Annotated in this window: 38 protein-coding genes, 1 tRNA gene and 1 pseudogene (1 of these 40 cut by a window edge); 13 read left to right on the forward strand and 27 right to left on the reverse strand. The window is 62.2% G+C overall.

The features are described 5' to 3' along the window. Both SAJA_RS01105 and SAJA_RS01110 read right to left on the reverse strand, forming a co-directional pair. A protein-coding gene (locus SAJA_RS01105; RefSeq protein WP_123656799.1) for a hypothetical protein crosses the window boundary here: on the reverse strand, positions 1–1,334 show its 5' portion. The gene continues 256 nt to the left of window position 1, outside the view; the window shows 1,334 of its 1,590 coding nt (coding positions 1–1,334); its start codon is at positions 1,332–1,334; the stop codon falls past the left edge of the window. A gap of 66 nt (positions 1,335–1,400) precedes the next feature. Continuing rightward, the gene (locus SAJA_RS01110; protein ID WP_123656800.1) at positions 1,401–2,831 is read right to left on the reverse strand and encodes an alginate export family protein; all 1,431 of its coding nucleotides are present in this window, start codon (positions 2,829–2,831) and stop codon (positions 1,401–1,403) included. Between the two features lie 234 nt (positions 2,832–3,065). Between SAJA_RS01110 and SAJA_RS01115 the strand changes: the two genes are divergently transcribed. Next, on the forward strand, positions 3,066–4,364 hold the full coding sequence (locus SAJA_RS01115) for an MFS transporter (RefSeq protein ID WP_123656801.1): 1,299 nt from the start codon (positions 3,066–3,068) through the stop codon (positions 4,362–4,364). Between the two features lie 98 nt (positions 4,365–4,462). Continuing rightward, entirely contained in the window at positions 4,463–5,329 is an 867-nt protein-coding gene (locus SAJA_RS01120; RefSeq protein WP_184999687.1) for a YihY/virulence factor BrkB family protein, read from the forward strand. On the opposite strand, the gene SAJA_RS01125 is transcribed toward SAJA_RS01120, so the two are convergent. Beyond that, positions 5,324–6,634: a short-chain fatty acid transporter gene (locus tag SAJA_RS01125; RefSeq protein ID WP_123656852.1), complete on the reverse strand. Its 1,311-nt coding sequence runs from the start codon at positions 6,632–6,634 to the stop codon at positions 5,324–5,326. The genes SAJA_RS01120 and SAJA_RS01125 overlap by 6 nt on opposite strands. Positions 6,635–6,966: 332 nt before the next feature. Between SAJA_RS01125 and SAJA_RS01130 the strand changes: the two genes are divergently transcribed. Beyond that, on the forward strand, positions 6,967–7,443 hold the full coding sequence (locus tag SAJA_RS01130) for a tautomerase family protein (RefSeq protein WP_221180068.1): 477 nt from the start codon (positions 6,967–6,969) through the stop codon (positions 7,441–7,443). A 31-nt stretch (positions 7,444–7,474) separates the two neighbouring features. On the opposite strand, the gene SAJA_RS01135 is transcribed toward SAJA_RS01130, so the two are convergent. From SAJA_RS01135 to SAJA_RS01145, 3 genes are all read right to left on the reverse strand, one after another. After that, a complete protein-coding gene (locus tag SAJA_RS01135; RefSeq protein WP_123656803.1) occupies positions 7,475–7,729 on the reverse strand; it encodes a hypothetical protein in 255 nt (84 codons plus the stop codon). A gap of 112 nt (positions 7,730–7,841) precedes the next feature. Then, positions 7,842–10,175 carry an acyl-CoA dehydrogenase family protein gene (locus SAJA_RS01140; protein WP_123656804.1) on the reverse strand — a complete coding sequence of 778 codons (2,334 nt, stop codon included), beginning with the start codon at positions 10,173–10,175 and terminating at the stop codon, positions 7,842–7,844. Positions 10,176–10,307: 132 nt separating this feature from the next. Beyond that, positions 10,308–10,784, reverse strand: coding sequence for a DUF2501 domain-containing protein (locus SAJA_RS01145; RefSeq protein ID WP_123656805.1), 477 nt, complete (start codon positions 10,782–10,784; stop codon positions 10,308–10,310). Positions 10,785–10,979: 195 nt separating this feature from the next. On the opposite strand from SAJA_RS01145, the gene SAJA_RS01150 reads away from it, so the two are divergent. Both SAJA_RS01150 and SAJA_RS01155 read left to right on the forward strand, forming a co-directional pair. After that, positions 10,980–11,894 (forward strand): bestrophin family protein, encoded by a 915-nt coding sequence (locus tag SAJA_RS01150; protein ID WP_123656806.1) that lies wholly within the window; start codon positions 10,980–10,982, stop codon positions 11,892–11,894. Positions 11,895–11,966: 72 nt separating this feature from the next. Beyond that, positions 11,967–12,043 (forward strand) — tRNA-Arg (locus SAJA_RS01155). 740 nt (positions 12,044–12,783) lie between these two features. On the opposite strand, the gene SAJA_RS01160 is transcribed toward SAJA_RS01155, so the two are convergent. Continuing rightward, on the reverse strand, positions 12,784–13,014 hold the full coding sequence (locus SAJA_RS01160) for a hypothetical protein (protein ID WP_123656807.1): 231 nt from the start codon (positions 13,012–13,014) through the stop codon (positions 12,784–12,786). A gap of 152 nt (positions 13,015–13,166) precedes the next feature. Here SAJA_RS01160 and SAJA_RS01165 point away from each other — a divergent pair, with 152 nt between their 5' ends. The 3 genes from SAJA_RS01165 (at position 13,167) to SAJA_RS01175 (ending at position 15,538) form a co-directional block, all read left to right on the forward strand. Further along, complete coding sequence (locus SAJA_RS01165; protein WP_123656808.1) at positions 13,167–13,901, forward strand: metal-dependent hydrolase; 735 nt, start codon at positions 13,167–13,169, stop codon at positions 13,899–13,901. After that, complete coding sequence (locus SAJA_RS01170) at positions 13,898–14,323, forward strand: GNAT family N-acetyltransferase (RefSeq protein ID WP_123656809.1); 426 nt, start codon at positions 13,898–13,900, stop codon at positions 14,321–14,323. Before SAJA_RS01165 ends, SAJA_RS01170 begins: the two co-directional genes overlap by 4 nt. Positions 14,324–14,443: 120 nt before the next feature. Beyond that, positions 14,444–15,538: a branched-chain amino acid aminotransferase gene (locus tag SAJA_RS01175; RefSeq protein WP_123656810.1), complete on the forward strand. Its 1,095-nt coding sequence runs from the start codon at positions 14,444–14,446 to the stop codon at positions 15,536–15,538. Between the two features lie 25 nt (positions 15,539–15,563). Here SAJA_RS01175 and SAJA_RS01180 read toward each other — a convergent pair whose 3' ends face one another. Next, positions 15,564–16,247, reverse strand: a complete 684-nt coding sequence (locus SAJA_RS01180; protein WP_184999688.1) for a transporter substrate-binding domain-containing protein — start codon at positions 16,245–16,247, stop codon at positions 15,564–15,566. Between the two features lie 233 nt (positions 16,248–16,480). Here SAJA_RS01180 and SAJA_RS01185 point away from each other — a divergent pair, with 233 nt between their 5' ends. Then, positions 16,481–17,014, forward strand: a complete 534-nt coding sequence (locus SAJA_RS01185) for a methylated-DNA--[protein]-cysteine S-methyltransferase (protein WP_123656812.1) — start codon at positions 16,481–16,483, stop codon at positions 17,012–17,014. Between the two features lie 94 nt (positions 17,015–17,108). Here the strand turns inward: SAJA_RS01185 and SAJA_RS01190 are convergent, their stop codons facing one another. From SAJA_RS01190 to SAJA_RS01200, 3 genes are read right to left on the reverse strand one after another with little or no spacing between them, the layout of a single operon-like run. Further along, the gene (locus tag SAJA_RS01190) at positions 17,109–18,059 is read right to left on the reverse strand and encodes a 3-hydroxyacyl-CoA dehydrogenase family protein (protein WP_123656813.1); all 951 of its coding nucleotides are present in this window, start codon (positions 18,057–18,059) and stop codon (positions 17,109–17,111) included. A gap of 20 nt (positions 18,060–18,079) precedes the next feature. Further along, positions 18,080–19,045, reverse strand: a complete 966-nt coding sequence (locus SAJA_RS01195; protein WP_123656814.1) for a sugar phosphate isomerase/epimerase family protein — start codon at positions 19,043–19,045, stop codon at positions 18,080–18,082. A gap of 47 nt (positions 19,046–19,092) precedes the next feature. Beyond that, positions 19,093–20,442 (reverse strand): GntP family permease, encoded by a 1,350-nt coding sequence (locus SAJA_RS01200; protein ID WP_123656815.1) that lies wholly within the window; start codon positions 20,440–20,442, stop codon positions 19,093–19,095. Between the two features lie 194 nt (positions 20,443–20,636). On the opposite strand from SAJA_RS01200, the gene SAJA_RS01205 reads away from it, so the two are divergent. After that, a complete protein-coding gene (locus tag SAJA_RS01205) occupies positions 20,637–21,386 on the forward strand; it encodes a FadR/GntR family transcriptional regulator (RefSeq protein WP_123656816.1) in 750 nt (249 codons plus the stop codon). Between the two features lie 246 nt (positions 21,387–21,632). Continuing rightward, complete coding sequence (locus tag SAJA_RS01210) at positions 21,633–23,027, forward strand: sugar porter family MFS transporter (protein ID WP_221180070.1); 1,395 nt, start codon at positions 21,633–21,635, stop codon at positions 23,025–23,027. A 128-nt stretch (positions 23,028–23,155) separates the two neighbouring features. On the opposite strand, the gene SAJA_RS01215 is transcribed toward SAJA_RS01210, so the two are convergent. The 8 genes from SAJA_RS01215 to SAJA_RS01250 form a co-directional block, all read right to left on the reverse strand. Then, positions 23,156–23,473 carry a DUF1244 domain-containing protein gene (locus SAJA_RS01215; protein ID WP_123656818.1) on the reverse strand — a complete coding sequence of 106 codons (318 nt, stop codon included), beginning with the start codon at positions 23,471–23,473 and terminating at the stop codon, positions 23,156–23,158. 134 nt (positions 23,474–23,607) lie between these two features. Continuing rightward, positions 23,608–25,944: a catalase/peroxidase HPI gene (katG, locus tag SAJA_RS01220; protein ID WP_123656819.1), complete on the reverse strand. Its 2,337-nt coding sequence runs from the start codon at positions 25,942–25,944 to the stop codon at positions 23,608–23,610. Positions 25,945–25,976: 32 nt separating this feature from the next. Continuing rightward, a complete protein-coding gene (locus SAJA_RS01225; protein ID WP_123656820.1) occupies positions 25,977–26,471 on the reverse strand; it encodes a Fur family transcriptional regulator in 495 nt (164 codons plus the stop codon). Positions 26,472–26,636: 165 nt separating this feature from the next. Continuing rightward, the gene (locus SAJA_RS01230) at positions 26,637–27,674 is read right to left on the reverse strand and encodes a DUF72 domain-containing protein (protein ID WP_123656821.1); all 1,038 of its coding nucleotides are present in this window, start codon (positions 27,672–27,674) and stop codon (positions 26,637–26,639) included. Positions 27,675–27,678: 4 nt separating this feature from the next. Further along, positions 27,679–28,002 carry a DUF3144 domain-containing protein gene (locus SAJA_RS01235; RefSeq protein WP_123656822.1) on the reverse strand — a complete coding sequence of 108 codons (324 nt, stop codon included), beginning with the start codon at positions 28,000–28,002 and terminating at the stop codon, positions 27,679–27,681. A 91-nt stretch (positions 28,003–28,093) separates the two neighbouring features. Continuing rightward, complete coding sequence (locus SAJA_RS01240) at positions 28,094–29,335, reverse strand: NAD(P)/FAD-dependent oxidoreductase (protein WP_123656823.1); 1,242 nt, start codon at positions 29,333–29,335, stop codon at positions 28,094–28,096. 47 nt (positions 29,336–29,382) lie between these two features. Beyond that, positions 29,383–30,423, reverse strand: coding sequence for a proline racemase family protein (locus SAJA_RS01245; protein ID WP_123656824.1), 1,041 nt, complete (start codon positions 30,421–30,423; stop codon positions 29,383–29,385). Further along, the gene (locus tag SAJA_RS01250; protein ID WP_123656825.1) at positions 30,420–31,592 is read right to left on the reverse strand and encodes a zinc-binding dehydrogenase; all 1,173 of its coding nucleotides are present in this window, start codon (positions 31,590–31,592) and stop codon (positions 30,420–30,422) included. The genes SAJA_RS01245 and SAJA_RS01250 overlap by 4 nt, the downstream gene beginning before the upstream one ends. Before the next feature lie 160 nt (positions 31,593–31,752). On the opposite strand from SAJA_RS01250, the gene SAJA_RS01255 reads away from it, so the two are divergent. Continuing rightward, positions 31,753–32,556, forward strand: coding sequence for a YrhK family protein (locus SAJA_RS01255; protein WP_123656826.1), 804 nt, complete (start codon positions 31,753–31,755; stop codon positions 32,554–32,556). Positions 32,557–32,735: 179 nt separating this feature from the next. On the opposite strand, the gene SAJA_RS01260 is transcribed toward SAJA_RS01255, so the two are convergent. The 3 genes from SAJA_RS01260 to SAJA_RS01270 all read right to left on the reverse strand — a co-directional run bounded on the left by SAJA_RS01260 (position 32,736) and on the right by SAJA_RS01270 (position 35,469). After that, positions 32,736–33,104 carry a DoxX family protein gene (locus SAJA_RS01260; protein WP_123656854.1) on the reverse strand — a complete coding sequence of 123 codons (369 nt, stop codon included), beginning with the start codon at positions 33,102–33,104 and terminating at the stop codon, positions 32,736–32,738. 25 nt (positions 33,105–33,129) lie between these two features. Next, positions 33,130–34,638: a DUF2252 domain-containing protein gene (locus SAJA_RS01265; protein WP_123656827.1), complete on the reverse strand. Its 1,509-nt coding sequence runs from the start codon at positions 34,636–34,638 to the stop codon at positions 33,130–33,132. 465 nt (positions 34,639–35,103) lie between these two features. After that, the gene (locus SAJA_RS01270) at positions 35,104–35,469 is read right to left on the reverse strand and encodes a septal ring lytic transglycosylase RlpA family protein (protein WP_123656855.1); all 366 of its coding nucleotides are present in this window, start codon (positions 35,467–35,469) and stop codon (positions 35,104–35,106) included. A gap of 379 nt (positions 35,470–35,848) precedes the next feature. On the opposite strand from SAJA_RS01270, the gene SAJA_RS01275 reads away from it, so the two are divergent. Beyond that, positions 35,849–37,135, forward strand: a complete 1,287-nt coding sequence (locus SAJA_RS01275; RefSeq protein ID WP_123656828.1) for a TAXI family TRAP transporter solute-binding subunit — start codon at positions 35,849–35,851, stop codon at positions 37,133–37,135. Positions 37,136–37,451: 316 nt separating this feature from the next. Here the strand turns inward: SAJA_RS01275 and SAJA_RS01280 are convergent, their stop codons facing one another. From SAJA_RS01280 to SAJA_RS15505, 5 genes and pseudogenes are all read right to left on the reverse strand, one after another. Then, positions 37,452–37,937, reverse strand: a complete 486-nt coding sequence (locus tag SAJA_RS01280) for a pyridoxamine 5'-phosphate oxidase family protein (RefSeq protein WP_123656829.1) — start codon at positions 37,935–37,937, stop codon at positions 37,452–37,454. A gap of 340 nt (positions 37,938–38,277) precedes the next feature. Next, positions 38,278–43,692 carry an NACHT domain-containing protein gene (locus SAJA_RS01285; RefSeq protein ID WP_123656830.1) on the reverse strand — a complete coding sequence of 1,805 codons (5,415 nt, stop codon included), beginning with the start codon at positions 43,690–43,692 and terminating at the stop codon, positions 38,278–38,280. Between the two features lie 343 nt (positions 43,693–44,035). Beyond that, positions 44,036–44,296, reverse strand: coding sequence for a type II toxin-antitoxin system RelE/ParE family toxin (locus SAJA_RS01290; protein WP_245963194.1), 261 nt, complete (start codon positions 44,294–44,296; stop codon positions 44,036–44,038). 35 nt (positions 44,297–44,331) lie between these two features. Beyond that, on the reverse strand, positions 44,332–44,616 hold the full coding sequence (locus SAJA_RS01295) for a hypothetical protein (protein WP_123656832.1): 285 nt from the start codon (positions 44,614–44,616) through the stop codon (positions 44,332–44,334). Positions 44,617–44,704: 88 nt separating this feature from the next. Beyond that, positions 44,705–45,228, reverse strand: a pseudogene (locus SAJA_RS15505) (DNA-binding protein). Positions 45,229–45,393: the final 165 nt, after the last annotated feature.

Genomic DNA, 45,393 nt, shown 5'->3' on the forward strand with positions numbered 1-45,393 from the left:
CTGAGGTTACCCAGCCAGCTCGTGGCCTCGGTGGGAATGACGTAGTTGGTGTTGAAGTAGCCCGTACCCAGTACGTCTTCGTTGCCGTCCAGGTCATACTCGTAGCGCGCGGCCTCAAGCATGACTTCCCAGGGGCCGTAGTTGCCGTGCAGGTGAAGCGCACCGGCCAGATTGTCGCCGTAGTATTCGGTGGTGGCATCGTTGTAGATGAAGCCATACTGGCCGGAGACACCGATCTCGCTGACGTAATCCTTGGCGTGTTGCCAGTTGTAAGCGGCCCGCAGGTTCGTGGTGTTGGTTTCCTGTACCGACTGGCCATAACCGTCGACGAAATTGTTCCGGGCCAGCCCGCCATCTGCCTGTGTGGCCGGTACGGCGTTGCCGTCGTCGTCGTTGATCTGCGGCATGATGCCGATCGGATCCACCGAGTAGCGGTCGTTGCCGTTGTTTTCCGAGTTCTTGAAGAACGCGGCCTGGAAGTCCCACTGACCGGGCGTGGCAACGTATTTGACACCGATATCGTAGTCGTCCTCGAAACCGGTGTAATAGTTGCTGGAGAAATAGAAGTTGTTCGAGGCGTACGGCAGAATGCCAAACGGCACGCGGGTCAGGCCGATCTCGATATGTTGATCGTCGTTGAACTCGTAGCCCACCCAGCCGTGATGTAGCGCGCGCCAGGTGTTGTAGAACCGGTACTCGGCCGAGAACAACAGGCCGTCGATATCGGCATCCATGTTGATACGAAACGTATCCATGCCGATATCGCCGCCCCGATCCTTCTGGCCGTCATTGAACTCGGCATAGGTGGCGTTAAAGCGCAGTGCCCCGCCCACTTTCACGGTCTTGGACTGCTTCTTGTCGTAGACATCGCCGGCGATATCGCGCACGTCCTGTTCGCTACGCGGCCCGCCGGCGCCGGTCTTGAATTGTATGCCGGCAAGCGTGCCGACCTCGTGCCCTGACCCGGACTCATCGGCCGCGACACTCGTGCCGCTTGATGTGTCGTCGGCGTTATTGGCGTCGGTGGCTTGTTGTTCGTCGCCGCTGGCGTCGCCGCCGGTGGCATCACCGGCTTCGGCGCTGCCCTGGGAATTGCCCTGGCCGACACCCTGGGCGAGCTGGGTCTGCTGGCCGCTGGCCGTTTTGCCCGACGTATCTTCGGCCAGGCGTGATTCGAGTGCATGTACCCGCTCACGCAACGGCTCGAGCTTTTCGAGTTGTGCCTTGAGCGCTTCAAGTTCGGCACGCATGTCTTTCTGGCTCTCGGCATCCATTGCCTGTACCGGCAACGACAGTGCACTCAGAGCCATCCCCCACAGAATGGCGTTTTTCACTGGTTTCCCCCTATCGTGGCGCTCCCCGCGCCGTCCCTGGCTGAAGGTTAGCATTGCCGCTGTTAGTCAGAACATGACCGTGGCGAACAAAACGCCGACGTGCGAGACCTGATCGGCATTCTGGTCGTCGGGAAAACTCTGCGTGGCCCCGTCATCGGGCACGGCGAAGCCGTAGACGGCCTGCAGGATCAGGTGCTTGTTGACGTTGAAGTTCATGTAGAAATCGAGCTCTTTGGCAAAATTGCGGCTCGTGATGCCCGCCGATTCCTGGGCGTTGTGATAAGAAAACCGATAAGCGATGGCGCCGCCATTCAAGCGATCGGTGAAATGGAGCTTGGTCTTGACCATATCCACGTCAAGATTGCTGTTGAACAGCTGAAACTCGCCCACGACCTCGCCCATGTACCAGTTGCCCCAGCCCCCGGACCAGTCGTAGTACACCGTGTTGTAGTTGGCGGAAAACTCGGCGCGGCGATAAATCAGCTGGGGATCCAGCCACGTGTTCTGGAACTTGTAGGAGGCCTCGGCATACCAGCCCGAATCGTCGATATCATTCTTGGGGTTGGATTCGTAGACGTACTGCCCGCCGATGGCGAGATTCTTGAGCGCGGGTATCGGCTTGCCCTTGGCGCGCAGATTGTAGATGTCGGTCCCGTCCAGTGCCGGCACGTTGCTCTTGTAGGTTTTCAAGTACGCCGCCCCCAGCTCGGCCCGGCCGGTGAAGCGATAATGCACGTTGGCTCCGTAGCTGCGTGTTTCATCGTCACGGCCCGGGCGAAACTGATCCTGCTCCAGATAGAACAGATCGCCGTGCCAGCCATGCGAGTCGATGGTGGCGACGGCGGCTTTCTCGAAGGCCTCGCTCACGCCGTTGTAGTAGCCGCCCTGCTTGCCCGTATCGAAATAGCCGTCGCCGACGAGAAAGCCCTCACCGAAGGCGAAATCCATACGCCCGGCGGCGAACTGCAAGGCATCCTCGCCCAGTGAATCGGCAAACAGCTGCCCGCTGTTCCAGCCGAGATAGGCTTGATCCAGGCGTAGTGCCTCGGGGTGATTGGGTGTAGCCCCGGTGTTATCGCCAAAGCCGCTACCGCGGGTGATGTTGTAGACCGCCGATGCCCCGCCGAAGACGCGCCCGCCTTCGGCCCACGTGTAGTCAGCGCGCAGAACCGGCAGGCCTGAATGCTCCCACCAGGCGTTGTCCTCGTTGACCGGGTTACCGCCGATGCTCACGTTGCTGCCGTAGTTGGCATTCTTGGAGGCAACGCCGGACAGGAACAACGTCAGACCCCACCGCAGCTTCAGGCCGGGCCCGTCATCGTCACCGTAAAAGACGTTCGTGGCATCCGGCTGTTGCAGGCCCGCGTCGAAGTAATCCAGATCGACCACCGTGGTCGATGCCTTGGACTTGTTCGGGCCTCGCGCCTGTGCGGCCGGCACACACAGGGGCCCGGTGGCCGCGAGCACGGTGAGGCCGTATCCGATGTTGCGAATCATAGATCAAGTCTGTGGCTTGCAGGCAGGGGAGAGCGTGACCGGCGCACACATGGGCCGAACCAGGACAGCTATCAGGATCGGGCCCGAGAATACACATTTAACAAGCTTAAAAAATACGGTTTTTTACGGAGCAAAACCTTTTTTTTCAAGCCAGCATCTACCACCAAAGAAGGCTCGTCAGCCGCCCGCGAATCGCTACACTGCCGCCTCCGGCCACGCCCTGAGTATTAGCCGATGACTGACCGCTCTGTTCGTCACGCTGCTGCGCCCGCGGCCAACACGCCGGGCCGCGTGATGATTGCCAGCCTCGTTGGCACGACCATCGAGTTTTATGATTTCTATATCTTCGCCACGGCCGCTGCGCTGGTCATCGGGCCGGTGTTCTTTCCTTCGAACGACCCTACACTGACCACACTGGCTGCTTTCATGAGCTTCGGCCTGGCTTTTCTGGCGCGCCCGCTCGGTGGTCTGTTGTTCGGTCATTTCGGCGACCGGCTCGGGCGCAAGACCACGCTCGTGGCGAGCTTATTATTGATGGGCGTGGCGACAATCGGCATCGGGCTCGTGCCGGGCCATGCAACGATCGGCGTCTGGGCGCCGATCATTCTATGTATCTGTCGATTTGCCCAGGGCCTGGGTATTGGCGGGGAATGGGGCGGCGCTGCCCTGCTGGCCACGGAAAACGCACGCCCCGGCCAACGGGCATGGTTCGGCATGTTTCCCCAGCTGGGCCCGTCGTTGGGTTTTTTGTTGGCCAACGGCGTATTCCTGTTGATGCTGATCAGCCTGGACGACGATGCCTTCATGCGCTGGGGCTGGCGGGTGCCGTTCTTGCTGAGCGCGATTCTGGTCGTGGTCGGCCTGTACGTGCGTGTTTCGCTGACCGAATCACATGTCTTCAATCAGGCGCGTGCGAGTGATTCGCGGGCCGGGCTGCCCATCGCGCGCCTGTTGCGCCATGCGCGCCGGCCACTGATTCAAGGCACGTTGGTGATGGTGGCCTGCTACGCCATCTTCTATATCACGACGGTCTGGACGCTCAATCATGCGGTCGTGGTGCTGGGGCTGGCGCGCGGGCAGCTCATCGGGCTGCTGTGTATCGCGATCGTGGGCATGGCGATCGCGACGCCGATCTCTGCGCTGGCCGCCGACCGCTTTGGCCGTCGCCCGGTGCTCTTGGCAGGCCTCGTGTTCACGATCGGCGTGGGAGCAGCACTGGCCCCGCTGCTGGCATTCGGCACGAGCACTGGGGTATTCGTGTTCTTTGCCCTGGGCCTGACGGCCATGGGCTGGATTTATGCGCCGATGGGCGCGCTATTGCCCGAACTCTTGCCAACCGACGTGCGCTACACGGGAGCCGCAATCGCTTACAGCCTGGCCGGTATATTCGGTGCTTCGCTGGCCCCCTATGCCGCCGAAGCGCTGTTGCATGCAGGCGGGCCGGCCTGGGTCGGCGCGTATGTCATGGCCATGGCCGCGATCAGTCTGGTCACGCTCGTGACTATCGACGAGACGAAAACACGTGAACTCTGATGCCCCCCGGCCTGGCCTCGGGCATCATGGGCCCGGCTTTCAACACGAACCGGTCATCGATGTCTCACCGCGCCTCGCCCGAGGATAAGCCCCGCCGCATGCCTTGGCCCAGCGAGCTGAGCTGGGCCGAATGGCGTGACGTGCTGATCGCCGTGTTTCGGTCGATGGGCGATCAGCCGGTCACGGTCAACGCTTCGGCGATCTCGTTCCTGGCGCTGTTCGCGATTTTCTCGGCGGTATCGGCATTCGTGGCTTTTTACGGCTTGTTCGCCGATCCCGGTGTCGTCGTCTCTGACATGGAGGCCTTGGCGGGCTTTGTGCCGGCCGACGTGGTCATTTCCATGATCGGCCAGATGCAGGAGATCACTTCGCGCTCGACGTCCACGCTCTGGGCAGCCGGTATCTTCAGCCTGCTCGTTGCGCTCTGGTGTGCCCAGCAAGGCGTGGCCGCCCTGATGATCGCCCTGGACGGCGCTTACAAGACCGGGCGCCCGAAGCGACGCAGCGGCACGCTGGTTCGGTCGCTCGGCCTGGCGCTGGCGGTCATCAGCGGGCTGATCATCGTCTCCTTGCTGGCGATCGGCCTGCCCGTATGGGCCCAGGTGGCCGGCGCATCGCTGGCGCTCAGCGAATTCGCCCGGGCCGTGGGCATGACGCTGGGCGGGCTGGTGCTGTTCGGTGGCCTGGCCGCGCTGTATCGCTGGGTGCCGGATCGCGCGCCGGCGCCGCGCTGGCGCTGGGTCCGCATCGGCGCGGGCGTGGTGGTCTCGTTCTGGACCGTGGCCTCGATCCTGTTCTCGGTGTTTCTGGCCTACTCGGATTCCTATACCGCCATGTATGGCTCGCTGTCCGGGGTGGTGCTGCTGTTGACGCTGACTTACGTCACCGTCGTCACGGTGATCGTGGGCGCGGAGTTCAATGCCCGCATCGAGCGTGAAGCCCGCACCCACTGCGCACGCTCATAGAAACGTCAGCCCTGCGGCAATGATGATGCCGGTCACGAACAGCTGAATCAGGCAGAAGCCCATGATGTCGGCGGCCTTCAATCCGGCGATGGCCAATACCGGCAGTGCCCAGAACGGTTGCAGCAGGTTCGTCCAGGCATCCCCCCAGGCAATCGCCATGGCGATACGTGGCATGTCGGCACCCAGCGCCTCGGCCGCCGGGATCATCACCGGCGCCTGTACCGCCCACTGGCCGCCGCCGGAAGGCACGAACAGATTCACGATGCCGGCGCTGATGAACGACCAGAAAGCCAGCGTATCGGCCGTGGCGATCGAAGCGAACCAGCCGGACAGGGCCTCGGCCAGGCCCGACTGCGTCATGATCGCCATGATGCCGGCATAGAACGGAAACTGGATCACGATGCCGGCCCCGCCACGAATACCCGCCTGCAGGCTGGCCAGCAGGCGCGTGGGCGTGCCGTGCAGCACGATCGCCACCATCAAAAACAAGAAATTGACGACGTTTAGATTCAGCCCCTGGCCACGCAGAAAGAAATAATCCGCCAGATAGGCCAGCCCGGCCAGCCCCACGCACCCGGCCAGCAGCCGACTGTGCTCCAGATGCTCGGCCGGGCGCGACGGCCGCACCGGATTCGATGCGGGTTCCTCGAGCGCCTCGCGCGAGGCAATGACGGATTCATCATCGCCCGGCAGCATCAGCCGGTTGATCAGTGGCACCACCACGAACAGCGCGGCCACGATCGCCAGATTGAAGCCGGCAAACAGTGTTTGGCTCGTATCGATCACGCCGATGGTCTCGGCGGTGAAGTGGCCCGGCGTTGCAATGGTCAGGGGGATCGAGCCCGCCAGCCCCCCGTGCCAGACAACGAACCCCGAGTACGCGCTGGCCACGAGCAGCCGATAATCCACCCGCACGTGTCGCGCCAGCGCCTTGGCGAACAAGGCACCAACAACCAGGCCGAACCCCCAGTTCAGCCAGCTTGCCGCCAGCGAGACCAGCGTGACGTAGATGATCGCACTCGCCGCACTGTGAACACGTCGCGCCAGCGTATCGAGCAGACGGGCCACCGGCGGCGAGTGCGCCAGCATGAAGCCACTGACGAGCACCAGCAGCATCTGCATGGAGAACGTAAGCAGGTTCCAGAAGCCGTCGCCCCAGATCCGCAACACCTCGTGGGCCCGGGTGGGCGTGGCCGCGATCGCTGCCCCGGCCGCCACCAGCGTCAGGACAAGCACGAATACATACGGATCGGGCAGGTAACGCTCGACCAGGCGTACCGCCGGGCGAGACAGCCAGCGCAACATGGGACAGCCTTTCATGGGTGTTGGCTCGGGAACGATAGCCTAGCGGCTCATCCGAATCGGCCATAGAAGCCGATGGTCGTAATGTGTCGTTCACCACCAGGGACTTACACGCGATCGGCGTATTCGGCAAGCTAAAAATCGCGTATCTTTTTGGCGTTGTCGTATTGACGCAATCGGCCTTGTCAGGGCGTCGACATTTTGGCCAAGAATTGACCACGCGCGCTTGAACTCCCGTGTGACAAGCGATGAGACGATTCACCCACGGCTTTATCCACAGATTTTGTGAGTTGTTCAGATCGCGTTTCGCTACCGCGATGGCGGGTTATTTCGCCATGCCGCGCCAAGAAATAAGGCGCGACGACGACGACCACGCCCCGAACACGCTTGAACTGCGCAATTGCAAGGTGACCCAATCCATGCCTTATCTACAACTCGACACGACCCAATCGTTTTCAGGCGAGGAAAAAGCTGCGTTCTCGGCCGCGCTGGCCGACTGTTATGCCAGGCACATGCAGATGGATCGTCGGCGTATCAGCGTGGCGATACGTGAATTGGGCCCGGACGGGCTCTGGCGCATCGTGGATGACCAGCCCGTGCCGGCGAACCTGCTCATGTGTGATATTCGCCTTGGCCGCGAGGCTGCGCGGCGACAGGCTTTGGCCGAGGCGATGCTGGCAGTCTGCCAGGCCGAGCTCGGGCTGGCTGTCGAGCGGGTGAACATCGAGTTCACCCAGCACGCAGCCGATGAGATGTACCACCCGACGCTGGGCGGGTTCAGCCCGGATTGGCATCCTTCAGACGATCAGTGAGGAAAGCCCATCGCTCAGAGGCGAACGCCCGTTACTCGTGGTTGACGTCGCCCATGTCAGCCGGCGGCATGCGCGACTGACCATCGCCACCGCCCTGGCCTTCAAGCTCACGTTCCTTGCGGATCGCCTGCTCGGCAAGCTCTTGAAACTCGGGCCAGTCCGTCACCGCCGCTACGGCTTCGGCCTGCAGACGCACGGCTTCGGCAGCCAGCGGGCTCTCGGCCTGGGCCAGGGCTTTCTGGCGACTCTGGTGATAGGTCGCACGACGATCATCGGTGTTTCGCATCAGTGGTTTTATACGTCAAAGACTTGATCCACAGCATATACCAGCCGCGGCGCCTTGGATGCGCAGCCCAGCCGCCCTGCCGTCATATTTCACGCGCCCGGCGGAATAGTGTTCAGGCGACACCGTCATCCGCGGCATGCTTGAGCGGCTCGCGGCCGATATAGTCCTCGAAGGCGATCGGCGCCGACAGGCAGCCATCGGGAATCGCAAAAGCCTCGACGTAGCCCAGCGCATCCGGCCGGATTTCATCGAGCAGCTTTATCCGTAGACGTCGTAGTGCCTTGCGTTTGGTGGGCTGAAAATAACCCTGGTCGAGATACCACGCCGAATCGGCATAGATCGTGTCAACGGCGGCCAACTGGCGCATGGTCTCCAGCGCGTCACGGGTGGGCCCGGCCTCGAGCGCGGCCACGCGTTTGGCAAAACAGACCGCGATATGATGCTCCATATCGGCCTTGGCGTAGGCCATCAGATGATCCTGAATATCCGTGAACGCGATGAACGGCTCCATGCCGTCGGTGATGCGCTTGCGGATACGGCGTGCGGCCGAGACCAGCATGTTGTGCGCCCGCAGTTTGAGCACCTCGAGATGAAAATCGGCATCCCGCAGGTGGTCTTCGTCGGTCTTGCGCTGAATGACCGGGTTGCCCTCGAGCAGTTCGGTGCGGGCCTTGCCGGCCAGCTCCTTGGCGATGGTGGCCACCAGATTCTGTTCAAAGCCCTTGGCATAGCTGGCCAGCTTGTTCTTGGCCAGCAGCTGCATGAGCACCGTGTTGTCGCCCTCGAATGTCGCGAACACATCGATATCGCGGCGCACGGTGGCGATCTGGTTCTCCGAGAGAAAACCCAGGCCACCACAACACTCGCGTGCCTGCTGGCAGGCATCGATCGCCTCCCACGAGGCCATTGATTTGAGCCCCGCGGCCAGCGTTTCGATATGCCGCGAGTCGGCCTCGGTCCGATTGCGGAACTGCTCGATCAGATCCTCGATCGCGAAATGCAGGGCATAGGTGTGGGCGATCTTTGGAAACAAACGCATCTGATGCGTTCGATAATCGAGAACCCGCAGCTCCTTGCCATCGTCGCCGCCGAACTGACGCCGCAACGCGCCGTAGCGGGTGGCGATGGTCAAAGCCTTCTTGGCTGCGGTGACGCAGGCCGAGGCCACGCTGATGCGCCCGCCCACGAGCGTGCCCAGCATCGTGAAGAACCGTTTGTTATCCGAGGCGATCGGGCTTTCGTAAGTGCCGTCCGGTTGTACCACCGCGTAGCGATCAAGCAGGTTCTTGCGTGGAATACGAACCTGGTCGAAGTAAAGCCGGCCGTTATCGACGCCGACCAGGCCCATCTTGGGCCCGCAGTCCTCGATGCGCACGCCGGGCGCGGCCTGGCCGTCATCGGTACGAATCGGCACTACAAAGGCATGGACGCCATAGCTTTCGCCCCCGGTGTTGAGCTGGGCGAACACGGTGGCCGCGTGGCCGTCGCGGGCCGCGTTGCCGATCCACTCCTTGCGTGCCGACATGGTGGGCGTATTGAGCACGAACTCTTGCGTGGCCGGATCGTAAGTCGCCGTGGTTTCCAGCTCCTGCACGTTCGAGCCGTGGCCGGATTCGGTCATGGCAAACCCGCCGAGCAGATCCAGCGAAGCGATATCGGGCAGATAGGTCTTGTGGTGCTCGTCGTTGCCCAGAAAGATGATGCTGCCGCCGAACAGACCGAACTGCACGCCGAATTTCACCACCAGCGACAGATCGAACATGGCAAGCGCCATGAAGACATGGATGAAGCCGGCCATATTGCCCTGCCCGCCCACGCTTTCCGGCAGCGCCGAGGCCGCCATATCGCGATGCTCGGCCAAGTGTTGCAGCCAGCGCAGCACCCGCGCACGCGCGGCCTCGCTGGTTTCATCGTAGGCGTAGGCAAAGACATCGTGTTCCAGGATGTCACGAACCTGTTGCCATTCATGGGCATAGTCGCCTTCAAGCACGGCCTGAACACGGGCCGGATTGAACCGCGACGGCTGCTCGTTGAACGACTGGCCGACCGGCTGGCCGGCATCCTGAAAGATCTCGGACGACACGCCCATGCCGCTGATGTTGCGCTCCTTGGCATAGCGCCCGACGGCATCCGTGACCTGTGTGCTGTCGGCGCCGTTCATGGCCGCTGACATGGCGGCCAACGAGGGCTGGCGATGACGCACCTGTTCGCGAATACGCCGGCGCAGCACCGAACATTCGGTGGCCGAAGGCGCAGCCTGTGGCGATAACCACTCGTCAAGCACGCGCGCGTCATCGCTGCCCAACGGGCCGATCGTCCCGGCCAGTTCGCGGATGCGCTGGCCTTCCTCGTTGGCGAGCGTGCCATCGGCCCAGGCAATATAGATCACCGGCAGCAGTGGCCGTAGGTGCTGGCTGTCGATCAGTGCATCAAGACGCTGGCTCATGGCGGTTTTCCGATCCGAAAAGACATCTTGTCTTTTGTACCAGAAATCCGCCGTGATCAATCCTTATCACGGCGCTTTTCATTGATCGGCCGTCGACGATTGAAAACATCGATCGACGGCCGGCACTCGCGGCTACTCGGTGCCGCTCAGAAAAAGCGCGCGCGCCTTGGCACCGATGCGCGCGCATAGACGGCGCGCGGTGTCGGCATCAGCATCTTCAAGCGTGAAGTGTCGATCCTGTGCGCTGGTCAGAATCCCGGTCTGGCCGTGGGTGAACTCGGCCTCGTGGGACAGCACCTCGCGTCCGCCCTGTGCCTCGATCAGCTCGTCGGCGGTTTTCTGCGCGGCGTTATCGGCCAACCCCTTGTCGTTGCAGTAGTCGAGCACGCCGGCGATGTTGGCCGGCGCGCCAAGATCGAAAGAGCCGGTCGCCAGCTGGCTCAGCAAGGCACTTCCGGCCGGGGCCGGGGCCACGGTTTCATCGGCCGAGGCCTGGGTGTCATTCGGATAATCAGTTTCGATCTTGTCCTGGGCAATACTTGTCGTGGTGCCGATAGCCAGTAGAGAAAGCGATGCCAGCACCGCCGCGACCGAGGAATTCAAAGACATTGATGAGGTCCTAAAGAAGTTGCCGGGCAAATGTTGTCTGACTGGATCTCGCCAGTGACAACGGTTGGCCTGCCTGAACGATCTGCGTGTCGTAACCGTCAGACGCGACCGAATCATAACCCGGTATGATTTTGCTGATATACGATTTGTCTGCGCGTGTCGCAGCTGTGATTACCACCGTTTCGAAGGATTGCCATGATCATCCCTACCGTCCCTCGATTTAGACAGATCTTCGCCGACCTGTGGCGGCCGCTGACCGTCATGTTTCTCTGGGACGTGCTGGTAACCGTCATCTACTTTGCACAGCCCGAGCGTTATACCGATTTCCAGTCCTCTGCGCTATCGAAAACCACGCTTACCCTGTTCGGTACGGTCGTTGCGCTCTTTCTGGGCTTTCGATCCAATTCGGCCTACGCGCGCTGGTGGGAAGGCCGTATTCTTTGGGGGCTGATGATCAACGCCTCGCGCAACATCAACCGCTGCGCGCTGTCGTTTGTCGGTGCCGCGGACGAGCGCGCGCGGGCGCTGCGGGATCGCATCATCATCAACCAGTGTGCCTATGTCCACGTGCTGCGCTGCCAGCTGCGTGGTACTGACCGGGAGGAGCCGGCACGGCGTCTGCTCGATAAAACCGATGCCGACCATGCGTTGAAGTTTACAAACGCAGCCAACGCCTTGATGAACGACTCGGCCATGGCCGTCGAAAACGCCCGTCGGGAGGGTTATATCGACACCATGCAGCAGAACCGTATCGAGGCCATATTCATCGATATCCTGGATTCTCAGGGCGGCATGGAGCGTATCAAGAAGACCCCGCTACCCATGCAATACCGCCTGTTTCCACAGCTTTTCGTGCGTGTGTTCTGTGTGTTTCTGCCGATTGGTATGGCTCCGTATCTGGGGATCTGGACACCGATCGGCTCCTCACTGGTCGCGCTGATGTTCCTGGCGGCGCTGCGTATCGGCGACGATCTGGTCGATCCCTTCGCCAACACCCCGCACGATCTGCCGCTGCACGCGATGTGCACCACCATCGAGGTCGATCTCATGGAAGGCATCGGACGCAAACCACCGAAGATGCCCGAGCCCGTCCACGGCATTCTCTGGTAGTGGCTGCCCAAGGCCGGCGTGTCGACATCCAAGGGTGACGCACGCCCGCCGCTGGCATACACTACGCACCACGCGCCCGTAGCTCAGCTGGATAGAGCACCGGCCTTCGAAGCCGGGTGTCGCAGGTTCGAATCCTGCCGGGCGCACCAATACCTAGGCGCTCCTCTTGGCTTTCAGAGTTCTGGCGGCGTAATCGGAGCCCATTCGAACCTGCGACACAATCAGTAAGTCAGGTTCGACGGCTGCGCAACGCGCAGACGAACAGTACGGCAGTGCCGTACTGGCCCCGTAGGGGTGAGCGGCAAAGCCGCGAATAATCCTGCCGGGCGCACCATACACAGGATGCTTGTTCAGAGTTTTCGGAAGCTTGAAAGCTCGAACGAAGCCCCTTCGAACCTGCGACACAATCAACAAGTCAGGTTCGACAGCTGCGCAACGCGCAGATGAACAGTACGGCAACGCCGTACTGGCCCCGAAGGGGTGAGCGGCAAAGCCGCGAATAATCCTGCCGGGCGCACCATCAGCAGGATGCTTGTTCAAAGTTTTCGGAAGCTTGAAAGCTCGAACGAAGCCCATTCGAACCTGCGACACGATCAACAAGTCAGGTTCGACGGCTGCGCAACGCGCAGACGAACAGTACGGCAACGCCGTACTGGCCCCGAAGGGGTGAGCGGCAAAGCCGCGAATAATCCTGCCGGGCACACCAATACTGAGATGGTCTTCTAAGCCTTCAGAATCCTGATGCCATGATCGGAGCCCATTCGAACCTGCGACACGATCACTTATTCAGGTGCCGTCGCCACCACGCCCGCGACACCTATTCCGTGCATGCACCGGCCGCCGATGTCATTAGTCAGCGCGCGATGCCCGGTGAGTATCACGTCACTGTTCAACGTGGACGCTTCTGATCACGCCAGATTTTTGCCACGAGCGTTATGACCAGCGTCGCGCCCAACACTTCGATGATGGTCGTCACGATATAGCCAGCCGTGAGGTTACCGCCCCGGGCAAGCCAGAAGATCGGGCTGAGCACGACGGCGAGCCCGATCGGCGTCCAGATCGTGAGCAGCCAGCGATCGGCCCAGGCGATAAGACCTGAGCGCGCTTTGGAATCAGACATGATGCCTCACGGCACGTGTGGGTCGCTGGTTGAGTATACGTGCGCGGCCGAATCGGCTCCAGGCCGGCCGGCCAGCCTCAAGAATCGCCAATCCCTTGTTGGCAAATGGTTTTTCGCGCTCTAAACTGCACGTTTATACAAGATTCGCCGTCGTGGCTAATTTCCGTACGCATATCTCTGTCGCCGCCGGAATCGGCGCGGCCGCGACCAGTTATGGCTTGTATATCGGGCTGTGGCCGCTGGCGCATGCGCCCAGCCTTGTGTTGTTGACCGCGCTTGGCGGGGTCATGCCGGATATCGATGCCGATAAGTCGCGCTCGGTACGCTTGATCTTCACCGTGCTGGCGATCGTGGCCGCGTTCATCGCGCTGTCGATCGGCCGTGCCTATTTCTCGATGGCCGTCGTGCTATGCGTGGCACTTGGCCTGTATGTGGGCATTCGCGATGCCGTGAGTGTCATATTCCGGCTCACGACCCGTCATCGGGCAAGCTGGCATTCCCTGTTGGCCAGTGGCGGCATATCCGCAGCCACGGCGGCCTTGAGCTATCACTTCTTTGCCCAGGGCCCGCGGCTTGCATGGATCGATGGCGGGGCGATGTGTCTGGGCATGTTGATCCATCTGGCACTGGACGAGTGTTTTTCGATCGATCTTGAGGGCGCGCGCCTGAAACGCTCGTTCGGCACCGCGCTCAAGTTTTTCGATTACCGGCGCCCGGTCGCCACCACGTTGATGGCCGGCGCGGTGGTCGCTCTGTGGCCGTGGTTGCCGCCCTGGCCCTATGCTTCGGACATGCCCGCAGCGCGCTGCATCAAGCCCGTGGCCGCGCAATCGACACCATCGCTTTCGGCTGACATCTTGTCGGTCTTTGCCCGCCAGAATCCATGACCACGCCAACGCTCATCGAAGCCGTGCCGGATATCGACACTTATCGTCGCCTACGCCGCGAGGCCGGCATGACCGATCGTGCCCCGCCCGCCGCCGCGGCCGGTCTGGCCGGCAGCCTGTACTGTGTGCTGGCATTCGTGGATAGCCGCGCGGTAGGCATGGCGCGGGTGATCGGTGACGGCGGCTGTTTCTTTCAGATCTGCGATGTTGCCGTTGTCGCGGCGCAACAACACTGCGGTATTGGCCATTTATTAATGGCGCGGCTGACACACTGGCTGGATGACAACGTCTGCGAAAGCGCGTTTGTCAGCCTCATGGCCGACGGCGAGTCGCATCATCTGTATACGCGCCACGGCTTCGAGTTCAGTGCGCCGGGGTCGCAGGGCATGGTCTATCCACGGCGTTACAGACGCCGCCAGTAGCGCTTTTTTTGTATCATGCAGGGTTTGACGACGATCGCGGCTCGCCGGCTTTCGTTATCATGCGCCGCGCACCGTATTCATGCCTAACCGGGCCCGCCCGGCCGACCGGAGACGCTCACAGTGGACACGCCTTCTTTCGATATCCGCCCGACGATCACGCCGACGGCGACGAACGTGCGCGACGAGATTCTCTCGGCCCCGGGTTTCGGGCAGTACTTCACCGATCACATGGCGCACGTACGCTGGACGGCCGATGGCGGCTGGCACGGCGCCGAACTGCGCCCTTACGGGCCGTTGACGTTCGACCCGGCCTCGCCGGTCCTGCATTACGCCCAGGAGATATTCGAAGGCCTGAAAGCCTATCGACACGGCGACGGTTCGGTCTGGTGTTTTCGCCCCGAGCGTAACGCCGCACGCTTTCGCCAATCGGCCGACCGGCTGGCCCTGCCGCGCCTGGATGACGCAACGTTTATCGAATCGCTGCGAGTGCTGGTCGAAAAAGACGCCGCCTGGGTTCCCACGCCGCAGGATGCCAGCGAGGAGTGCAGCCTGTATCTGCGCCCGTTCATGATCGCCAACGGTAAATTCCTGGGCGTGAAGCCAGCCACCGAGGTCGACTATTACCTGATCGCCTCGCCGGCGGCGTCTTACTTCAAGGGCGCAGGCAAGCCGGTCTCTATCTGGCTATCCGCGCACTACAACCGCGCAGCGCCAGGCGGCACAGGGTTCGCCAAGACCGGCGGCAACTATGCCTCATCGCTCGTGGCCCAGCAGGAAGCTATTGATCACGGCTGTGATCAGGTCGCCTTCCTGGACGCTGCCGAAAATAAATGGGTTGAAGAGCTGGGCGGCATGAACCTGTTCTTCGTCTATCGCGACGGGCGGCTGGTCACCCCGGCCCTGACCGGCACCATCCTGGAAGGTGTGACACGTGACTCGGTGCTCACGCTGGCCCCGGAGCTGGGGCTGACCCCGGAAGAACGCGCGATCAGTATCGATGAATGGCGCGACGGCGTCGCCTCGGGCGAAATCGTGGAGGTATTTGCCTGTGGTACGGCAGCCGTGATCACGAGTATCGGCCAGCTCGTCACAGAGAACGAAACCATTGAAAGCCCGGCCGGTAACGAGATCAGCCAGCGCCTGCGTACCCACCTGCTGGATATTCAGTACGGCCGCGCGGCCGACACCCACGACTGGCTCACTCAGCTGGCGTGATCGCCACCGAGCCGGCCGGCCCGAGCTATGGCCTGGCCGGCTCGGTCTCGATCCAGCGGGCAGCCAGTGCGTCGTAAGCCGGGCTGCTGCGGAACTCGGTGAGTGCCGCGCCGAGCTTCTCGGCGAGCTGGATCTCATCTTTTCGCAGCGCAATTCCCATGCCCTGATCAATCGGTTGGGCCGGCGCAATCGTGCGATAACGTGCTGTCGATGTATTGAACATGTGCTGGCCGACGACGCGGGTAACGAACGCGCCGTCCAGGCGATGCGCGTCGAGATCGAACTGTATATCCATGACCGAGCGATAGCGTTTGATATCGGCGACCTCGCCATAGGTCTGGGTAACATATCGATCATGGACGGTGCCGCGCTGTACGCCGATTGCGCGACCGGACAGGGTTTCCGGCGCGATACGGTCGATGCCACCGGCGACCGGCACGAACCAGGCCGAGGCCAGCTGAAGATACGGCCCCACGATACGAAACCGGCGCAGGCGCTCCGGCGTGATAGCCATCGCCGACAGGATCACGTCGTACTTACGCGCCATCAAGCCCGCCACGATACCGTCCCAGGCCTGCACGACCCATTGGCACTCGAGCTCGGCGATTCGGCATAGGGCATCGCCGAGCGCGATGTCGAATCCTTCCAGACGGCCGTCAGGGCGTTCGAATTCCATCGGGGCATACGGCAGATCCAACGCAATGCGCACCGTTCGTGTTTCGTCGTCAGCCGACGCCGTGCCGAGGTTGAGTAGGCCCAAAACGGGAATGAGCCAACGCAGTCTAAAACGATATCGTTTCTTCATTCTTGCAGCGTGACTTATCCCGCCAAAGGAAATCAATATTACCGTTTCAGGGCTCGGGTTGGTATCACGTGATGCAACATCACGCTGCCTTGGCAGCTGTATATTTGGCGTACTGCCCGCCACCGGACCACGCTTAAATGTCGACGCAATATCTATTGCTGACAACACCGATCGGTACGCTACAAGTGATCGGTAGCGATGCGGGTATCACGGCGATCACTTTTGAAAACCCCGGGCCGCCGGCCGATGCGGTTGATGCAGCACCCGGCTCAAAAGTGCATCAGGCCGGCGAACAGCTTCAGGCTTATTTCACGGGGCAGCACGACGTATTTGATCTGACGCTCGCGCCGGCCGGCACTGTGTTTCAAAAACGGGTATGGGCTTGTTTAGAGAAGATTCCGGCCGGCCAGACCCGCAGCTACGGTGAAATCGCGGCCGCACTGGGCCAGCCGGGCGCCTCGCGTGCTGTGGGTTTGGCCAACGCGCGTAACCCCATCGCCATCGTGGTCCCCTGTCACCGCATCATCGGCGGCCAGGGCCAACTGACCGGCTACGCCGGCGGCATGGCCCGAAAGATCTGGCTGCTGCGCCATGAAGGCCATACGATCGACCAACACCGGCAACGGATCGCCCGCGTACCAACGGGTTCAGCCTCGGCGCAAGACGAATGAGAACCGCCTGTTAAAGCCGATCCATCGCCCCCGGCACCGTCAAAAGTCCGTTTGACGGCCTGACGGGTGCGCGAGCGGGTTTTTCCAGCGAGTTTCAGCTCATCGGCGGCGGACCGAGCTCCGCGAGAAGCTCGGACAGCCGAACATAGGCCCGGTTTCGATAAGCGATAAGTTCGGGGATCTTCTCGGCTGGCACATCAGTGAAACCGCCCCCGCTCTTGGTTCCAAGCTTGCCCTGTTCGATCAAATCGGAGAGCACGCGCGGCGTGGCAAAACGCTGTGGGAAGTCGGTCTGTAGCGATTGGTAACAAAAGTTATAAACGTCCAGGCCGGCCATATCGGCTATCGCAAACGGGCCAAAGAACGGCAGCCGGAAACCGAACGTGGTCCGCACGAGGGTATCGATGTCGTCGGCCGATGCCACGCCCTCTTCCAAGAGCTTGGTGGCTTCATGGAATAGGGCGTACTGAAGCCGGTTAAGCACGAAGCCGGTGACATCCGAGACGACCGCTGTTTCTTTTCCGGTCTCATGAACGATGGCACAGGCTAAATCAATCACTTCCTGGTGCGTGCCGGCGTGCGGGATAATCTCTACGCCCGGCACGAACGGCGACGGGTTGGAGAAGTGCACGCCCAGGAAACGGGTCGGCGCAGCAACGGCCTCGGCCAGTGTTGCGATCGAGATGGTCGAAGTATTTGAAGCGATGATCGCGTCTTTCGACGCTGCCGCACTGATGCGCTGCAACGTCTCGTGCTTGATCTCGATCTTTTCCGGCACGGCCTCTTCGATAAAATCCGCCCCGGAGACCGCCGTCTCGATATCCTTCGCCGCGGTCACTCGCGCGTCGATGCGCTCGACGGCGTCTTTTGGAAACAGCCCGTCGGCAGCGAAATCCGCGGCCTCCTTGAGCAAGCGCTCGCGATTGTTCTGCGTGACCTCGTAAGACACATCTGCGATATGTACCTCGGCCCCGGCCAGCGCCATGACCTGGGCGATACCGCCGCCCATGTATCCCGAGCCGATGATGGCGATCTTGCGTGTCATAAGATGCTCCTTGACGAATATCAGTTCTGGCGAACCCGGCTCTTGCCCGGGGTGTAATCGGCGGTGCGCGGCAGGATCTGCTCACGTAGATAGCGCTGGTTGGATGCCGAGACCGACAGCCCGTCGCCGCCGTAGTGCTCGCAACAGATCACGCCCTGAAAACCGTTGGCGATCGCGATCTCGAAGGCTTTGCGGTAGCTGATGAGCCCCGACTCTAACGGTGCCGGCATGGCGACATACATGTCGCGCGCCACATCTTCGTCGCGTTGATAATTCTTGACGTGCCAATAGTTGGCATAGGGTGCGGTCTTCTCGATCATTGCCTGCCAGCTCTCGATCGGCCGATGCAAGCGCACGAGGTTGCCGATGTCCGGGTTCAGGCCGACGGCCGGATGGTCGATCGCCGTAACGAGCGCCACAGCAGAATCGGCAGTGCCTAGATACGTGTCTTCGTACATCTCCAGCGACAGAATCAGCCCGTTGTCCTCGGCGTGCTGGCCCAGCTCGCGCAGGCGCGCAACGGCCCGATTCCAGGTCTCGCGATCGTACGGGTCCTGGTAGCCATCCACCGTCCAGAACCAGAGTTGGCGCTTCTGGGCCTCGGTCAGCGCCTGGTGCAAGCCGACCGAGACCACCTTGGCGCCCAGCGCCGCTGCGGCATCCAGGGTGCGATGGCTGTAGGCCAGATTGTCCTCGCCGTGCTCGACATCGATCACGCTTCTACGCACCACCGAAATCGCCGGCAAGCCCACGCCAATATCGTCCGCCGTCTTGCGGAAATCCTCGATCTGGCGTGCGGTCAGATCGCCCGGCCGAACCCAGCCATCGAACAGGTCAACGTTATCGAAACCGGCATCGCGCACTTCGGCAAAAACGCTGGCCCAGTGTTCAACGCCGGCCTCGTTGACGTGACGACCGTCCTCCAGAGAATTAGAAAACTGCAGTAGCGCGGCTGAAATCGGCCAGTCCGAGGCGGTATAAGGCATGGTGTACTCCTTTGTGGATACGCAATGAAAAAGCGCGGCATCCGGTGTCAGATAACGAATAGGCTGAGCAGCATCGCCATCGCGATACCGATGAGCCCGATAAGTGTCTCGACGACGGTCCAGCTCATGAGCGTTTGTTTTTCGGTCATGCCGAAATACTGCTTCACCAGCCAGAAACCGGAGTCGTTAACGTGCGAGAGCACGGTGGCCCCCGAGGCGATGGCGACGTTCATCAAACCCAGCATTGGCCCCTGCAGATCCAGCGATGCAATCACAGGCGCCATCAGCCCAGCGGCCGTGATCATGGCCACCGTGGCCGAGCCCTGAATGACTCGGACGCCGGCCGCGATCAAGAACGCCAGCAGTAACGGCGAGAGCGAGCTCGCGGCCATGGCATGGCCCACCACATCACCCACACCCGAGGCGATCAGCATCTGCTTGAAGGCACCGCCCGCCCCCGTCACGAGAATGATCACGCCCGCCGGCTCCAGCGATTTAGTGGCGGTCCCCAGAACCTCTTCACGCGTGAGACCCCGGCAGGTGCCAAGCAAATAGAACGCCACCAGCGTGGTGATCAGTAGTGCCACGATCGGGTCGCCCAGAAAATCCAGGATCGAACGCACCGGATTGTCCTGGGCCAGCAGCACACCGCTCACCGTGTTGAACAGGATGAGGACCAGCGGCAACAGAATGATCGAGGCGATCATCCTGAAGCTCGGCAGCCCCGTGACGTCCTCGCGCGGCGGCGCGACGTCCATGGACTCAGGCACACGAACATCGATGCGCTTAGCGATGAATCGCCCGAACAGCGGTCCGGCGATGATCGCCGCCGGAATCCCGCACAGCACGCCAAAGATGATCACCCAGCCGAGATCAGCATGGATCAGGCTGGCCACGGCGATCGGGCCAGGCGTCGGCGGAATGAAGGTATGCGTTACCCCCAGACCGGCCAGCAGCGGGATGCCGTAGTACAACAGGGACCGATTGGCACGCTGCGAGAGCGCATACACCAGCGGCACAAGGATGATGAAACCCACGTCCAGAAATACCGGGATAGCGACCAGAAAGCCCGTAACCGACATGGCCCAGGGGACACGATCCTGGCCGAAACGCGCGATCAGAGTATGGGCCAAACGATCGACGCCGCCCGAGATCTCGAGCATGCGCCCGAACATGGCCCCGAGTCCCACGACTGTTGCCACGAAGCCGAGCGTACTACCTACGCCCTTCTCGAGATTATCTACAACCTCCGACAACGGCATACCCGCCACGACGGCGACCACGAGGCTCACGAGCAGTAACGAGACAAACGCGTGCAGGCGCAGCCACATTACAAGCACCAGAAGCAGCACTATGCCGGACGCAGCCGCGGCTAGAAGCCAATAATCGTGGGTCATGAACGGACATCAAGATAAGTTCGATAAACATACGCTACGTTTTGTTCAACATATCGGTCACGACGACTTTTGTCTTAGATGGTTCATCGCATTCGTGAAATGAAACATGCCGACGCCCGGTTTACAAAGCACGAAAACACAAAGGTGCTAACATGCGCTTGGATTTGTCGAACACATACTGAAGCCCCAACCGGATGTCGCTTAGAGCATCACGTAGACCCGAGTACAGCCTGAGTGAAGAATTGGCCTCCGCCATCCTTTCAGGGCGCTACCAACCCGGCGACTTCATTGCCAAGGAAATGGACATCTGCCAAACCAGTGGGTTGAGCCGTACCGTTGTACGGCGCCATCTGGCACAGCTCGTGGACGTCGGAATGATCGAGCGTATTTCCGGTTATGGCTCACGCGTTTGCGAGGTCTCCGAATGGCATATTCTGGATCCCGTCGTTACCCGCTGGTTATCGCTCTACGCGGCGCCCAACGAAGAGATCCAGCGAGAGATATTGTCGTTTCGGCTAAGCGTTGAACCTCAGGTCGCGATGATCGCGGCTCGTCATGCAACGGCACGCGATCTGTTGGCTATCGAAGAAGCCGTGGACGGCATGGCTCGTCACATGCAGGGCAGCGCGGCATCCACCGGCCGGCTGCACAGCGAATCAGACGTCGCTTTTCATGTCGCCATTTACCGCGCGACCCACAACATCGTTTGGTCGCAGCTGTCGCACATCCTGCGTCCATCGATTCATCTTCTCGTCGACGAATCCAACAGCAGCGCGCCCGATCCCGCGGAAAGCCTGGAACGGCACCGCCTGCTCATGGAAGCAATCCGGCTGCGCCGTCCCGACGATGCCTTCCACGCAGCCGAAGCTGTTCTACAAGGCACGCGACGCGCCCTGGGGTTAACCGATACACGCGCCGTGCACGCGACGCATCGCACGCCTTAGCCGAACGGATTCAGAGCGTGGTGTCGGCCGGCCGCGCGAACCCATAACGAGCACTCGATCGCCGCCTGTGCTCTTCGCTCGTTGTCATGCCAGGGTAAGACGCCCGGATTACACGGCATGATATGCCCGGATACGAACCCATAAGAATTGTTCGCCGAAAGTATATGTTGAACATTTAAAAATCTAAGTTGATTGTTTGATTCGTGGCTGTTCTGAACAACGCGAAGAGATCAAACAATGACGACGATGCAATCAAACGAGACGGCCACGGCGCCAGGTTCTCGATCGACCGTTTGGGTGATCGGTTTCGTGGCCGCACTCGCCGGTCTCTTGTTCGGCATGGATATCGGCGTCATATCCGGTGCCCTGCCGCTGATCGAGAAAGCGTTTTCTGTCAACGACTTCATGCAGGAAATGATTGTCAGCGCCATGATGGCCGGCGCTGCAGTCGGGGCAGCGTTCAGCGGCCAGATCTCACGTCGCTTTGGGCGTCGTCGCACACTGTTGATCAGCGGGATCGTGTTCGCAGCAGGCGCGTTGTTTTGTGCCGGTGCCTGGTCGCCGCTGTCTTTGGTGGCCGCGCGCGCGGTCCTCGGGATCGCGGTCGGTATGTCGTCGTTCATCGCACCGATCTATCTATCCGAAGTCGCGCCGGAATCGGTTCGTGGACGGCTGATTTCGTTCTATCAGCTGATGATCATGACCGGCATCCTCGTGGCCTATCTGGTCAACGCCGTGTTCGTGGATATCGGCGGCTGGCGGCTCATGCTCGGCGTGATCGCCCTGCCCGCCTTGCTCATGGTGATCGGCATGGCCACGCTACCTCGGAGTCCGCGCTGGCTCATTGATCGCGGGCTGACCGATGAGGCACACCGGGTGCTCTTGCAATTACGCGGTGGCGATCAGTCTCGCGTGGATGCCGAAATGGCGCTCATCCGCGACAGTGCACAACTTTCCGAGGCCGGTGCCCGGCTCTTTCGCAACAACGCCAATTTTCGTCGTTCGACGGGGCTGGGCATGGTGCTGCAATTCATGCAGCAGTTCACCGGCGCGAACGTGATTCTCTACTACGCCCCGCATATTCTGGAGCTGGCCGGCTACGACAGCGCGCGGCAACAGCTTTGGGGCACGGTTTTAATCGGCGTATTGATGACGCTGGCGACCTTTATTGCGATCGCCTTTGTCGACCGTCTCGGTCGCAAGCCATTACTTTATAGCGGTTTCAGCGTCATGGGCATTTGTATGTTGTTATTGGGGGGCCTGTACGAGTACGGGCTGGCCAGTATCTGGGCGCAGTACATCGCGATCAGTCTGCTGGGCGTTTTCGTGATCAGCTATGCCATGAGTGCGGCGCCCATGATCTGGGTACTGTGCTCGGAGATTCAGCCGCTGCGGGGTCGCGACTTCGGTGTGACTTGCTCGACTGTGACGAACTGGGTCTCGAACATGATCATCGGCGCGACTTTCCTGACCCTACTAACCACGTTGGGCAACGCCGGCACGTTCTGGCTGTATGCCGGGCTGAACTTCGTGTTCATTCTGGCCACGTTCTGCCTCATTCCAGAAACCAAAGGGGTCTCGCTCGAACGGATCGAACAAAACCTCATGGCCGGACGGCCCTTGCGCCGGATCGGCTTGTAAGGCCTTGTAAGACTCCGTATCAACGCGTGCTGAATCGAGCGCCGCCCGGCCGGTTTAAAGCCCACGACCGCTCGATTCCAACCGCCAACCGACACTGGTTGCACAACCAAGAGCGTCTCCCCGAAAACTCAATGCCCGCCAGAGGTATCGGCGTGCTGATCGGCGGTTTCGGTATACCGCGCCGTCTGGGCATCCGTGGCGGGTTCTTGATACGCGGCCTTGAACTGATCGTAGGGCATGCCATAGACACGCTCGCGTGCGGCGTCATAGTCAATGGCCACGCCGCGCGCGTCCAGCTCGGCCATGTACCACTTGGATAGACAGTTTCGACAGAACCCGGCCAGGTTCATCAGGTCGATGTTCTGTACGTCCGTGCGCTTTTGCAGATGGGCCACAAGATCACGAAAGGCCGCAGCCTCGGCTTCGATACGGGTTTGGTCGTCCATAAGAATTTCCTTGTAACGGGGTGTGTGCGCTACACCAGTTTATAGGCCACACACAAAAAACCCCGTGACTCATTCGAGCCACGGGGCGGGTTCAACACGGGCACGATCGACGATCGTGCCCGGTTGCTAGCGGCTTACAACGCAGCGCTGTTCTTGTCAGCAACGTCGAAGCGGTCATGCATCATGACCTTGTTCCAGGCCGCGACGAAGTCACGCACCAGCTTTTCCTGGCCGCCCTTCTGGGCATAGAACTCGGACAGCTGACGCAGCTGCGAGTTGGCACCGAAGATCAGGTCGCACCGAGTGGCCTTGAACTTGGTCTCGCCCGACTTGCGGTCATCCAAGGTGAACTCCATGCCGTCTTCATCAACCTTTTTCCACTCGAAATCGGTGGAGGTCAGGTTCAGGAAGAAGTCGTTGGACAGCACGCCCGGCTTGTCGGTGAACACGCCGTGCTGCTTGTAGTGGCCCTCGGTGTTGACGTCCAACACACGCAGGCCGCCGACGATGGCTGTCCATTCGGGCGCCGACAGACCCAACAGCGCCGCACGATCCATGAAGGCACGCTCGGGGGCGATGTTGTAGTTGATGTCGGACCGGTGGAAGTTACGGAACCCATCGGTGACCGGCTCGAGCCAGCGGAAGGCCTGGTTGTCGGTCTGCTCGTCCGTGGCGTCGTTACGACCCGGGGTGAACGGCACGTGGATATCCACGCCGGCGTCCTTGGCCGCCTTTTCGACCGCGGCACAGCCGGCGAGCACGATCAGATCAGCCTGCGAGATCTTCTTGCCGGACTGCGCGCCATCAAAGTCGTTCTTGATGCCGGCGAGCGTGGTCAGAACCTTGTCCAGCGTGGACGGGTTGTTGACCGGCCAGTTCTTCTGCGGGTCCAGGCGGATACGCGCGCCGTCAGCACCGCCACGCTTGTCCGATGTACGGAACGTGGAGGCCGATGCCCAGGCCGTACCGGCCAGCTCGGAGACCGTCAGGCCCGAATCCAGGATCTTGGCCTTCAGGTGCTTGACGTCGTCGGCGTTGACCAGTTCGAAATCCACGGCCGGGATCGGATCCTGCCACATGAATTCTTTTTCCGGCACTTCCGAACCGAGATACCGGGCACGCGGGCCCATGTCACGGTGCGTGAGCTTGTACCAGGCCTTGGAGAAGGCTTCGGTGAAGTAATCGAAGTCTTCCAGGAAGCGCTCGCAGATCTTGCGATAGGACGGGTCGACCTTCAGCGCGATGTCCGAGGTCATCATCATCAACGGATGATCAACGCCTTCCAGATGCGCGTCCGGCGTACGACGTGCGTCCTTGTCCACCGGCTGCCACTGCAGGGCACCGGCCGGGCTGCGCGTCTGTTCCCATTCGTACTTGAACAGGTTCTCGAGATACTCGTTGTCCCACATGGTGGGGTTGGAGATCCACGAGCCTTCGATGCCGTTGGTCATCGTGTCTTCGGCGTTGCCCTTGCCGCGCGGGTTGTGCCAACCCAGGCCCTGGGATTCCATCGGCGCGCCCTCCGGGGCATAGCCGATTTCGTCCGGGGGCGTCATGCCGTGGGACTTGCCGAAGGCATGGCCGCCGGCGATCAGCGCGACCGTTTCTTCGTCGTTCATGGCCATACGGCCGAACGTGATACGGATATCGCGGGCCGAATCTTCGGGGATGCCCTTTTTGGCCGAGCCTTCCGGGTCCACGTAGATCAGGTTGGAGTTCGAGGCCGCCAGCGGCGCTTCCAGATCGTAATCGTCTTCGCCGTTGGTGCCCGACCAGCGCAGGTCACGGTTGACCATCTGATCCGGGTGGCCTTCGAACGGGCCGCGCGGGGCGTCCTCGATCTTCTTGCCATACCAGGATTCCGGGCCCCAATACGTCAGGCTATCCGGTTCCCAAGCATCAATTCGACCGCCGGCAAAGCCGTAGGTCGGGAAGTTCATGATCTCCAGCGAGCAGTTACCTGTAAGCACGATCAGGTCGGCCCAGGAGATGGCGTCGCCGTATTTCTGCTTGATGGGCCACAACAGACGACGCGATTTGTCGACGTTGCCGTTATCCCACCAGCTGTTGATCGGGGCGAAACGCTGCATGGCTTCGCCGGCACCACCGCGGCCGTCGGCGATCCGGTACGTACCGGCCGAGTGCCAGGCCATGCGGATCATCTGCGGGCCGTAGTTGCCGTAATCCGACGGCCACCAGTCCACGGAGGACACCAGCAGTTCCTTGATGTCTTTCTTCAGGGCTTCCAGATCCAGCTTCTTGAACGACTCGGCGTAGTCGAAGTCCGGGTCCTGCGGGTTGGCTTCACGCGGGTTCTGGTGCAGCAGCTCGACCTCGAGGCGGTTCGGCCACCAGTGATCGTTCTGCGGCTCCGAGCCGGCAGCCCCGCCGACAGTATCGCCGGCGAACGGGCATTTGCCGCCGACCTTCACTTCTTCGAACGCTGCGTCCGAGCTTTGCTTGTCATCCATATGCTTGTTCCTGTTTGAATCGACGCGATGCGTCAAGGCGTTTCGATCGATGTGTCTTGTGGGTCCGGCACGCCGGCCGTATGCGGAGTCGGCAACTCGTGATTGGCATCCTGGCAGCTGGCACACAGCCCCCAGAACACGATTTCAGCCTCATCGACGATGAAACCGTGGCCATGGCCCGGGCTTAGACACGGCGCCTGCCCGGTATGGCAATCCAGATCCACGATACGGCTACATTGACGACATACCAGATGATGATGGTTATCACCGGTACGCCGTTCAAACCGTGCCGGATGACCGGCCGGCTTGATCTGACGCACAAGTTCCACATCAACACAGGCAGATAAGACGTCGTAGACCGCCTGTTTCGAGATCGTGCCGAGCGTATCGGCCACGCCGCGATGTACGTCATCCACTGTGGCGTGCGGACGCCCGCCGAGCCATTCGAGGATAGCGCGCCTCGGTGCCGTGACCCGAAGGCCACGATCACGCAGGGCAACACGGATGTCGGTATCGATCTCTTTCATCGCAGGTCCGATGATTGGGCATTAACTTGAACCAGTCAAGATTAGCCTGGACATGATAATCGATAGTCTTGATAGGCTTTGCCAATAAGTTTCGAACGACGACACGCCGGTTATCCGATCGTCACACTGACAGGGCCGGATGACGCGTCGATGACGCGTCGCGCCTTATCCTTGGGTGCCGCGGGCGACGATGCGTTCGGCCAGCGCGTGCACCGAGCACGGCGCACTGCCTTCGGCCTTGTTGTTGATGGTCACAAAGACCGGCTGGCCGGCCCGGGCGGTCCCGGCTGCCACCCGAGCGATCTGCTCGCGTGTTGTCTCGTCGGCGTCCACCAGTTTGTCGAACGGGGCATAGTCGGCGCGGGCGCGCTCATAGCCGTGCACGCCATGTTTCATGTTCAGATTCCAGCGGCAGACAAACGGCCCGGGCCATAGGCGACGCAGGATCGGCAGCTGCTCGTCGATCGGCGGCAGGCGCGGATGCAGCCCCAGGCAATAGGTCGCGCCCACGTCAGCCAGTGCAGCAATGAACCGCGGGCCCAGCCATTCGCGATCACGCACCTCGACCGCCAGCACGCTATCCGGCACGTGCTCACGCACCCGCGCGACTGCGGTCAGCATGGCGTGCAGGCGATCGATCGTCGCATCAATCTGGGCAATCGCATCACGCATGAGCGGGCTGAACTGGAACACCAGTGCGCCCAGTCGTGTTGCCAGCCCCTCGGCCGCCGGCTCGGCGCACAGGCGCCATGCTTGTTCCGGACTTAGAAAATCCGGGTTGACCGCCCGGCCCTTGCCGCCCGTGCCTCGAATCAGGCTGTCGGTCACCTGCGCCGGGGCCTTGACCACATAGCGGAAATTCGACGGTACGGCCTCGCCGTAGGCGCGATACTGCTCGGCGGTCAACGGTTGATAAAACGCACGATCCAGACTGACGGCCCCGAACAGCGGGTGCCGGGCATAGGCGGCGATACCTTTTTGCGAGAGCATCTTGTCTGTGTAGTGACCGTCCCAGACCAGATTCTGCCAGCCCGGAAAATTCCAGGATGACGTGCCCAGCCGTACGCTGGCCGGCAAACGACGGCCCAGCGCATGGATGGTCTCATCCTGGCGTGCCGCACCGACGGCCGTCGGCGGTGGTGCGGGCTCGGTATCGGGAAATAACGAGCCGCTGGCCGGCGCGGGGCCTGTCTCGGCGGCCATCGCGTCAGTCGCTATCGTCGGCCGGGCCGTCGGCGGGCCCGTCGCGACCGGTATAACGCTCGAAGTGCTTCATGCACTCGTCCAGATGATCCTCGAACATCTTGCGATATTGCGAGGTGAAATAGTTCACCGCGTTTTCGCGCTCGGCGGCCAGCTGTTCGCGGTCTTCGACGGTGGCTGCCACCTGAAAGGCATTGAAGCGCGCGGTGGCATACATGGCCGAGGCACTGACCTGGCCGGTGGGCACTTCACTGGCCTGGCGGTTCAATACGTCGATGAGCGTATCGGCCCGGGCCCGAAACGCCGGTGTGAGTTGGTTGTCACTCATAGAAAACGAGGCGTGATGGAAAAAGGACGCGACAGGTTAGCGAATTCTGTCGCGTGGGTCGCCGGTCCCTGTTACCCGGAAAACTCGATGATCAAGCGTGTCGAGCGCGCAGCGCATCGAAGAAATCGCCGGCCGCGCCTTCGACGGTGGCCCGCGTGCCCAGCAGCACCCATTGATGCTGACGCTCCAGCGCGCGATACGCGGCATGCGAGACATGCCCGTGAATACGGATAGCATCGGCCCGTGGCCCGCGGATAAGTCCCAGATCCCCGCCATCGCCAAACGACATGAGCACGCCCTTGTCCTTGAACACGAAGCCCTTCGGCGTGTCGCCGTCGAGATACGCCATGATTTGCGGCGCCAGATGCTCAGCCTGCTGGCTGGCGACCTGAGCCGTGGCCGGCCACGGATTATCGTCGTGTACGCAGCAATCGCCCAGCGCGAAGATATCGGCGTGCGCCACGCTCTGCAGGGTCTTACCAACCCGCCACTGTTGCTTGTCGTTCGTGGCCAGCCGCTGATCGTGCGCGGCCAGCGGCGGGCCGACACGCCCGGCCGCCCATACCGTCATATCGCTGTCCAGACGCGTGCCGTCCTCGGTGACCACGCCGTCGGCCTCGACCCCGGCGATGGTCTGGCCGGTATGAATCGTCACCCCCAGTCCTTCCAGCCGGGTGCGTGCGCCACGCCGGGTCGGCGCATCGTCGAAGCCGGGCATGAACGTGGCGCTGGCCTCGACGAGATGGATCGCCAGGGTCTGGGCGCTCGTCGTATCGGCTCTGGCCACCACATCTGCATGGCTGGCCAGATAACCGGCAAGTTCCACGCCCGTCAGCCCGGTGCCCACGATGACCACCTGGGCCGCCCGCGGCGGCGTCTGGGCGGCCGCATCGTCCAACGCCTTAGTGAAGCGCTTGTACAACGCCTCGGCATCGGGCGAACGATCCAGCATGAGCGCATGCTCAGCCACACCGTCCACGCCCAGATCGGGCGTTACACCGCCCAGCGCCAGCACGAGCACGCGGTAGTCGCGCTCATGGCGGGCCTCGCCGACAGCGAGTGCGATGGTTTTCGCGGTGGGATCGATATCGGTAAGCGCGGCCTGCTCGAATACGAATCCCCAACGCTCGGCAAGATCGCGATAACGGATTTCACCCAGCTCGCCGCGGGCCGCTCCGGCTGCCAACTCGTGCAGGCGGGGTTTCCAGACATGCGTGGGGGCCTGGTCAATCAGGCGCACACGGGCACAGCCCGCACGAGCCAGGCGCACGGCCAGTTCGGCCCCACCGGCTCCACCGCCGACGATGATCACGTCGCTATCTTGTTCACGCATCGCTTACCTTTTCGACTCTGCTCAACGAACGACATATGAGACACAGATTAGCGCCTGCGCGGCTCGATCACATGATCCAGGCGCAGATGCTCGATCATGGGATCGTCGGCGTTGGCGATGAGCGTGGTTTCGGCGATGACATAGGCCCGCCCGGTGATCGTGTTCTTCACCACTTGACGTGTACCCACTGTTTCCCGCGCCACGAACTCACCGATGAAGCGCGTATGGCGCAGGGATTCGGTTTCCAGGCGATCGCCCGGCTCGATCAACCCTTGATGATTCATGAGCGCCAGGCGCGCGGATGTGCCCGTGCCGGTGGTACTGCGACAGATCACCCCCGGATGCACATAGGTCGCCGAACGGGCGCGATGATAGCCCGGCGCCAGCGTCTCCACCGGCCCCATGAAATGCAGGAACGGGAGCGGGCCGACATCGCCGAGCGTGTCGTGCACGAACGAGTGCGCACGCCGAATCGCCTCGACGATGGCATGGGCGGTTTCGGCAAGCTGGCGCTCCTCGGCGGCCACGAGCGAAAAACCCAGCATCTCGGCATCAACCAGCGCATAGAAACCGCCGCTGTAGGCCACGTGGTACGTCACGCGGCCAATGCCCGGCACATCGATTTCGGCATCCACGGTGTCGATATAGCTCGGCAGACCCTCACAGGTCACCGAGCGCACGACATCGTTTTCCACGACCGCGCTGACCTCGACCCGGCCGGCCGGTGCCTCGAGCACGAAGCATTGCTCGCCCTCCTGTTTCTCCACCAGGCCAGCTTCGAGCACTGCGGTGGCCGTACATAATGTGTTCGACCCGGAATAGATGGGATACCCCATGACTTCCATGATCACGTAGCCGGCCACGGCGTCCGGCTGGCTGGGGGGCACGATCAGATCGACCGACATTTCGGGAATGCCGTTGGGCTCTTCCAGCAGCAGTCGGCGCAGGTCATCGGCGTGATCGCGCAGATACACCATCTGCTCGCGCACATTGGCGCCGGGCAAGGCTTTCACGCCGCCTAGAACGATGCGCGAGACATCGCCCCCGGCATGGGTATCCATCACGCGCAGGGCGTATTGTTGGGTCATGTGGCGGATCCTGTGGCGGGTGTCGTAAGCAAACTGTCCGGGGTATCGATCGCGAAACGCGCGCCGTGCGCGGCCCACTCGCTGTCGGGCACCACCACGATCTTGCCCAGATAAGCGCTGCCGCGGCTGACGAAGTAGCGCTCGCAGGCATGCAGCTCGGACAGGCGAAACGCCCCGTGCAGTACCGGCTTGAGCCGGCCGTCGCGAATCCAGGCCACGAGTTGGCGGGCCTCGTTCGGCGTGCCGTGCGAAACCCCGAATATCTGCACCTGATACAGATAGATCACGGTCCAGAGCAGCTCGGAGACGTTGTTTTCCGAAGCCCCGGCGATCGACAGGCGCGGATAGCTCTGTCGCTGTGACATATCAAAGGTCATGGCCTGGATGAAGCGCGGCGTGGCGGTCCCGCCGACCAGATCCATCACGGCATCGATCGGCGCGCCGCCGGTGGCCGTGCGTACCTGTTCCACGAAGTCCGTAGTGTCGTGGCGATCAAACACATGGGCCGCGCCCAGCGCCAACAACGGCTCGGCCTTGTCGGCCGTCGACAAGGCATACGGCACGGCCCCGACGATCCGACACAGCTGAATGAGCGCGGTGCCCACACCGCCGCTGGCCCCGGTGACCAGCACCCGCTCACCGGCGGTGATGTTCGCACTCGTCATCATGTGATACGCCGTCTGGTACGAGCACATGCCAAGCGCGGCCAGTTCGGCATCGGCCAGATCGGTGTTGGTGATCTCGTGGAACTGTGCCGCCGGGACGACCACATATTCGGCAAAACCGCCGTCTGCCCCGTGGCCGTAGTAATCCGGCAAGAGATTGATATCGTCGCGCTCGCTGGCGTAGATATTGAAATCCACCAGGCCGCGCTCCCCGATCCGCTCCGGCGCGACGCCTTCGCCGCAGGCCACGATACGGCCCACGATGTCCGCGCCCTGTATTCGCGGGAACGTCAGGGTCGGCGTGCCGCCGATGGCAAACGAGGTGGTATCCGCCTTGTCCTTGGTGGGATACAACCCTTCGCGGGCCTTGCGATCGGTGTTGTTCTTGGCTGTCGCGCTCACTTCGACCAGGACCTGGCCTGCGCCCGGTTCCGGTACGGCCACGTCATCGCGAAGGACCAGCTGATCAAGCCCGCCGTGCCCCATCAATTGAAAGGCCGACATGGTTTTTGCAGAAATTACAGACATAGATCGATACACGTGCCAACAGCCCGCTCATGGTAGGGCCTTGCGAGACAGGACACGAACGATCACGACGAATTTTCACGATCCGGCCACCCGAGCCCGTTATGGTACGAAACCGTTCGCGATTCTTCACTGCCCCATGCCGCATCTATTTACCAACCGCCCGCGTGCCGCGCGCCATTACGGAAACGACGACGAGATTGATATCGGCCAGCTCTGGGAAACCAAGAACTCTCTGCTTTATGAGCTTGGCGGCGTCCTGTTCATCGTGGGCAGCGTGTTGTTCTTCCCGCGTTTCGAGGCCTGGAAGGACATCGGGGCGTGGCTTTTCTTCGTCGGCTCGTTGGTCTACCTGGCCGTGCTGATCGACGACCTGGTCGAGGTCACTCACTTCTGGCCCCGGGTCAAGCCGTTATCGATCAGCCGGCTGCTCGAGGCGTGCGCACTGTGGAATTACATCATCGGCACGCTGCTGTTCACCGTGGGCAGCCTGTTCTTTCTCTCCTGGTGGCACTGGTTCACGCTGGGGGCCTGGTGTTTCGTGATCGGCTCGGCCCTGTTTGTGGCCGGCGCCTGTCTGAACGCGCTGATGATCATCCGGGCGTCGTCGGTCATTACGCTCCAGATGATGAACGTGATCGCGGTGACCTTCATAACGGGCTCTCTGCTGTTTCTGATCGCTTCAATCCCGTATCTGTGGCAACTGGAAAGCGCGGCCGATGAGGCCACGGTGCTGGCGTATCTGGCCTGGCAGTACCTGATCGGCAGCGTGTTGTTTCTCGTGGGCGGCATCATCAATCATCGCCGCTCGCGCCTGGTCAGCCGGCATCGCAAGGACGCCATCGCCAAGGATCCCGAGGCCGACGCACGGCTCATGTCGTTCATGCGCGGCGAAATCGACGAGTACGAATTCGAACGCCTGACGCCAAAACCGCGGCCTTGAACGACAACAGATAAAAGATAAACCGCACCGTGGGCCTCCTGGAGCCCACGGATGCGCCGGTTATTTGACGCAGCGCCCCGTAACGACGCCATATTCGCCCGGCCAGGGCTTGCCGCCGGCGGGTGCGCTCGGTGGGCTATCAGCGTCCCGAAACGCCAGGCGGCATGCCGCGTGGGCGCTCACTCCGGGGCACGGGGCTGTGTGGCCCACCAGATACACACGATCAGCGCCAGCTGGAGCGGCAGGCGCAACACCAGCGCCCAATACGGAATCGCCGGGAACGCTTGCGCATGCAGCAACATATGGATATTGGCCGGCGTGACGGCCACGGTGAGCGCGATCAACCCCCACCCGGCCCAGCGGCGCGTGCGGCGAAAGAGTAGCGCCGCCGCGCCGAGCAGTTCGAGCGCCCCGCTTGCCAGCACCAGCGTGCGATGCGCGGGCAGCCAGACCGGCACGATCATCATCTCGAGTTCCGTGGCCACAAAGTGGGCGATACCGCCCAGGAAAAACCAAGCGAACACGAACACCAGCGCCAGGCGCCGCATTGGTGTCAAAACTGAGCTGTCACGATCAGCCGTGGATAATATCAAGCTGGGAGAACGCGCCGCGGGCGTGATCGGCCTGAAACATGGCGTGGTCACGCGTCACGCGCGCGGCAGCTTCTTCGGCAAACTCGATCATGTCGGCGATGAAAAGCTCGGGCGGGCCCATCGCCTCGATGATGTCGGGCTCGATATCACGGGTGATATTGCCGGATTCATCGGACAACGCATGCACGCGTGCCAGCACGCGGCCACAGATGCCGGCATAGGTTTTCCACTGGTTCTTGGACAGATCGTCCAGATCGATATCGTCTCGATACGGCGCCCGTTCGCGCGTCATGTAGCTCAGGCCCTCGAAGTCGATATGGCCATAGAAGCGATCGCCGCGCACCAGATGCACGGCCTGGGCATGGCTGATGCGCTCCCCGCGCGTGTTCTTTTCATAGGAGGACGGCGGCACCAGGCCCGACAACGCGGAATGGCGCGCCTGCTTGTACTCGAGAATCAGATCATCACTGCCATCGGCCTGCGGGCCCTCGATAAGCACGTAATAGCGGTTCAAGCCCAGCGAGGCCGTGCCCTGGCCGCGTCGCAGGGCGACGTCCTTGACCCGCATGCCCTGGGCCCGCAGCGGCACGGTGATATCGTTGTCCTTGACCAGCCGGTCGGTGATCGCCTGAAACTCATCGCGCCGAGCGGTGATCGGCACCAGTTCGTCGGTCGCTCGAAAACCGGTCTTCGGTTCGTTGAGATAGTCCTCGACCAGCCACTCGGCACGGCTTTCCTGGGCGTTTTCGATCAGCTTGCGGATCAGCTTGGGCGCATTGTCCAGGCGCATCTCCTCATCCTGCTCGGTGCCCTCGCGCGCCAGGCGATTCATGTCCTCGACATAGCCTTTCACGAAGTGCTTGACCACCTTGCGCTGATGCTTGGCCGATAGCTCGCCCTCGGTCGCGGCCGCGATCATGAACCCCGTGGCCCCGCGTTTGATGTCCCAGGTGAACGGGGCGTAATAAGCCTCGTCGAAATCGTTCACGCTGAAAATAGGCACGTTGTTCATGTTCGGCATCACACCGAAGTTTTCCGGGTGCACATCGCCCAGCGCCAACACCGTGGGCATCCACGCATCGTCGCCGGCCATGTCCCGGTAGAACAGCAGTGCGGTGCCGCGGAAGAACGAGAACAACGAATCCGCCAACGTATCGAACTTCACCGTGGCATCGTCGGCATCCGCGGCGATCCGCGTGGTGTGGTCTTCTCGCAGGCACTGGCGTACGTGCTGTCGCCGATCATGGCCGGTCAACACGCGCGGGCGCAGCACGAACTCGCCGTCGGCGACCTGCTCGGCCAGGTGACGAAACGCCGCCACACGTGAGCCGATCCGGCGCGCTGGCGCCTCGGCCTGACCCGGCCCGCCGTCGCGGCCGGCCAGAACCGCCACGAGCTCGTCCTTGCTCATCGCCGAGCGCCCCGGCACATCCAGCGCCTGTGCCCGCTCATAAAGTGCCTGGCGCGTCTGTGCCTTCAAATCGGTCATCGACAAATCCCCCTCGGGCCAGCGCCGCAACAGGCACTGGCAATACGTGTGGCATCAATATGCCGCATCCACACGCTGGCTGGCGATCATCGGCACAAAAGCTGCCCGCACGGCCAAGATCCCGGCGGCCACGAGCCAGCCGGGACGACGTGCAAACACAACGACCAAGACATCGCGCGGCACAACGTGCCGGCATACCAGCGGCCAAAGCCGCACCAAGACACGGCATGGCGAATACGGCACAGCCATGTCACACCCGCCCGCCGCACGGACAACACGCCACACCTGATCGACCAGCCACGGCGGGCGGCTCCTCGGCTTGTCTACGTTGCGGGGCAAGCCACGGGTGGGTCTGGTCTTGTCCTTGGCTTGCCACGCGATGCGACTGCCCGTTTGTCCGGCACCTGGCGCAGCCACACCCGCTGTATCTTACGACGAGACGCTTCGCCGCGCCGCCCCCGACGCTCAATCCGCAGAAATAATTTGTAGCGTGACCGGCACCACGCCCGCGCGCTTCATCCGCAACCGACGGGCGGCCTTGCTCGACAAATCGATGATTCGCCCGCCCACAAACGGCCCGCGGTCATTGATCCGCACGGTGACCGAGCGCCCGTTGTTCTGGTTCGTCACCCGAACGCGGCTGCCGAACGGCAACGCCCGGTGGGCTGCCGTCAGCCGCGACGCCCGGTAGCGCTCGCCGCTGGCCGTCCGGCGGCCACGAAACTTGTCGGCGTAATACGTGGCCTGCCCGGTCTGGTAAATCGCCCCGGCGCCACCGGCGCCCGGTGCTCGGTTGCCAGAGCGCGGCCCGCTCGCGCAGCCGGCAACCATCAGTGCCGCGCCTAAAACCACCGCCAGGCCCAACGTCTGTTTTCGCACCGCTACCTCAATCAGCCACCAAGCCGCTCACGATACGACAGCCGCGGGCGTGCTCGTGAACGCCTTGGGGCCCGTTGCCTCCTGCGCGGGCATTGCCAACGCTGAATTCGAGCCCTTGGAAACGCATCTACGAACCGGCCGGCCGCGGGTGGGTGATGACCGATTCATCAACAACGCCGTTCGCCTGCTCGGCCGCCCGCTCCACAGGCAAAACCCGGCCCGGAAACCGAAACATGAATCGTGACGAAACCGGTCGACGTAGGCGCTTGCGATTTGCAAAGTCCTATCCATCGCGGTCTGATGCGCGCTGGGGACAATTGAAGGGGGAACGATGTTTCGAATTCTAGCCACGGCTCTGGCCGTTTTGATAACGGCATTCGCTCTGTGGTGGCTCAGCCGCGGCATCATTCCCCCATCGACCGTGCGCTTTGCCGCCGGTATCGAAAACGGCGGCTACTGGCATATCGCCGAGCAGTATCGCGACATCCTCGCCGAAGACGATATTGATCTGAAACTGATCCCCACCGCCGGCTCGGCCGAAAACGCACGCCTGCTTGCCAACGGCAAGGCCGATGCCGGGCTGCTGCAAGGCGGCATCACCCTGGATCGTGATATCGAAACCCTGGGGGCCGTCTTTACCGAGCCCTTCCTTATCTTTGCCCACCAGACCGACGGCACAAGCGTGCCTACCAATCCCGCGCGCTGGTCCGGTCTGCGTATCGCAGCGGGTGCTGCCGGCTCGGGCACGCGGGCCGCGGCAACGTCTTTTTTCAACGCCGCGGGCTTGAGCAACAAAAGCAACACGCTGCTACCGCTGGGTGATGCTGAAGCAGCTAAAGCCCTGGCCGATGGCCGCGTGGACATCGCGCTGTTCGTCGCCCCGCTGTCCGCGCCCTATCTATCGACCGTGCTGGCCGACGCAGACAGCACCCTGCTCCAGCTCGATCACACCGTGGCCCTGTCACGGCGCATGCCGCAATCCATACGCGTGGATGTTCCCTCCGGCGCCTTTGGGCTCAACCCGCCCCTGCCGCCGGAACCGGTCACCCTGCTGGGCCTCGTGGCCCGTATTGTCGGCCAACCCGATCTTCACCCGGCCATCGTCGATCGCCTGGTCGAAGCCGCACGTCGCGTCCACGAATCCGGCAACATCATCACGCCGAAAGACAAATTCCCGTCGATGGACAACACATCGCTGCCCCAGAACGCCTATGCCCGCGACCTGATCGCCGACGGCGAAAGCCCGTTGAACGGCTTTCTTCCCTACTGGGTCACCGCACAGATCAGCCGCTTTGCGATCCTGCTGCTGCCAATCGTCTTCCTCGTCCTGCCGCTGCTGCGCGCGTTACCCGGCCTGTATCAATGGAGCATCCGCAACCGCGTGTTCCGCCATTACGCCCGGATTCGAGAGATCGACAACGAAGCCGATGCCACCGACGATCCCGAAACACTCGGCGCGCTGAGAGCCGAACTCATCGAGCTAGATCGACACATCGCCGCACTAAAGCTGCCATTGCCCTACCGCGGTTATGCCTACAACGCCCGCATGCATATCGACCTGCTGCGTAAACGTATCGCGCTTCGGGAGTCAGAAACCAGTACGGCTGCAACCGGCTGATTCGACCGGGAAACGGACAGCCAGCGCCGTTTAACGCAAGTCTATTGGTGGGGGGCTAGCCGCGTACCGAGGGGGCGATACACAGGCTCAAACCGACAGCGTCAAGAGCCTGTTGGTTCGCATACGGCCCCATAGATCGGGACGGCATGTTTATTTGATCAAATATCGTGGGCGCCGATCTCGATCTCATAGCCGCGGGTCGCGGAATATTCGGGTCGTATCGTTTCAGCTTCAACGGGCGACCAGACAACCCGGCAAAACAGGCACAAGAAACGCCCGAAAATCGGGCGTTTCGTCGTGCAGTTCGCTCGGCTGGTTAGCCGCCGAACTTCTCGTTTTCACCAATATCCGGCGTCTTGTCGTTCTTGACGTTCGCCTTGGCGATTTCATAAAGCTGGAACACCTTGCTTTCTTTCGAAGCCCAGTGCTCGCCCATCTGGATATCGATTTCCAGCATGACGACTTCCGGATCCTCTTTTTCCGGCAGCCAAGCGGCAACTTCCGAGTTCCAGTATTTGTCGATCACGTCTTGATCTTCCGTCAGCCGAGCCGTGCCCGACATCGACACATAAATACCCTCATCGGGATCAGAGAACGTCAGGCACACTTCGCTACCGCCCTTGGCCTCAATCACCTTCTCGGCGCTGCGCTGGGTATAGAACCAGATCGTGCCGTCGTAATCATCCTGCACCAGGTGCATGGGACGGGCACGCGGCACGTCATCGTCTTTCGTGACGAGCATGCCGACCTTGATGTCTTTGATCAGGTTCCAGATCTTCTGCTTGTGTTCGGGGCTGGACATGGTCTTTCAATCCTTCAGTAATTGATTGCGCCTAGCTTGAACGTGACGCTTGGCCTCGTCTAGAACCAAGCCCACGCACAAGCCGATTGCTCAATCGTATATCAGAAGACGGCCCGAGTACGCCGGCGTGGTCAAGTTGCCCGCCTGTGTCGACGAACGTCCATCAACCAAAGGTTCGGCTCGACCACAAATTTAACCGAGAAGGATCGCGCCATCACATGTCGACCGTTGAAACGACTATCGCAGGTGGAGCCCACTTTTCCGTAATCTCCGGATCAGCTCAGTCTGTCCCCGATAATTATTCTCACCGGCAGCGTCCCGTAGCCGCCGATGGCGAGACTCATCGGCCGTTTTCTGCGCCGTCCACCGCGGTCACTCGCAGGTCGCGAAATGCCGGACTGACCTGTAGCGCTGCGCTGCGGCGGTCCCCCTGGTCGACGAGAGTATCAAGGATGCGGAGCAGCTTCTGCCCGAGCGCGAGCGGCAGCGGCGAGGAGCGGTCAGCGATGTCCTGAACCCTGGAAGCGATCCTGGCGGCGATCATCGTGCCGCGCCAACGGGCACCTAGGTCGGTACTTGCCGCGAGCGCCGCGAGGATGGCGTCGGCGAATTCGTCTGCGGGGAAACGCTCGCGAGCACGCTCCGTCAGCGTCAGAAAATTCTCCATGATCGTTGACGCCCAGCCAGTGGTGCGGACGAAACGGTTCACGGTTGGCAGTATCAGGGCGATGTCAGACCAGTCACCATTCGAGAACCGGTGGGCAAGCGAGGCCTTTTCCACTCCAACAAACATCAGCCATTTCGCGAGCTGCGGCATCGAAAAGCCGTGGAGTTCGCCGGGGCGGTATGCGGTCCGGCTGAACGTTGTTGCGGCCAACAGCCTGTCGACCGATCGATCGAGCACAACAGGTGTAATCTGCGAGACCTCGGCGATGTCCAATACGTGCTGGCATATGAACATCTTGACGAGCGGCGTGAGCAGGTCGAAGCATGTGTCCTCCTCCTCGACGGCGCAGATCGGCGCGATAAAGCCTGCTTCAGCCCGACTGGGATCGATGAGGCCGACGAGAACCCCAAGCACATCGCCGAATCGGTGCGTCCACTCGATTATGTCGGCTTTATTGACGTCCCGCGCGCGAGATGCCCATGCCGGTGCACGCCGCTCGATCGTCCACTCAAGCATCGCCTCGCAGAACGAGACGAAGGGAGTCTCAAAGCCAGCAGCCAGGATTGCCCGCGCTGGCTGCTTGGCCAGTATCTCGCCAGCGCGGTCCGAGCGCCACCATCCGTCCGCGGCTCGCCAGTGCGTTGGCGGCGATGTCCCGCCTTCTTCGTCCGCGTCGGATGCCCGATCGACGCGCTGGCGATCCTCCGCCACCGTGGTGGTCCATGGTGTCGGTGGGATCGGCAGTGGGGCCGCGTCAAGGTCGAGCTTGGCCAAGGCCGCATCGAGCTTGCGCTGCCGTGCCTCGGCACCGGCGTTTGGATCGTGCATCGAGTTTGCGTCGATGTCGCCGGAACTGATGATGCAAAGGTCAAGGGCGAGTCCGAGACCCACCCAGCAAACCTTTGGCGCGACGTCCCACAGGGAGGCGAGCAGCGCAGAGGTCGCCAGCCCAACGTTGTCGAGTGGGTGAATCAGCGTGGTGAGCAGGTTGATCGCGTGCTGGTCGGAATCTGGTTCGCGGCGGAGGTCGGCGGCTGCGGCGCGAGCGACGAAAATGACGTGGTGCCAGCTGACGATGCCGACGGACGACCAGAGCGGTCCGCCCTCCTCAAGACAGTCGGCTGCGTGCGCCAGCACCGCCCGCGCCCAACCGACGTCTGGACTGTCCGGGGCGAAAGCGACAATAACCGCTGCGGCTCCTGCCACCGCCCCCCTTCGAATGGAAATCTGATCGTTGTCCGTCGACGGCTGGAATAGTGTTTCGTCGTTGAGCGAGCGGGCGCTTGCGACGGCCTGCTCGATCGTCATCGCGTCCGCGACGCCGCCCTGCTCGAACGAGTTGTTTGCCCAGTGGAACAGGGCGAATGTGCGCAGGTGCTCCTGCCCCTCCTCCAACCGCTCGCGGACGCCCGGCTCCTCGAGGATGGGGTTGGCCATGACGATGGCCTGTCGATCTGGTTGGTCAGGCACGTCCACCCGTCGGTAGTGGGCGAGGTCGCCCCATGCCGCGTAGGTCCTCGCCTGCTCCGCCGCATGGTCCAGCGCGCCGGGATGGTCGCGCTCCTCCTCCAGCTCAAAGTCGGGCGTGTCGCCGAACGCGGTAATTGCGTCGCGGACCCGCTTCGCGGCCGCGGCGTCAACCTGCAGGACGTGGAGGGTCGCCAGGCTCCGAATCTCCTCCAAGCGCACGGGCAGAGTGTTGAGCGCCTCGACGGCGGTCGCGTCCTTGCGGTGGTGCTCCTGCCAGAACCCGATCTGGCTCGATGACCGAACGCTCGCCTCTTGGACGTAGCGCTGGATGTCCGCGCGCCAGAGGCGCTGTGTGGTGACGAGGGCCTCGTTGACCGGCGTGACGGCAGGCCTGGCCAGCGCTACGTGGAGGGCGATGCCGAGGGCGGCGATGGAGTCGTTACCGTGGACAATTCTCTCGATCAGCGCGTCGCCGTCGGCGCCGGCCTCTACCTGCTCGAGCGCCCACTTGTCGAGCGCGAGGTAGGCGGAAGCCAGCGGCTTCGGCGCCCACAGCCCTCGGCTCCAGAGATATTCGCGCGCACCACCCCAGAACGTCTGCGTGCCCCAGGGAAAGGTGATCTCGACCGGCACCGGCGTGCCGATGTTCGGCTGGAGGCAATGGAGCTGTCGCCACGCCTCCACCGCATGGTTAGACATCGAGCGCACGAGCCGCAGCCCCTCGTCCGGCGTGTCGTCGAACAGCGCCTGGAAGGGCTGGTGGAGCGGCGAGGCGGGGAAGTATCCGAAGGAATTGCGTTCGATGGAGAGCGCTTCCCAGTCCCAGCGGTCGGGACCCCAGTATCCCAGGTTGGGGCTCGACAGGCTCATCCGCTCGCCCCAGTCGAGGCTGTCCTCCGGCCGACGCCGCAGCTCGTCCCGGTATTCCGCCGACCGCCTCTCCTCCTCGAGCTGGCGCCGTCGCTGGTCCTCCGGCAGCTCGCGGCGGAGATGGTTCAGAGTGAAGTCCGCCAACGCGGAGGGCAGGGCCTGCGACAGCAATGGCGCGAACGCCATGATGTCCTCGAACGCCTTGGAAGAGGCCGCGCGTTCGGGGCCGAACCGGCCTAGATAGGTCGACACCCGGTCTGGCTCTGACCGCGCTGCACGGAGCACGAGGCGCCGTAATGCGCCTTCGAACTCGCCGGTGCCCTCGACGTGGTCCCAGGGATCGGCCGCCTCCTCCTCGTCGCGACGACGAAAGCGTCCCATCCGCTCCTGACGCTGTTCCAGTTTCGAGAGCCAGCCCGCCGCGTGCTCCACGATCATGGCCGAGATCGGGTTCGGGGAATCGGCGATGGCGTTTTGCCAGACCTCGAACAGCGTCAGCACCTGGGGAAGGAGCCGGTGCGGAATCGTGTCCATCCGGCCGTCGAGGTATCGGAGGAAGCGCATCCAGAGCCGAAGGTCGTCCGGCCAGCCGATCATATCTGCGGCGCGCACCCGTTCGTCGCGGTCAGCTATGTTTCCCACCGACCCATCCAGCACGCCCGGGTTTGGGCTGGTGTGCTGCGCCTGGAACCACACCAGCGCGGACCTGAGCAGGGCGTGGTCGTCACTGTCCACCACAGCCTCGAAATCCGCTGAGCGAGGGATGAAGTCCGGAAGGTTCAGCGGTGCGAGGAGCCAGGTGCGACGCCACTGGCTGCGGAGGGCCGGGTCCGAGAGCAGAGCGAGGGCTCCGCTCCAGGCATTGGGGTCCGCCACGAACATGAGCTGCGCCCGCAGTTCCACCGAGCGCCCGATCACGGGTGGCTCGCCCGCCGAACTCAGCTCATCGACCCACCGGTTTCCTGCACCGACCAGCGCCTGGGTGAAAGACCATTCGAAGAAGATGTCGTGCGCGAAGCGCACGAAGTGTCCGTCCGTGACGGCTTCGAGCACCCCATCGTTCGAAAGCTCCTCGACCGGTTCCAAAAGCGCTGGTTCGAGCGCCTCAAGGGAAACGGGAGCGTCAGGTTGCAACGCTCGAAGCCGGACCAAGCGCAGCAGCGCGCGCTGTCGAAGCCGTGCCTCGGTGCCCTGGGCGTCGAAACCGCCGCGGGACCACCACCGAGACATTAGCTCGATCTCGGATCGCGGCGTCCTCCCGGACGCAAGGTCGGGATCGTCCAACACCTTCGCGAAGAACGGCCTGCGCACGAGCGTTCGAACGGGTTCAATTCCAAACAGGAGCGTCCGCAGCGCTGGCCTTGCCACAGCGAGCGCCTCGGCCTCGTCGTCGTCGAGCGCGCCGACTTCGACCGACGCCATCCGGCCGCCATCAAAGAGGCGCGGAAGCCAGGTGCGGACCGGCTCTACGCCTGAATCCCGGAGCGTGGCCAGCACGCGCCAGTCCGAGAGCTCGGAGTGTGCCTCCAGCGCCTCAATGAGGTCGACCACGATGCCGCGCTGCGCCCGGTCGATGCGATCGAGGCCGTCGATGAAGAGCGTGGGGGTGCCGACTGCCGCGATTTCCCGCAGCAGCGGCACCGGATCGTGCTGGGCTAAGCCGATCGATGTCGCGTATTGCGCCCAGCTGCCGCCTGCCATGCGGTCGGCTTTGAGCAACAGCGTCGGCCCGCGGGACAGCGCCGCCTCGACCTCGCGACGCAGCATCACGGACTTTCCGGAGCCCGGAAGTCCGCGGAGCGTAACCAGCTGATACTCCGCCAGCGCCGTCGCCACCGTTGCGCGCACGCCCGCGCGGTCGAGCGTCGCCTCGCCGATTCGATCGAGGATGCTTGCCGCGGCGGGGCCGACCTCGGCTATGAGGGCGTCTAGATCAGTGGCCAGCCATCGGTCGGTGGCGAGGCTGAACCAAGGTGAGACGTCGAGCCTCAGTCCGCCGCGGTCCCACGACCGCGCCGTGCCAGCGCCCCTTCGCGCCATGATCCGTAGCCGATCGGCGAGCGCTACGGCCTGGCCGGCCTGGCCGGTCTGCCCCGACGCAAGCGCTTGCTCGGCGAGCGCGACCGTTGCCGGATCCTCAATCGCCCCCTCGTGCAAAGCGTCGAAGCGGATCAATACGAAGTGGCGCAGCAGCGCGTGCATGTCTTCGACGGTGGCCGGCCTGCCGAGATCGGTAGTCACCGTCTGCAAGTCTTTTAGGATGGCGAGGTGTTCCTCCGAGGCGCTCCCGCCCCGGCCGAACCTCACCGCGAAGTCGGCGGGCGTGGCGCTGGCCGTGGCGAACTCGGCCAGCGCCCTCAGGTCGCGCGACTTTCCAACGGCGGTCGATGGCCCCACCGCCGCTCCGACCCTGTCGATTCCCACGCGGAAGTCGGTCTTGTCGAGCGTCGCCCAGCTGTCGCGGACGATGTCGCGGAAGTCTTTATTCCTCGCGGCCGCGCTGATGGTGATCTCGCGCTTAACTTGCAGGCTCAAGCGCGCAGCCAAACCGTCCGGCGCCTCCCCGTCGACGACAATGTCATCCAGGGGCTCACCGGCGTCCCGCTGCTCGAGCGCGACGCGGACGACCCGGCGCTCTGCCAATCCCGGTGCTGCTGAGCCGACCAGCAATGCGACCAGGTAGCGCGTCGCCACCTGGTCGGCGTATGTGAAGCCGGCACCGCCAGCGAGCTCTGGCGACTGCGTCATGAACTGGACTCCATCGGTTGGACAGTCCGCAGCGATTTTAAAGTCGTGGTCTGTCGGGATATGCCGCCTGCGGTAGCGGCTGTTCGTTGAAGTAAACTTGATCAGAGGTAGCCCGATCAAGGCTTTGGTGATGGCCTTTCGCGTTGCGGTGCAGGGGTCAGGTTTTGCATTGCCACGTTTGGCGTTTATTTTGCTTTACAACCAGTTGACTAACCAATCAATTAACCGCTTTCGCGCTGATGCTTTATTGACAGAATCGCGACCAAGTCGCGGGCCGTGAGAAAGCAGCAAAAACGGGGGCAGGTCTTGCATTGCCACATCCGCATCGTTTCTCGACGTGATTTCAACTCGTTGGCTCGTCAACTGAGTAACCGCTTTCACGCTGATGCCGTATCGACAGAATGGCGACCAGATGTCGTCCCGGCAAGAAGCGGTACAGCGCAACATAGCCGGTGCGCCCTCGTGAGATAACCAGTTCGCGAACCTCGAGCGAATACGCGCGCCCGATGAGCGGGTGATTTTCGAGCGTTTCGATTGCCGTAGTGATGAGACCTACGGTTTCCGAAGCCGCGAGCGGGTCAGTATCGAGAAGAAATTCGGTCACGCGCTCGAGATCGGCTAGCGCCCGGGCGGCATAGATTACTCGCGCCACGGTTTCGGCTGCGGCCGCTCTGCTGATTCACCGCGCGCACGAGCACGAATGTAACGATGGACATCCTTGGCCTCGTAACCTTCGCCGCTTTCGCACATCTGTTCGTACGCGGCCTCGGCATCGGCGAGAAAAGCAAGTTGCTGCTCGGCCGCCACCACCGCGTTCTGTAATGATTCCAGCATGAACGCATGCGCGCTGGTATGGCGTGCTTCTGCAACTGTGCGTAGCCGCGCTTTGAGTTCGTCAGGAAGTTTTAGCGATGTGGTAGACATGACTGGTACCGTAAAACGCGTGGTGCTAATAAAGTAACACCGCGTTATATGGTTGTCAGCGTCACACGCTTGCCGGCTCACTACGCCCCTACGCCATCAAGGATTCCAGTTCACGCGAACGATCCGCGGACAGACGGCGCGCTTGAATCGCAGTATTGAGTTCACGCGCGGCGGCGCTGATTTCGAGCGTAGCGGCATCCACGGCGTAGCCGTGCTCGGCAAGCCAAGACAACGCATCCGACAAGTGCCAAATCGATGGATGGCCTTCGTGAACCGCAGACGGGAACGTGGCGCCGTTCTTCGTAGCGATCTTGCGTAAGTTCTGGCGGGACATGCTGACGTGCTCGGCTATGTCCCTCAGGCCGCATAGTCCGGAAGCACTTCGACCAGTTCGGCGTTATCCACCGCTTTGCGTACGTTAGCGATGGCACTTCCGAGCGCGTCTGTCGCACTGTCGGCCTCGCGAGCGAATTCCAGTACCAGCCGTCCGGATTGTCCGATTCCCGGCAAGGCATCGTCGCAACCGGCCTCGAACAGCCGGTCGATAAGCGCTTCATCATCACCGTCGTGATCGTTCAGACGATATTTGAGCGGAACCCTCGGTGGATTCAGGTTCCAACCGCAACATTTCCGAAAAAGTGAGACATCGCAAGGCGTTGCGTTAAGTTGAGGTTGTCGAGACCATCAACAAAACAGGCCCTGCGATGTCCCATACCCATCTTAGCGCACGCGAGCGCTGCGTCATTCTCACGCTCTCGCAGTTTGGATTAAATCAGG

Origin of the sequence: Salinisphaera japonica YTM-1, from assembly GCF_003788585.1 — a bacterium.
In the GTDB taxonomy this organism is placed as follows: domain Bacteria; phylum Pseudomonadota; class Gammaproteobacteria; order Nevskiales; family Salinisphaeraceae; genus Salinisphaera; species Salinisphaera japonica.

Bases quoted from the DNA above. Each gene is read 5' to 3' on its own strand.
- SAJA_RS01195 (WP_123656814.1), bottom strand. From the start codon at position 19,045: ATGCCTTATACCGCCTCGGACTGGCCGATTTCAGCCGCGCTACTGCAG.
- SAJA_RS01140 (WP_123656804.1), bottom strand. From the start codon at position 10,175: ATGAGCCAGCGTCTTGATGCACTGATCGACAGCCAGCACCTACGGCCA.
- SAJA_RS01270 (WP_123656855.1), bottom strand. From the start codon at position 35,469: ATGGTTGCCGGCTGCGCGAGCGGGCCGCGCTCTGGCAACCGAGCACCG.
- SAJA_RS01275 (WP_123656828.1), top strand. From the start codon at position 35,849: ATGTTTCGAATTCTAGCCACGGCTCTGGCCGTTTTGATAACGGCATTC.
- SAJA_RS01200 (WP_123656815.1), bottom strand. From the start codon at position 20,442: ATGACCCACGATTATTGGCTTCTAGCCGCGGCTGCGTCCGGCATAGTG.
- SAJA_RS01160 (WP_123656807.1), bottom strand. From the start codon at position 13,014: ATGTCTGATTCCAAAGCGCGCTCAGGTCTTATCGCCTGGGCCGATCGC.
- SAJA_RS01230 (WP_123656821.1), bottom strand. From the start codon at position 27,674: ATGGCCGCCGAGACAGGCCCCGCGCCGGCCAGCGGCTCGTTATTTCCC.
- katG (WP_123656819.1), bottom strand. From the start codon at position 25,944: ATGGATGACAAGCAAAGCTCGGACGCAGCGTTCGAAGAAGTGAAGGTC.
- SAJA_RS01240 (WP_123656823.1), bottom strand. From the start codon at position 29,335: ATGCGTGAACAAGATAGCGACGTGATCATCGTCGGCGGTGGAGCCGGT.
- SAJA_RS01190 (WP_123656813.1), bottom strand. From the start codon at position 18,059: ATGACACGCAAGATCGCCATCATCGGCTCGGGATACATGGGCGGCGGT.
- SAJA_RS01170 (WP_123656809.1), top strand. From the start codon at position 13,898: ATGACCACGCCAACGCTCATCGAAGCCGTGCCGGATATCGACACTTAT.
- SAJA_RS01295 (WP_123656832.1), bottom strand. From the start codon at position 44,616: ATGTCTACCACATCGCTAAAACTTCCTGACGAACTCAAAGCGCGGCTA.
- SAJA_RS01235 (WP_123656822.1), bottom strand. From the start codon at position 28,002: ATGAGTGACAACCAACTCACACCGGCGTTTCGGGCCCGGGCCGATACG.
- SAJA_RS01125 (WP_123656852.1), bottom strand. From the start codon at position 6,634: ATGTTGCGCTGGCTGTCTCGCCCGGCGGTACGCCTGGTCGAGCGTTAC.
- SAJA_RS01285 (WP_123656830.1), bottom strand. From the start codon at position 43,692: ATGACGCAGTCGCCAGAGCTCGCTGGCGGTGCCGGCTTCACATACGCC.
- SAJA_RS01145 (WP_123656805.1), bottom strand. From the start codon at position 10,784: ATGTCTTTGAATTCCTCGGTCGCGGCGGTGCTGGCATCGCTTTCTCTA.
- SAJA_RS01135 (WP_123656803.1), bottom strand. From the start codon at position 7,729: ATGCGAAACACCGATGATCGTCGTGCGACCTATCACCAGAGTCGCCAG.
- SAJA_RS01210 (WP_221180070.1), top strand. From the start codon at position 21,633: ATGCAATCAAACGAGACGGCCACGGCGCCAGGTTCTCGATCGACCGTT.
- SAJA_RS01265 (WP_123656827.1), bottom strand. From the start codon at position 34,638: ATGACCGATTTGAAGGCACAGACGCGCCAGGCACTTTATGAGCGGGCA.
- SAJA_RS01130 (WP_221180068.1), top strand. From the start codon at position 6,967: ATGCCGCGCCAAGAAATAAGGCGCGACGACGACGACCACGCCCCGAAC.
- SAJA_RS01150 (WP_123656806.1), top strand. From the start codon at position 10,980: ATGATCATCCCTACCGTCCCTCGATTTAGACAGATCTTCGCCGACCTG.
- SAJA_RS01205 (WP_123656816.1), top strand. From the start codon at position 20,637: ATGTCGCTTAGAGCATCACGTAGACCCGAGTACAGCCTGAGTGAAGAA.
- SAJA_RS01185 (WP_123656812.1), top strand. From the start codon at position 16,481: ATGTCGACGCAATATCTATTGCTGACAACACCGATCGGTACGCTACAA.
- SAJA_RS01255 (WP_123656826.1), top strand. From the start codon at position 31,753: ATGCCGCATCTATTTACCAACCGCCCGCGTGCCGCGCGCCATTACGGA.
- SAJA_RS01250 (WP_123656825.1), bottom strand. From the start codon at position 31,592: ATGTCGGCCTTTCAATTGATGGGGCACGGCGGGCTTGATCAGCTGGTC.
- SAJA_RS01260 (WP_123656854.1), bottom strand. From the start codon at position 33,104: ATGCGGCGCCTGGCGCTGGTGTTCGTGTTCGCTTGGTTTTTCCTGGGC.
- SAJA_RS01110 (WP_123656800.1), bottom strand. From the start codon at position 2,831: ATGATTCGCAACATCGGATACGGCCTCACCGTGCTCGCGGCCACCGGG.
- SAJA_RS01120 (WP_184999687.1), top strand. From the start codon at position 4,463: ATGCCTTGGCCCAGCGAGCTGAGCTGGGCCGAATGGCGTGACGTGCTG.
- SAJA_RS01115 (WP_123656801.1), top strand. From the start codon at position 3,066: ATGACTGACCGCTCTGTTCGTCACGCTGCTGCGCCCGCGGCCAACACG.
- SAJA_RS01215 (WP_123656818.1), bottom strand. From the start codon at position 23,473: ATGGACGACCAAACCCGTATCGAAGCCGAGGCTGCGGCCTTTCGTGAT.
- SAJA_RS01245 (WP_123656824.1), bottom strand. From the start codon at position 30,423: ATGACCCAACAATACGCCCTGCGCGTGATGGATACCCATGCCGGGGGC.
- SAJA_RS01280 (WP_123656829.1), bottom strand. From the start codon at position 37,937: ATGTCCAGCCCCGAACACAAGCAGAAGATCTGGAACCTGATCAAAGAC.
- SAJA_RS01225 (WP_123656820.1), bottom strand. From the start codon at position 26,471: ATGAAAGAGATCGATACCGACATCCGTGTTGCCCTGCGTGATCGTGGC.